This window comes from Rhizobium album, assembly GCF_003122325.1.
GTDB classification, from domain to species: Bacteria; Pseudomonadota; Alphaproteobacteria; order Rhizobiales; family Rhizobiaceae; genus Metarhizobium; species Metarhizobium album.
This window is the reverse complement of the sequence record NZ_QFBC01000001.1, coordinates 225,447-283,117: the sequence shown is the minus strand read 5'-3', so window position 1 is coordinate 283,117 and position 57,671 is coordinate 225,447. Positions and strand designations below refer to the sequence as shown.

The 57,671-nt window shown below is 63.3% G+C and carries 46 protein-coding genes and 1 tRNA gene (2 of these 47 cut by a window edge); 13 read left to right on the top strand and 34 right to left on the bottom strand.

Annotated elements, in window-relative coordinates; genetic code table 11:
* A protein-coding gene (locus DEM27_RS01370; RefSeq protein ID WP_109456389.1) for a LysR substrate-binding domain-containing protein crosses the window boundary here: on the bottom strand, positions 1–708 show its 5' portion. The gene continues 189 nt to the left of window position 1, outside the view; the window shows 708 of its 897 coding nt (coding positions 1–708); the start codon lies at positions 706–708; its stop codon lies beyond the left edge, outside the window.
* Positions 709–848: 140 nt separating this feature from the next.
* On the opposite strand from DEM27_RS01370, the gene DEM27_RS01365 reads away from it, so the two are divergent.
* Both DEM27_RS01365 and DEM27_RS01360 read left to right on the top strand, forming a co-directional pair.
* Entirely contained in the window at positions 849–2,429 is a 1,581-nt protein-coding gene (locus tag DEM27_RS01365) for a zinc-binding metallopeptidase family protein (RefSeq protein WP_109456388.1), read from the top strand.
* A gap of 48 nt (positions 2,430–2,477) precedes the next feature.
* Positions 2,478–3,401: a dimethylarginine dimethylaminohydrolase family protein gene (locus DEM27_RS01360; RefSeq protein WP_109456387.1), complete on the top strand. Its 924-nt coding sequence runs from the start codon at positions 2,478–2,480 to the stop codon at positions 3,399–3,401.
* Positions 3,402–3,537: 136 nt separating this feature from the next.
* Here the strand turns inward: DEM27_RS01360 and DEM27_RS01355 are convergent, their stop codons facing one another.
* From DEM27_RS01355 to bcsA, 14 genes are all read right to left on the bottom strand, one after another.
* Positions 3,538–4,077: a gluconokinase gene (locus DEM27_RS01355; RefSeq protein ID WP_420028785.1), complete on the bottom strand. Its 540-nt coding sequence runs from the start codon at positions 4,075–4,077 to the stop codon at positions 3,538–3,540.
* A 79-nt stretch (positions 4,078–4,156) separates the two neighbouring features.
* Positions 4,157–5,188 (bottom strand): AbrB family transcriptional regulator, encoded by a 1,032-nt coding sequence (locus DEM27_RS01350; protein WP_109456386.1) that lies wholly within the window; start codon positions 5,186–5,188, stop codon positions 4,157–4,159.
* Positions 5,189–5,323: 135 nt separating this feature from the next.
* Positions 5,324–6,151, bottom strand: a complete 828-nt coding sequence (locus DEM27_RS01345) for a dipeptide ABC transporter ATP-binding protein (protein WP_109456385.1) — start codon at positions 6,149–6,151, stop codon at positions 5,324–5,326.
* Complete coding sequence (locus DEM27_RS01340; protein WP_109456384.1) at positions 6,148–7,002, bottom strand: ABC transporter ATP-binding protein; 855 nt, start codon at positions 7,000–7,002, stop codon at positions 6,148–6,150. The genes DEM27_RS01345 and DEM27_RS01340 overlap by 4 nt, the downstream gene beginning before the upstream one ends.
* Positions 7,002–7,892 carry an ABC transporter permease subunit gene (locus DEM27_RS01335; protein WP_109456383.1) on the bottom strand — a complete coding sequence of 297 codons (891 nt, stop codon included), beginning with the start codon at positions 7,890–7,892 and terminating at the stop codon, positions 7,002–7,004. Before DEM27_RS01335 ends, DEM27_RS01340 begins: the two co-directional genes overlap by 1 nt.
* 9 nt (positions 7,893–7,901) lie before the next feature.
* A complete protein-coding gene (locus tag DEM27_RS01330) occupies positions 7,902–8,906 on the bottom strand; it encodes an ABC transporter permease subunit (RefSeq protein WP_109456382.1) in 1,005 nt (334 codons plus the stop codon).
* Positions 8,907–8,992: 86 nt separating this feature from the next.
* The gene (locus tag DEM27_RS01325; RefSeq protein ID WP_109456381.1) at positions 8,993–10,588 is read right to left on the bottom strand and encodes an ABC transporter substrate-binding protein; all 1,596 of its coding nucleotides are present in this window, start codon (positions 10,586–10,588) and stop codon (positions 8,993–8,995) included.
* Positions 10,589–10,927: 339 nt separating this feature from the next.
* On the bottom strand, positions 10,928–11,404 hold the full coding sequence (rirA, locus tag DEM27_RS01320; protein WP_109456380.1) for an iron-responsive transcriptional regulator RirA: 477 nt from the start codon (positions 11,402–11,404) through the stop codon (positions 10,928–10,930).
* Between the two features lie 167 nt (positions 11,405–11,571).
* Entirely contained in the window at positions 11,572–12,699 is a 1,128-nt protein-coding gene (locus tag DEM27_RS01315; RefSeq protein ID WP_109456379.1) for a M48 family metallopeptidase, read from the bottom strand.
* A complete protein-coding gene (locus DEM27_RS01310; RefSeq protein WP_109456378.1) occupies positions 12,689–13,777 on the bottom strand; it encodes a YjgN family protein in 1,089 nt (362 codons plus the stop codon). The genes DEM27_RS01315 and DEM27_RS01310 overlap by 11 nt, the downstream gene beginning before the upstream one ends.
* 177 nt (positions 13,778–13,954) lie before the next feature.
* Positions 13,955–14,839, bottom strand: coding sequence for a cellulose biosynthesis protein BcsN (gene bcsN, locus DEM27_RS01305; RefSeq protein ID WP_109456377.1), 885 nt, complete (start codon positions 14,837–14,839; stop codon positions 13,955–13,957).
* The gene (locus tag DEM27_RS01300; RefSeq protein WP_109456376.1) at positions 14,836–16,869 is read right to left on the bottom strand and encodes a hypothetical protein; all 2,034 of its coding nucleotides are present in this window, start codon (positions 16,867–16,869) and stop codon (positions 14,836–14,838) included. Before DEM27_RS01300 ends, bcsN begins: the two co-directional genes overlap by 4 nt.
* Positions 16,866–19,253 (bottom strand): cellulose biosynthesis cyclic di-GMP-binding regulatory protein BcsB, encoded by a 2,388-nt coding sequence (locus DEM27_RS01295; protein ID WP_165823319.1) that lies wholly within the window; start codon positions 19,251–19,253, stop codon positions 16,866–16,868. Before DEM27_RS01295 ends, DEM27_RS01300 begins: the two co-directional genes overlap by 4 nt.
* The gene (gene bcsA / locus DEM27_RS01290) at positions 19,246–21,501 is read right to left on the bottom strand and encodes a UDP-forming cellulose synthase catalytic subunit (protein WP_245445598.1); all 2,256 of its coding nucleotides are present in this window, start codon (positions 21,499–21,501) and stop codon (positions 19,246–19,248) included. Before bcsA ends, DEM27_RS01295 begins: the two co-directional genes overlap by 8 nt.
* A gap of 299 nt (positions 21,502–21,800) precedes the next feature.
* On the opposite strand from bcsA, the gene DEM27_RS01285 reads away from it, so the two are divergent.
* Positions 21,801–22,967, top strand: coding sequence for a DUF4214 domain-containing protein (locus DEM27_RS01285; protein ID WP_109456374.1), 1,167 nt, complete (start codon positions 21,801–21,803; stop codon positions 22,965–22,967).
* A gap of 22 nt (positions 22,968–22,989) precedes the next feature.
* Here the strand turns inward: DEM27_RS01285 and DEM27_RS01280 are convergent, their stop codons facing one another.
* The 4 genes from DEM27_RS01280 to DEM27_RS01265 all read right to left on the bottom strand — a co-directional run bounded on the left by DEM27_RS01280 (position 22,990) and on the right by DEM27_RS01265 (position 24,536).
* Positions 22,990–23,436: a type II toxin-antitoxin system VapC family toxin gene (locus tag DEM27_RS01280; RefSeq protein WP_109456373.1), complete on the bottom strand. Its 447-nt coding sequence runs from the start codon at positions 23,434–23,436 to the stop codon at positions 22,990–22,992.
* Positions 23,433–23,699, bottom strand: a complete 267-nt coding sequence (locus tag DEM27_RS01275) for a type II toxin-antitoxin system Phd/YefM family antitoxin (protein WP_109456372.1) — start codon at positions 23,697–23,699, stop codon at positions 23,433–23,435. The genes DEM27_RS01280 and DEM27_RS01275 overlap by 4 nt, the downstream gene beginning before the upstream one ends.
* A 188-nt stretch (positions 23,700–23,887) precedes the next feature.
* Positions 23,888–23,964, bottom strand: a tRNA-His gene (locus DEM27_RS01270).
* A 128-nt stretch (positions 23,965–24,092) separates the two neighbouring features.
* Entirely contained in the window at positions 24,093–24,536 is a 444-nt protein-coding gene (locus DEM27_RS01265) for a phasin (RefSeq protein ID WP_109456371.1), read from the bottom strand.
* A gap of 236 nt (positions 24,537–24,772) precedes the next feature.
* On the opposite strand from DEM27_RS01265, the gene DEM27_RS01260 reads away from it, so the two are divergent.
* Complete coding sequence (locus tag DEM27_RS01260; protein ID WP_109456370.1) at positions 24,773–28,606, top strand: PAS domain-containing sensor histidine kinase; 3,834 nt, start codon at positions 24,773–24,775, stop codon at positions 28,604–28,606.
* A gap of 278 nt (positions 28,607–28,884) precedes the next feature.
* Here DEM27_RS01260 and DEM27_RS01255 read toward each other — a convergent pair whose 3' ends face one another.
* Positions 28,885–30,837 (bottom strand): acetoacetate--CoA ligase, encoded by a 1,953-nt coding sequence (locus DEM27_RS01255; protein ID WP_109456898.1) that lies wholly within the window; start codon positions 30,835–30,837, stop codon positions 28,885–28,887.
* A gap of 163 nt (positions 30,838–31,000) precedes the next feature.
* On the opposite strand from DEM27_RS01255, the gene DEM27_RS01250 reads away from it, so the two are divergent.
* Positions 31,001–32,881: an AsmA family protein gene (locus DEM27_RS01250; protein ID WP_109456369.1), complete on the top strand. Its 1,881-nt coding sequence runs from the start codon at positions 31,001–31,003 to the stop codon at positions 32,879–32,881.
* A gap of 29 nt (positions 32,882–32,910) precedes the next feature.
* On the top strand, positions 32,911–33,156 hold the full coding sequence (locus DEM27_RS01245) for a DUF6460 domain-containing protein (RefSeq protein ID WP_109456368.1): 246 nt from the start codon (positions 32,911–32,913) through the stop codon (positions 33,154–33,156).
* A 4-nt stretch (positions 33,157–33,160) separates the two neighbouring features.
* Here the strand turns inward: DEM27_RS01245 and DEM27_RS01240 are convergent, their stop codons facing one another.
* The 5 genes from DEM27_RS01240 to DEM27_RS01220 all read right to left on the bottom strand — a co-directional run bounded on the left by DEM27_RS01240 (position 33,161) and on the right by DEM27_RS01220 (position 38,951).
* On the bottom strand, positions 33,161–33,976 hold the full coding sequence (locus DEM27_RS01240) for an ABC transporter permease (protein WP_109456367.1): 816 nt from the start codon (positions 33,974–33,976) through the stop codon (positions 33,161–33,163).
* A gap of 3 nt (positions 33,977–33,979) precedes the next feature.
* On the bottom strand, positions 33,980–34,891 hold the full coding sequence (locus DEM27_RS01235) for an ABC transporter permease subunit (RefSeq protein ID WP_109456366.1): 912 nt from the start codon (positions 34,889–34,891) through the stop codon (positions 33,980–33,982).
* 12 nt (positions 34,892–34,903) lie between these two features.
* The gene (locus tag DEM27_RS01230) at positions 34,904–36,061 is read right to left on the bottom strand and encodes an ABC transporter ATP-binding protein (protein ID WP_109456365.1); all 1,158 of its coding nucleotides are present in this window, start codon (positions 36,059–36,061) and stop codon (positions 34,904–34,906) included.
* Between the two features lie 233 nt (positions 36,062–36,294).
* Entirely contained in the window at positions 36,295–37,392 is a 1,098-nt protein-coding gene (locus DEM27_RS01225) for a polyamine ABC transporter substrate-binding protein (RefSeq protein ID WP_109456364.1), read from the bottom strand.
* A gap of 137 nt (positions 37,393–37,529) precedes the next feature.
* Complete coding sequence (locus DEM27_RS01220; RefSeq protein WP_109456363.1) at positions 37,530–38,951, bottom strand: helix-turn-helix domain-containing protein; 1,422 nt, start codon at positions 38,949–38,951, stop codon at positions 37,530–37,532.
* A gap of 219 nt (positions 38,952–39,170) precedes the next feature.
* Between DEM27_RS01220 and aceA the strand changes: the two genes are divergently transcribed.
* Entirely contained in the window at positions 39,171–40,460 is a 1,290-nt protein-coding gene (aceA, locus tag DEM27_RS01215; protein WP_109456362.1) for an isocitrate lyase, read from the top strand.
* A gap of 30 nt (positions 40,461–40,490) precedes the next feature.
* Positions 40,491–40,733, top strand: a complete 243-nt coding sequence (locus tag DEM27_RS01210) for an SMc00767 family acetate metabolism repressor (RefSeq protein WP_109456361.1) — start codon at positions 40,491–40,493, stop codon at positions 40,731–40,733.
* Positions 40,734–40,828: 95 nt separating this feature from the next.
* On the opposite strand, the gene DEM27_RS01205 is transcribed toward DEM27_RS01210, so the two are convergent.
* From DEM27_RS01205 to DEM27_RS01195, 5 genes are all read right to left on the bottom strand, one after another.
* Positions 40,829–41,704: a LysR family transcriptional regulator gene (locus DEM27_RS01205; protein WP_109456360.1), complete on the bottom strand. Its 876-nt coding sequence runs from the start codon at positions 41,702–41,704 to the stop codon at positions 40,829–40,831.
* Positions 41,705–41,724: 20 nt separating this feature from the next.
* The gene (locus DEM27_RS33450) at positions 41,725–42,000 is read right to left on the bottom strand and encodes a hypothetical protein (RefSeq protein ID WP_128755414.1); all 276 of its coding nucleotides are present in this window, start codon (positions 41,998–42,000) and stop codon (positions 41,725–41,727) included.
* A gap of 60 nt (positions 42,001–42,060) precedes the next feature.
* Positions 42,061–44,589 (bottom strand): methyl-accepting chemotaxis protein, encoded by a 2,529-nt coding sequence (locus DEM27_RS01200; protein WP_109456359.1) that lies wholly within the window; start codon positions 44,587–44,589, stop codon positions 42,061–42,063.
* A gap of 371 nt (positions 44,590–44,960) precedes the next feature.
* Positions 44,961–45,104 (bottom strand): hypothetical protein, encoded by a 144-nt coding sequence (locus tag DEM27_RS33825; protein WP_165823318.1) that lies wholly within the window; start codon positions 45,102–45,104, stop codon positions 44,961–44,963.
* Positions 45,105–45,266: 162 nt separating this feature from the next.
* Complete coding sequence (locus tag DEM27_RS01195; RefSeq protein WP_109456358.1) at positions 45,267–46,448, bottom strand: BaiN/RdsA family NAD(P)/FAD-dependent oxidoreductase; 1,182 nt, start codon at positions 46,446–46,448, stop codon at positions 45,267–45,269.
* Between the two features lie 124 nt (positions 46,449–46,572).
* Here DEM27_RS01195 and DEM27_RS01190 point away from each other — a divergent pair, with 124 nt between their 5' ends.
* The 5 genes from DEM27_RS01190 to edd all read left to right on the top strand — a co-directional run bounded on the left by DEM27_RS01190 (position 46,573) and on the right by edd (position 53,536).
* The gene (locus DEM27_RS01190) at positions 46,573–48,009 is read left to right on the top strand and encodes a glutamine synthetase family protein (protein ID WP_109456357.1); all 1,437 of its coding nucleotides are present in this window, start codon (positions 46,573–46,575) and stop codon (positions 48,007–48,009) included.
* Positions 48,010–48,019: 10 nt separating this feature from the next.
* Positions 48,020–49,306, top strand: coding sequence for an NAD(P)/FAD-dependent oxidoreductase (locus DEM27_RS01185; RefSeq protein ID WP_109456356.1), 1,287 nt, complete (start codon positions 48,020–48,022; stop codon positions 49,304–49,306).
* Positions 49,307–49,406: 100 nt separating this feature from the next.
* On the top strand, positions 49,407–50,879 hold the full coding sequence (zwf, locus tag DEM27_RS01180; protein ID WP_109456355.1) for a glucose-6-phosphate dehydrogenase: 1,473 nt from the start codon (positions 49,407–49,409) through the stop codon (positions 50,877–50,879).
* Between the two features lie 4 nt (positions 50,880–50,883).
* On the top strand, positions 50,884–51,582 hold the full coding sequence (gene pgl, locus DEM27_RS01175; RefSeq protein ID WP_109456354.1) for a 6-phosphogluconolactonase: 699 nt from the start codon (positions 50,884–50,886) through the stop codon (positions 51,580–51,582).
* Between the two features lie 136 nt (positions 51,583–51,718).
* Positions 51,719–53,536, top strand: a complete 1,818-nt coding sequence (edd, locus tag DEM27_RS01170) for a phosphogluconate dehydratase (protein WP_109456353.1) — start codon at positions 51,719–51,721, stop codon at positions 53,534–53,536.
* A 112-nt stretch (positions 53,537–53,648) separates the two neighbouring features.
* Here edd and DEM27_RS01165 read toward each other — a convergent pair whose 3' ends face one another.
* From DEM27_RS01165 to DEM27_RS01150, 4 genes are all read right to left on the bottom strand, one after another.
* Complete coding sequence (locus DEM27_RS01165) at positions 53,649–54,002, bottom strand: hypothetical protein (RefSeq protein WP_109456897.1); 354 nt, start codon at positions 54,000–54,002, stop codon at positions 53,649–53,651.
* Between the two features lie 251 nt (positions 54,003–54,253).
* Positions 54,254–55,342: an ABC transporter ATP-binding protein gene (locus tag DEM27_RS01160; protein WP_109456352.1), complete on the bottom strand. Its 1,089-nt coding sequence runs from the start codon at positions 55,340–55,342 to the stop codon at positions 54,254–54,256.
* Positions 55,343–55,441: 99 nt separating this feature from the next.
* On the bottom strand, positions 55,442–57,097 hold the full coding sequence (bglA, locus tag DEM27_RS01155) for a beta-galactosidase BglA (RefSeq protein WP_109456351.1): 1,656 nt from the start codon (positions 57,095–57,097) through the stop codon (positions 55,442–55,444).
* Positions 57,098–57,133: 36 nt separating this feature from the next.
* A protein-coding gene (locus tag DEM27_RS01150) for a carbohydrate ABC transporter permease (RefSeq protein WP_109456350.1) crosses the window boundary here: on the bottom strand, positions 57,134–57,671 show its end. 626 nt of this gene lie beyond the right edge of the window; the window shows 538 of its 1,164 coding nt (coding positions 627–1,164); its start codon lies beyond the right edge, outside the window; the stop codon is at positions 57,134–57,136.

Below are 57,671 nucleotides of genomic sequence, written 5' to 3'. Positions count from 1 at the left end.
GGCGATGCCCTGCCCCGACAGGGCGGCGGCGAAGACGAGGTTCATGTCGGAAAAGATGATGCCGGAGGCGGCATAATCGCGGTCGACGCCGGTCAGCGCGAACCAATTTTGCCAGTCCTCGTGATCGGTCAGGTGCAGCAGGCAGGCCTTCTTGACGTCTTCCGGTTCGCCGAGCCCGCCGATCTTGTAGAGCAGCGCCGGGCTGCAGAGCGGCGAGAATTCCGTATCCATCAGCCGCTCCACCTGCATGTTCGGCCAGTTGCCGGTGCCGAAGGCGATGAAGATATCGACGTCGGGATTGCTGACATCATCCAGCCGCCGCGGCGTCACCACCGAGATGCGCACATCCGGATAGGCCTCGCGAAAGGCGGAGATGTAATTGCACAGCCAGTTGGAGGCAAAGCCGGGCGTGGAACTGACGGTGATGGCGCCGCTGACGCCGCGGCCGGCATACCGGGAGGCCGAGCCGGAAATGGCGCTCAGCGCCTGGCGGATATCGGCGGCATATCCGAGCCCCTGCTGGGTCAGTTCGATGCGGGTACCGATGCGGTTCAAGATCTGGAAACCGAGCTCGCGCTCCAGAAGCCGCAACTGGTGGCTGACGGCGCTGCGGGTGAGGTTCAGCTCGTCGGCCGCCTTCCATACCGTGCCGTGGCGGGCAAAACTCTCCAGCGCCCTCAAGGCCTGCATCGACGGGATTCTTTGCATCGCACCTCCTTCACCACCTTGAAAGGCTAGTCCGGATTTTGGGCAATGGCGAACGAAATTTGTCGAAGCAGGAAAAACATTTCACTTTTTCAAAGCGGCGTTCGGGGTTTTACTGAAAATCAAAACGGGAGAAGATTTTCATGACTGCTTCGTCGGCGCAAATTCATGCCTTGAACCATGTCCAGGCGATCCGTCCACAGCTTTCCGCCTGGACGGCAAAGATCTTCGAACTCGGCGAAACGGCTTGGCGCGAATATGAATCCTGCGCCTTCTACGTCGACCTGCTGCGCCGCGAAGGCTTTTCCGTCGAGGAGGGCTCGGGTGGCATGCCGACGGCCTTCTGCGCCCACTGGTCGAACGGGTCGGGACCGACGATCGGTATGTATGGGGAATATGACGCCGTGCCCGGCAACTGCCAGGCGGCCACCACCACCCGCCAGCCGCGCGGCACGCTGGGATATGAGGCCGGCGGCCACACCGATCCGCATTCGGCGCTCGGCATGGGTTCGCTCGGCGGATTGCTGGCCACCAAGGCGGCCATGCAGCATTTCGGCATCAAGGGCACGTTGCGCTTCACCGGCGAACCGGCGGAAAAGGTGCGCGGCTCGAAGCCGATCCACGCCGCGAAAGGCTATTACGACGGCCTCGACGCGATGTTTTCCTTCCATCCCTTCTACATGCTGCCGATGTGCAACACGGTGCGCTGGGATACGCATTGCGGCGCTGCCTATTCGATGATCTACCGCTTCATCTGCGACCAGCCGGAACTCTGGGGCCGCAGCGACGACGCCCCGATCCCGCAGGCGCATTCCGCCGTGCGCGCGCCGGGCGCCAACGATGCGCTGATGACCATGTACATGGCGTCCAAGGCGCTGCGCGATTCGATGCTGACGCATCAGGGCGGCTGGTCGATCAGCGAGGCGATCCTGACCGCCGGCCAGGCGACCGCCGACAACCTGCCGGCCGGACTTGCGGAAATCCAGTACATGATGCGCATGCCGACGCTGGCGATGGCCGAGCAGGTGACCTCCGTGCTCGACCGCAACGCCGCCGCCGCCGCTGCCATGACCGGCTGCCGCTACGAGCGCCACTGGGTCTGCAAGTCGCGGCACGGACTGGCCAACCACGCCATGGCCGATCTCGTCTGGCAATCGCTGCAGCATGTCGGCGCGCCGCGCTGGGACGAGGCGGCCAAGGATGTCGCCCGCGACATCCAGAACAACCTCGGCCTCGAACCGATGGCCGATCCGTTCATCGACGAGATGGAAAAGCTGGTCTCGCCGCAGGAGGCGGAAGCGATCCTGCGCCGCGACCTGCCGCCGTCCCAGCTCAATTCCACCTCCGACGATTATACCGACATGACCTGGCACGCCCCGACGGCGCGCTTCTACATCGCCCGCCCGGCGCTCAAGGCGCCGAAGGGATATGCCTATCCCGGCTGGGTGATGAATGCGCTCGGCGGCATCCCCGCCACCATCGATCCGACAGTGGTGACGGCGGCAAGCGTGATCGCCCATGCGGCGCTGCGGCTGCTGGAGGACGAGACGATGCGCGCGGTGACGAAACGCGAATTCATGGACCGCACCGGCGGCGGCATCGGCGGCACCAGCTGGACGCCGCCGCTCTGCGACTACCCGCCGCCGATCGATTTCCGCTGGCCGGAATATGTCACCACCGCGCGTGGCCGCGACTGGTGGATCCCGAACTTCAAGACCGCATGACGACAAGCCAGAACGACCAAGCAAAAACAACGACACGGAGCAAGGATCATGACGCAAAGCCCCTTCAACGAACCCTTTTCCCTGCAGCGCCGCAACCTCCAGGGCGGCACCAAGCCGCTGACCTTCTGGGGCTTCCAGAACGAAACCGACCCGCTAACCGACGTCCTGCTCGGCTCGCCCGCCTATCTGCGCCACATGGCGACCAGCTCTCTGTCGCGCAAGCACCTGCGGGAAAACCCCTGCAACATCCAGGTGGCGCAGGCGCAGCACAAGGAGCTTGTCTCCGCCTACGAACATTTCGGCGTCAAGATCCACTGGCACGAGCCGACGCCGGAACTGCCGATGCAGGTCTATTCGCGCGATTCGAGCGTCATGACGCCTTACGGCGCCATCATCACCGCCATGGCCAACTGGTGGCGGCGCGGCGAGAACTATGCGGCGATCCGCACCTATGAAAAACTCGGCATCCCGATCTACGACATGGTCACCGCCGGCACCTTCGAAGGCGGCGACTTCAACGTCATCGAGGACGGCTGCGTGCTGATCGGCTGCGGCGGCGCCCGCACCCAGGAGGAAGGCGCCCGCCAGGTGGAGGAATGGTTCAAGAAGGAGGGCTGGGAAACCCGGCTCGCCTTCATCGACGAATATTACGTCCATATCGACCTGATGGTGGTGCCGATCGCACCGAAGCTGACGGCCGTCTGCCTCGCCTGCACCGAGCCGGGCATCGTCGACTGGCTGAAGGGCAAGGGCCACGAAATCATCGACGTTCCCTTCCAGGACACGATGGCGCTCGGCTGCAACTTCATGTCGCTCGGCGGCGACCGGGTGATCGCGCCGACCGCTTCCAGGACGCTGATCGAAAAGCTGCGCGCCCGCGGTTTCGAGGTCGCGGCCGTCGACATGAGCGAAATCTCCAAGACCGGCGGCGGCATCCATTGCATGGCGCAGGCGCTGAAGCGCGCCGCCTGATCGGGCTGCCAGCATCGGGAATGAGAGGGTCTGTAGGACGCAGAGGGATGAGGGGTGCCACGGGGGGAAGTCCTGCCGTGTCTCGCCCCCTCATCCGACCCTTCGGGCCACCTTCTCCCCGAGGGGAGAAGGGGAGTCAGCTTCCGGTGTGCAGTTGCCGCAGCGCCGCATCGGCGCGTGCGACGATCTCCTCCACCGAGCCGTCGATCTCGATGGTGATCACACCGGGTTCGCCGGTCGGGGCTTCCAGCGTCTGCAACTGGCTTTCGAGCAGGGAGGCCGGCATGAAGTGGCCGGTGCGGGCGCCCATGCGTTTCGACAACAGCTCCTTCGAGCCGTCGAGATAAACGAAAATCAGCTTGCCGCCGGCAGCCGCCCTCAAGCGGTCCCGATAGATGCGTTTCAGCGCCGAGCACGACACCACCAGTCCATGTCCCGCAGCCAGCGTCTGGCGGATCTCGGCGCCGATCGCATCGAGCCACGGCCAGCGATCGTCGTCCGTCAGCGGAATGCCCTGCGCCATCTTCTCGACATTGGCAGGAGAATGCAGGCTGTCGCCTTCGATGAACCGCACGCCATAGGACCGGGCCAGCCTTTCGCCGACCGACGTCTTGCCGCTGCCGCTGACGCCCATGACGCAGATGGCCCCGTTGCCATGATCGTTCGTCACTGTCATTTCGTCCTTACCATCGAGACGTCCCCACCCGGCTGAATCCTACCGTCTAGAAACCGGCATTCCAAGTGCGCCGGAAGGCTCACTCGCTCAACCGGTTGCGGCGGGTGACGAACGGCATGAAGGCGGAAAGGAACAGGAGGCGCAGCACGTGGTGGCTGCCGACATAGGCGGCATCGACATGCATCATGACGGCCATCGCCGCCATGGTCTCCAGGCCGCCGGGCGCAAAGGCGATCAGCACCGCATTCAGCGGCACGCCGGTCAGCCAGGACACGAACAGCGAAATCGCCCCGGCCGCGACGGTCACCAGCAGCGTCACCACCACACCGGCGAAAAACGCCGTCCGCAGCGCCATGATCGAAACGCCGGAAAAACGCGAGCCGATCATGCAGCCGAGCACGACATAGACCGGCGTGGTGATCCATTCCGGCACGCCGCCATGCACGACGCCGGTGACATGGGTGGAAATCGACACCGCGACACCGCCAAGCAGCAGGGCAGCCGGAAATTTCAGCTTGAGAAAGACGAAACCGATGGCGGCGGAGGCGACGATTGCCACCACCAGCACCGGCAGGGCCATGTCGCCGAGCACCACCGGCGGCTCGCTGCTGACGAGACCGAAGACATCGACGATGAACGGCACCGTCAGCGTCAGGGCCAGCACCCGCACGCTCTGGATGATGCTGACGGTGACGACATCGCAGCGCGAATCGACGCCGAGGCTGATGATGAAGCTGAGATGGCCGGGGGATGCCGCCAGCATCGCCGTCTGCCGGTCGTAACCGAACGTCTTCAGCAACACGGCATAACCGGCGTAGAAGATCAGAATCACCGCCGGGATCAGCAGCAGGAAGCTTGCCGGCCAGGTTTTCGCCGCCTCGATCACCTCCGGCGTCATGCTGGTGCCCATGGTGATGCCGACGATGACGAAGCAGATGTTGCGCATCCAGTCCGGCACGGAAAGCTTGAGGCCGGCGAAGCTGGCGATGGTCAAGAGCAGCGCCGGGCCGAGCAGGTAGGGGGCGGGAAAAGACAGGAAAGCCGCAAGGACAGCGCCCGCCGCACCGATCAGCAATGTGACCGCGGCTTCGCGCCAATCTGTTTTGGACATGAGCAGGAAGAACCTTCACACGCTGGCAGAACACGGAGCACCTAGCAGATGCCCATGACGGTTTTACTGCAATGCGAAGGCCGGTCAACCGCGCGGACGCCACAAGGCGGCGTCCGCGCGGTTTAAAGCGTGAAATCAGGCGGCGTTCTTGCGCGCCAGACGCGCCTTGATGCTCTCGACATCGGCACGCGGCGTCGCCGAGAACAGCGTCTTGGTGTAGGCGTGTTTCGGATCGCTGAAGACCTCTTCGCGCGTGCCGTATTCCACCGCCTCGCCATAATACATCACCATCACGTCGTCGGCGATGTAACGCACGACGGAAAGGTCGTGGCTGATGAAGACATAGGTGAGCTGGAACTCGTCCTGCAGGTCGGCGAGCAGGTTGAGCACCTGGGCCTGCACCGAAAGATCGAGCGCCGAGACCGGTTCGTCGAGAACCAGCAGGCGCGGACTCAGCATCAGCGCGCGGGCAATGGCGACACGCTGGCGCTGGCCGCCGGAAAACATGTGCGGGTAACGCCCGAAATGTTTTTCGTCGAGGCCGACCTTCTTGAGCATCGCCATCGCCCGGTCCTGACGCTCGTCACGCTTCATCGAGGTGTTGATGACCAGCGGTTCCATGAGGATATCGCCGATCTTCTTGCGCGGATTGAGCGTGCCGTAGGGGTTCTGGAAGACGATCTGCACCTTGCGGCGCATCTCCGGCGTCAGGCCTTCCTTGGCAATATCGACCTTCTGTCCGTCGATCAGCATGTCGCCGGCCGTCGGCGCGTCGATCATGGTGATCATGCGGGCGAGCGTCGACTTGCCGCAACCGCTTTCGCCGACGATGGCCAGCGTCTTGCCCTGATCGACCGCGAGGCTGATACCCTTGACCGCGTGGATCGTCCGGCCCTTGCGGAAGATGCCGCCGGCGATGTGATAGTCGCGAACAAGATTCCTTGTTTCGAGCACATGGGTCATCTGACGGCTCCTTCGAAGATCTGTTCGTCGGACAGCAAGTCGGCAATGGTCGGCAGGCGGTCGCCGGTGGCATTGTCCGGAAGCGCGGACAGAAGCGCGCGGGTATAGGCGCTCTTCGGCGATTCGAAGAGCGACAGCACGTCGGCCTCCTCGATCTTGCGCCCCTTGTACTGCACGATGACGCGATCGGCGGTTTCGGCCACGACGCCCATATTGTGGGTGATAATGATCAGGCCCATGCCGCGTTCGGCCTGCAGCCGCATCAGCAGGTCGAGGATCTGCTTCTGGATCGTCACGTCGAGCGCCGTCGTCGGCTCGTCGGCGATGAGCAGTTTCGGATTGCAGGCGAGCGCGATGGCGATCATGACGCGCTGGCACTGGCCGCCCGACATCTGGTGCGGAAAGTGGCCGAGGCGGTCTTCCGGATTGGGAATGCCGACGGCGGAAAACAGCTCGATGGCGCGGGCGCGACGCGCCGCCTTGCCGAGCTTTTCATGCACCTTCAGCACTTCCTCGATCTGGAAACCGACGGTGAAGCAAGGGTTGAGGCTGGCGATCGGCTCCTGGAAGATCATCGCCATGTCCTTGCCGACAATCTTGCGGCGCTCGCTGGCCGACATGCCGAGCAGGTTGCGGCCGTCGAACTGCAGCTTGTCGGCCGTGACCTTGGCCGTCCAGGGCAGAAGCCCCATGGCGGCCAGCATCGACACCGACTTTCCGGACCCGGATTCGCCGACGATGGCAAGCACTTCGCCGGCGTTCACCCGCAAGGAGACGCCGTCCACCGCCCGGAACGGGCCGGAAGCGGTCTGGAACTCGACAACGAGATTTTCAACTTCGAGAAGGGACATCACGACCTCTTCAGCTTGGGATCGAGCGCGTCACGCAGGCCATCGCCCATCAGGTTGATGGCCAGCACGGTGACCAGGATGGCGAGACCGGGGAAGGTCACGACCCACCAGGCGCGCTGGATGAATTCACGGGCTTCAGCAAGCATGGTGCCCCATTCCGGCGTCGGCGGCTGGGCTCCCATGCCGAGGAAGCCGAGCGCTGCCGCATCGAGGATCGCCGCCGAGAAGGCGAGCGTCGCCTGGACGATCAGCGGTGCCAGGCAGTTCGGCAGGATGGTGAGGAACATGATGCGCAGCGTGCCGGCACCGGCGACGCGGGAGGCGATGACGTAATCCTTCTCGCGCTCGGCCATGACGGAGGCGCGGGTCAGGCGGACGAAATGCGGCTGGTTGACCAGCGCGATGGCGATCATCGCGTTCAGCAATCCCGGCCCGAGCACCGCCACGAGGACGAGCGCCAGCAGAAGCGACGGGAAAGCCAGGATGATATCCATGACGCGCATGATGACGATATCGACCCGGCCACGGAAATAACCGGCGACGAGGCCGATCAGCACGCCGGAGATCACCGACAGCGTCACGACGACGAGGCCGATGAACAGCGAGAACCGCGCGCCGTAGATCAGTCGCGACAGGATATCGCGACCGACGGCGTCGGTGCCGAGAAGATAGGAAGCGTCGCCACCGGCCATCCAGGACGGCGGCAAAAGCAGCTTTTCACGCACCTGCTCGCTCGGCGCATGCGGGGCGACGATCGGCGCCAGAACGGCAAGCAGCAGGACGATGACGAACACGGCAAAGCCGAGAACGGCGCCCTTGTTGCGCGAGAAATAATACCAGAACTCCGCCAGGGCGGAGGGGTGGCCGGTTTTGACGGTGGCCGAACTCATAAGACCCTCCTAGTGGCGAATGCGCGGATTGATGAAACCATAGGTAACATCGACGGCAAGATTGACGAGCATGATGACGCCGGCGATCATCAGAAGGCCGCCCTGCACCACCGCATAGTCGCGCTTGAACACCGCGTCGACCATCCACTTGCCGATGCCCGGCCAGGAGAAGATCGTCTCCGTCAGGATGGCGCCGGCGAGCAGCACGCCGACCTGCAGGCCGATGGTGGTGATCACCGGGATCAGCGCGTTGCGCAGGGCGTGGATGCCGACAACGCGCCAGGGCGACAGGCCCTTGGACCGGGCGGTGCGGACATAGTCTTCGCCGAGCACTTCCAGCATCGCCGAGCGCGTCTGGCGGGCGATGACGGCGAGCGGGATGGTGGCCAGCACCACCGTCGGCAGGATCAGGTAGCTGACCGCCGACTTGAAGGCGCCCGCCTGGCCCGACAGCAGGCTGTCGATCAGCATGAAACCGGTCACCGGCGGGAAGAAATACATCAGCGAGATGCGCCCCGACACCGGCGTCCATTGCAGGTAGCCGGAGAAGAAGATCATCAGGAGCAGGCCCCACCAGAAGATCGGCATGGAATAGCCCACCAGCGCGATGCCCATGATCGACTGGTCGAACCATGTCCCTCGCTTGACCGCCGCAATCACGCCCGCGGGAATGCCGAGGCACATGGCGACGATGATGGCGCAGATCGACAGTTCGAGCGTGGCGGGAAACAGCGAGAGGAAATCGTCGAAGACCGGCCGCTTGCTGACGATCGACGTTCCGAGGTCGCCGGTCAGGACATTGCCGAGATAATCGAAATACTGCACGTACATGGGGCGGTCGAGACCGAGATCGTGCATGATTTGGGCGTGTCGCTCTTCCGACATCACCCGCTCGCCGGACATGAGCATGACCGGATCGCCGGGCAGGAGGCGGATGAAGGAGAAGGCGATCAGCGACACACCGAGGAAGGTCGGAATCAGGATCGCAAGGCGTCCGAGAAAGAAGCGCAACATGGCTTTGGATACCTAAAATTTCCGGCGGTCAGGGAAACCCGACCGCCGGACAAGCCCGGCAGACCGGGCATTTTCATCTTTTGTTGTTATTCAGCGATATCAGCGCCGTCGAAGCGGTGAATGCCGAGCGGGTCCTGCACGAAGCCGGAAACCTTCTTGCTGACCGGCAGGAAGACGAGCGAATGGTCGATCGTGTTCCAGGGAGCCTCACGCTTGAAGATGACCTGGGCGTCCTGGTAGAACTTGGCGCGTTCAGCCTGGTCGGAGGTCTGCTTGGCAGCCTTCACCAGCTTGTTGAACTCCTCGTTGCACCACTGGGCGCGGTTGTTGCCTCCGACGGCTTCGCAGCCGAGCAGCGTGTCGAGGAAGTTATCCGGATCGCCGTTGTCACCTGTCCAGCCGAGCATGACGGCGCCATCGCGCTTCACGTCGCTGGAAAGCTTGAGGTACTCGGCCCATTCGTGGGTAACGATCTCGACTTCGACGCCGACCTTGGCCAGGTCTGCCTGCATCAGTTCCGCCGCGCGACGGGCGTTCAGCATGTAGGGGCGCGAAACGGGCATCGCCCAGATCTTCATCTTCAGATCCTTGACGCCAGCGGCTTCGAGAGCCTTCTTGGCAGCGTCCGGATCGTACTTGTCGTCTTCGATCGCGTCATTATACGACCACATGGTCGGCGGGATCGGGTTCTTGGCAATCGAGGCGGCACCCTGGAAGACGGCGTCGATGATCGCCTGCTTGTTGACCGCCATGTTCAGCGCCTTGCGCACTTCCGGCTTGTCGAAGGGGGCCATCTGGGTGTTGTAGGCGAGGTAAGCGACGTTCAGGCCTTCTTCTTCCATAACCGTCAGGTTCGGATCGGCCTTGAGTTCGGCAACGTCGGCAGCGTTCGGGTACGGCATGACGTGGCATTCGCCGGCCTTCAGCTTCTGCGCGCGCACGGCGGCATCCGTCGTGATGGCGAAGACGAGGTCGTCGATCTTTTCCTTGCCCTTGTAGTAGTCCGGGTTGGCCTTGTAGCGGATGACGGCATCCGGCTGGTAGGCGACGAAGGTGAACGGACCGGTGCCGAGCGGCATCTGGTTCAACTGCGCGACCTTGCCTTCGGCGGTCAGCTTATCGGCATATTCCTTCGACATGATCGAGGCGAAATCCATGCCGAGGTTGGCGATGAACGGTGCTTCGGGCTTGTTGAGGACGAACTTGACGGTGAGGTCGTCAACCTTCTCGATCGACTTGATCAGTTCCGGGAAGCCCATGCCGGCGGCATATTCCCAGGACGCGCCCTCGACATATTTGTGCCAGGGATGGTCGGCCTTGATCTGGCGCTCGAACGAGAAGATGACGTCGTCGGCGTTCAGTTCACGCGTCGGGGTGAAATAGTCGGTCGTCTGGAACTTGACGCCAGCGCGCAGCTTGAAGGTGTATTCAAGGCCATCGGGCGAAATCGTCCAGCTTTCGGCGACGCCCGGCTCGATCTCGGTGCTGCCATGCTTGAACTCGACGAGGCGGCTGTAGGCGGTGCGCGACGACGCGTCGAACGTCGTGCCGGCGGTGTAGAGCGACGGATCGAAGCCTTCCGGCGATCCTTCAGAGCAATACACCAGCGTCTTCGACCATGCCGAGGTCGCCATGACCGAGGCAAGCGCCGTCGCTGCAAGCAGGAGGGAGATCTTTTTCATGATGTCGTTTCCCAGATTGTTTTTGTTGTAAAACTGGATCCCGGAAGCAGGGTCCGGGCCATCCCCAAATGGAACGACATTTGAAGGGCGAAAGCAACAGACCCTGGCGAAATTTTGTCCAAGCGGATAAATTTAGAAATTTTTTGACCCAAAACGTTGTGAAATCGAAATATTCGTAATCCTATTCCAGCCATGCTCCCAGTTCAGGAAGCAAAGTTTTCCACAACCAAAAAGTTCGAACCCGCGCAAAAGCGCGTGATCCGGCCAAAAACATGTCGCAAATAAAACAGGCGCGGGTGGTAATCCACCCGCGCCTCGATCATGTCATATATCAGCCGCTCAGGCTGCGGGGGCAGCGATCACACCGTTCTTCTGCAGGCGCTCAGGCAGGCCGAGCAGCATGTTGATCTGCGGGCGGGCCTTGACGAGGTCGTCGATGGTGTATTCCGCCAGCACCGCGAAAAAGGCGTTCAGGGCCTTGCGCAGCGCCGAATTGAGGCCGCAGCTGTCGACAAGCGGACATTCCACGGCACCGTCCTCGAAGCATTCCGCCATGGCGAAGCTGTCTTCGGTCACTTTGACGACATCGAACAGGGTGATCTTGTCGGAAGCGCGGCCGAGGCGCACGCCACCGTTGCGGCCGCGAACCGTCTCGATCAGGCCGGCCCTGTTGAGCGGCTGCAGGATCTTGAACAGGAACAGCTCCGAAACCCCGTAAGCCCTGGCAATCTCGGGAACACGGCTGAGCTGACCATCATTGGCCGCGCAATACATCAACATGCGCACGGCGTAATTGGTCTGTTTGGTCAAACGCATGCTGATCTCCCGATTCTTGACTCTCTTAGTCCCCTATATAGTCGGCCTTGTAGATTTGAACAATTCCAAAAAACAAGAAATTTGCAGCGGCCGCTTCCAGGCTTGTCCAATTGGTAAATTTTCAGCGTGGCGGAATCATGCGCATCGGAAGGGAGCCCGGGCAACCGTCAAGGTTTGGCGGGCTGCCTTCCTCCTTCCGCACCGGGTGTCGAGGTGTCTGGGCCGTTCTTTTCCACGGTGACGCCACGCAACTTCGCATCGTAATCGAGGATGGCCCGCCGCCGTTCCGGAGTGTCGGGATGCGTGGAAAGCATGCTGTTGCCGCCGTGATCGCCGTAAATCTCTTCCAGCCGCTCGAAGAAGCGGGCAATGGCCGCCGGATCGCGGCCGGCGGCGCGCATCAGCTCGACGGAGCGCATGTCCGCCTCGCTTTCCGCCGCGCGGGAATAGGACAGGGCCAGAAGACCGCCGCCCTGGGTGAGGATATCCTCGACGCCGGAGCCGACGTCGCCGGCGATCAGCATGATCAGCCCGGCGATGCCGGCGGCGCGGTAGAGCTGGCGCAGGCTGTGCTTCCTTTCGACATGGCCGATTTCATGACCGAGCACGCCGAGGATCATGTCGGTATCGCCCTTGGCGAGTTCGACGAGTTGGTCGGTGAGGATCAGGCTGCCGTCCGGCAAGGCGAAGGCGTTGGGGCCGATATAGCCGCCATCGCGGAAATTCAGCGTATAGGCGCCTGCCCCGCCCTCGGCCTTTGCCGCCAGTGTCTCGAACCCATCGCCGATACGCCGGCGGTCGGCCTCCGGCAGCTTGCTGGGTGACAGCGTCGTGCGGTCCAGCGTGGCGAGCGTGCCGGATCCCATCCAGTCCGGCACCACCGGCGGCGTCAGGAGCACGGCGAGTTCAACCAGCGCCGGCAGGGCATAACGGTAGATGCCGGCGGCAAGCAGCATCACGAGGCCGGCGAAGACGATCAGGCGCGGATGGAATTCCTCCATCCGGTGCACGAAGCCGCTGCGCCGCCCCTGGCGCTTTTCGACATAGGCGTCGATGGCATCATTGTCGCGGGTTTCGAACAGCGAGCCGTCCGGGAAGACGATGCGGCGGGGGATGGAGCCGACGCGCGGCGAAAACGTCATCTTCTCCGGCTCGGCGGCGGCATGGCGCTCGCCCGCCGCGTCGCCCACGGCAACCACCAGGCCGCCGGCCAGCTGCAGCGTGGCAGCGACCGAGCGGCTGGAATTGGCCGGATGCCATTCGCCGCGGGCGATGACGCTGCCCTCAGAAACCAAAATCGATCCCTTCCATGTCCATGTATTCGGCAGACATCGCCGCCCCGGTGGATTCGATCGAGGACAGCACCTCGCCGATATCGCCATGGATACGGATCGCCGTATGCGCCGTCATGTAGCGTGCCAGGCGCACGGCGGCCCAGGGCCGCATCAGGCCGAGCGTCAGCACGGTGACGATGATGTTGGTGATGGCGATCCAGGCATAACGGGCGCGCGACATGTCGCTCAGCAGTTCATGCTTGTCATCGAGTTTTGTCGAGGAAAACACGACGTTGCGTACGCCGGCGCGGTAGACGAGTGCCGCCAGGCCATAGACCACGAAGACCACGAAGAACGCCAGGTAGATCCCGAGGACAAAGGTGAGGATCATCTGTTCTTCGGTCATGTCGGCATTGTTGACGATCGCCATGATCGCGCCGGACATGGCGAGGCCGACAATGCCGCAGATGACCGCGCCGATCACCACCATCAGGGCGGGAACGAACCAGACGCCGTAAAGCGCGCCGACGCGCGGCTCGGTGAAGAACGGCCGGTCGCCATAACGCAGGTTGCCGAAGACATACCGATAGAGCCAGCGGCTGGCGAGCGGTGCCAGGATGCCGAGCGACAGGAACGAAACGAAGCTGCCGAGCACGACGGCGACGAAGGCGCCCTTGACCGAACCGACGAAATCGAAACGCACGTTGCGATAGCTCGTCACCCGCGCATTGAACCGTAGGCCCCGCTGCACCAGCCAGGGCAGCGCCGCCAGGATCAGCACGGTGGTGACGATGACGAACAGCGGGTGGATGGCGGCAATGATCTGGATACCGATGAAGAAGAGGAAAACGATCACACGGCCGATGAATATCTGCTTGCCGGTGGCGTGATATTCGAAGGCTCGCCCGAGAATGACGGTGTTGCCGTAGAAATAGCGGTTGCGCCGCACCTTTGCCCAGGCGGAATAGATGCCGAAGGTGATGATGGTCAGCAGGACGTTGACGATCCAGATACCGAAGTATTCCGAAGCCCTGCCTGTGAACGAAGCACGCTCGAATTGCGCAACAGTCTCGGGGCGCCCCGCATCTGCCACTGCCATAGCTCAACCTTTCCAATCATTTCGATCCTGGCTAGCAGACGGGTGTGGGCGCCCGTTTATTTTCCCCCCAGCACAAAAATATGAGTCTCCCGCACCACGAATAGTGGCGAAGCGTAAAACGCTTTGCAAGCTTGGAGAACCATGACCGTCCCGCTTTCCCCAGACCGTGGAACGGCTCTATTGCGGCAGCGGAACCGCCACCGAAACGTCTGACGGCGTCACCTTGCGGTCGTCGGCGGTTGCCGTGTCGGCCGAGGATGCCCGCGAGGCGGAATCCGGCAGCGGCACGGTGACGCCATCGATGGCCGAGGCCGTTTCGACATCGGCATGCGCGGCGGCCTTCTGCCGTGGCGTCCGCCTGACGGGCTGTTCCTCGACATCGGCGCCGAGCGTGCCGACGCGGGTTTCCTCGAAGGCCGTCGCAGGACGAACGGCGCCGTTGGCAAATCGCAGCGTCGCCAGCGTCTGTTTCGAGACCGGACGCAGGCGCATCTGCTGCATCAGCCCCACCAGGCTGTCCGCCGGCAGGGTCGGATGGCAGAAGCGCAGCCGGACCTGGGCAGCGTAGCCCTCGCCCATGCCGCCCTTGGCGAGCTGCCACGCATAAAGGCAGCTGCCGCGGCCGGCCGAACCCGTGGCATAACCGAAAACGCCCTGGGCATTGTTGCCTGGCACGCTGCTGATCTGCATGCGGATGCCCGGCAGGGCAGAGCGCAGTTCGGCACGCACCGTCGCGCTGGTCGGCGCCCTGAGGTAACGGCTGCTGCTGCCGGGCGCGCCGAAATCGACGGTCAGGCGGTTTTCACCAGGCAGGGCGGTCGCATTTTCATAAAGGATCACCTGCGACAGCCCGTCCGAGCGGACGTCCTGCTGCACGCTGACGACACGGCCGGCTTCCAGCGGCAGCGAAGCGGTGGCGAACTCCGCGGAAACCGCCTTCGAAACCGATGGCCCGGAAACGGAGGTCGCGGTTGCTCCCGTGAGGAACGGATCCTCTACCGAGGTGCAACCGGCCAGCAGGGCGGTAAAGCCGGCCGCAGCGGCCAGGCGTACAAAATTCATCGGGTCGCTCCGGTGGTGTTCAGGCCGTTCATGATGTTCGGGTCGCTCAGATGCATGCTGAGCCGCTGGAAGATGGCGTGGGCTTCCGCCTTGTGGCCGAGGCGCTGGTGCGCCCAGGCGCGCAGCACGCTCATGTCGGAAGATTCCGGCATGAGCTGCAGCCGGGCGTTCAAGGCCTCCAGCGCCTGGTCAAACTTCTTGTCGTCGAAAGCGGCGCGGGCGCGCTGCCAGTAGATTTCGCCGCGGATCTCGCGGTCACGGGCCGCACCGACAGGATAGGCGCCTATCACTGCTTCGGCTTCGCCCGTCAGGCCGGAGCGCAGTGCGGCCAAGGCGGCACCATAGGCGGCATCCTGGCGAACGGACGCCTTGCCGCCCTGCAAGGCGGCGCTGAAGGCGGACTTTGCCTCGGAGGGGCGGGCAAGCCCCATCAGGCACCAGCCGCGAATGAGCTGCGCATCGGCCGACAGACCGCCGCGATCATCGAGACGCTGGAGATCGCGCAGGCAATCGTCATACCGTTTCACCTTCAGGCTGGCGATGTAACCGGCATCGCCGGTGGACGCCGACGGCTTTGCCACCGTTACGCCCCTGTCGCCACGCGGCGGGGCAGCCTTGCCGATCTCCTTGAAAAGCTCAGGGAAACGATCGCCCTGCTCGTCGCGCAGCGCGGCGAACTGTTTCTTCTTGCCTTCGCGCAGATAGCTGAGCGCCAGGCCTTTCAGCCGCTCCGGCTTTTCCTGCCAGCTCCACGCCTTGGCAAACCATGCTTCCGCCGCCTCGAACTGACGGGAATTATAGGCATACCAGCCGAGGATTTCGGCGTGGTCGGCGGCCTGCGTCTCGCTGATCGCAGTCGAATAGGCGGCGACCGTGCCGGCATCGAGCGCACCGAGTTCCGGCTTGGAGAAGCGCGGCGACAAGGCGTTCATCAGGAAGGTGGAATCGTCGGCCAGCACGTCGAGGTGATCGACGGCAAACCGGTAGGCATCCGCGTCGCGCTTCTGGCGCGAAAGGCTCAGATAGAGGCCCTTGGCGGAATCGAGGGTCGGTTCCCGCTCCATCGCTGCCGAAAACGCCGTTTCGGCGGCCGGCAACTGGCCGAGCTTGAGATTGTACCAGCCAAGAACGGCAAAATCGGCACCGCCCTGCGCGGTTGCGGCCAGCGCGTTGAAACGGCCGATATCCGCATCGGACAGCGGCTGTGTCTTCGTGTCGTCGGCGGTGAACGTCGCCACCTCGCGCCGCAGCAGGTCATCCTGGATCGGCTTGAGGGCTGCTACGGCCCCCGGCTGCGGCCAGAGAGCGTTGATCACGGCGCGAATTTCCTCGCCGGAAAAATCAGCGGCCGCCTTCTGCAGCGTGGTTGCCAGCAGGTCGTCGGAAAAACGCCGGTCGCCCTGGCGGAACAGAATGCCCTTGCAGACCTCCGCCAGCGGCTCCTTCATGCCGGTGGCATGGTAGGCGTCGATCAGCATCCACAGAAGGTCGATGTCCGGCTCGGTTGCCGCATCGAGCCCTTCGCCGGCAGCGATCACACCGGTCCAGTCCTTGGCGGTGGTGGCCGTTGTCATCGTGACGCGCTGCTTGCGGCGCTCGAGTTTCGACGAAAAATCCTCGGACGGAACCCAGCCGGCGTGGGCGGCCTGCAGCCGGCCAATTTCCGCATCGATACCGGCAAAGTCGTTCTTGTCGTAGAGATCCCAGAGCGACTGTTCATTCACCGACCGTTGCGCAAGGGGCAGATAGAGGTTCTTCGGCACCTGGAAGCCCGGATATTTGAGCTGCAGCCGGGCGATTTCCGCCTGGACCCGGTCTTCCTGCTTCTGATCGGCATAATAATAAAGTGCGGCGAGGTCCACTTCGTCGGGGCCGGCCGCTGGGGCGGCCGTAGCGGCGTCGGCCGGTTTTTCCTCCGACAGCAGCGACGGCTGCCCGGACGGGACGAGCGGATCGTTGGCGGAGGCGCCCATCGGCGCCAGCGCCGTGGCCGCAAGAAGAATGGCCGTTTTCAGCGAGAGATGTTTCATGGGTCTGTCCTCACACCCTTCTTCGACACGGCGAACCCGAGCCATGCCCCGAAACCGCTCATCAGGACGATGACGAGCGCGATGTAGATCTGGAAATTGTCCGAGAACCACGAGGCGGCCAGGCGACGGAAATTGCCAAAGCTGGAATCGGTGATCTCGGTGATGATCCGCGTCGTTGCGGCCCGGCTGACCAGCACGCCGTCTTCGCTGCGAACCCAGGCCGACCCGCCTTCCAGGCGCTGCCAGGCGGAGGATGCCGCCAGCGTCTGCATGCCGAGGGCCAGGTGGTCGAGCGAATCGGAGCGGATGACCGTCCAGTTGCCGAGGCCCGAAGGCGAAACGACCTGGGAGAGGGTGACGAGCGCACCGGTTTCGTTCGCCTCCCCCTTCCCTGCCGGATCCTCGTAGCGGAGCCAGCGGCGGAAGCGGCTGAACATGCTCGTCGTCCACGTCTCCGCCTGGGTGGCGAAGGAGCCGTCGGATTGCGGCGCCACCGTCGAATTGCGGAATGCGTCCAGCAATGCCTGGCTGTCGTCGCCCTTTGTATCGACAACAGCCGTGTCGAGCGAGGCTGTCGTCACCGGATCGGTGTCGGCAGGCGTCTTTGCGGCGAAACCGGACATCAGGTCCGCCGGTTCGTTTGCCGTATCCGCCTTTTCGGGGATCGCCGCCATGCCCGGACCCGCCGCCGAGATCACCAGGGCATTGCGCCCCTCGGCCTCGACCGGCTGCGACAGCAGGATTTTCGCGGAGAGCGGGCGGGCGGCGGAAACGCCGAGCCTGGCGACTGTGGTCAGGGCCGCGCTCAGCACGCGCGGATCGACGCTGTCGATGAACACGTCGAAAGGCTTGCCGTCACCGAAAGGATAGGCCGCGCCGGCAAGCGCACCGAGATCGGGGAAATGGCCGATACGCGCCAGCGCCGGAATGTCGAGCGAGGAGGTTTCGAGCAGGATGAAGCGCGGCGTCGCCTCGTTGGCGATCTGCGGTCCGCAGGCGGCATCCGCCGCGACAGGCACTTCCGCCAGCACCTCGATGCGGTTGACGCCCGGCCGAAAGGCGCGCAACGGCAGCTCGATGCGCTTGCCGTCGAACTGCTCGCCATTGACGTTGCGAAATGGCAGGCTGGTCACGACCTTGTCGTTGACGCGCACCAGGAGCTGGGCGCCGAGCGCGAGACCCGGAGCCGTGGCGCCGCGCAGATGGAAATCGATGGTGGCATATTCGGCCGGGTAAAAATCCGCAGGCATCTGCAATTCGAACCGCGTCCGCGACAGGCGTCCGACAAACGGTGCCGTGACGTATCCGGCATCGCGCAGCGTGTAGCTCGTCGACGGTTCCGCGGCGATGAGCCCCCAGATGCCGGCAAACAGGCCGCCTTCGAGGCCGGCGCGCATCGGGCCGCGCGCCGCCGCCAGGAGGCTTGCCGTGCGTTCGCCGGCCGTTGCGCCGCTCAGGACAACGACCGGCCTGCCCGGCACCCGGCCCGGCTGCACCGAAAGACCGGCGGCGCTTCCGGAAAGCAGGCGTTTTCCTTCCGCCGTCTGTCCCGGCTCGGAGCCGGAGCCGACGAAGAGGTCGATGCCCGGGCCGGTCGCGGCATCCTTGCCGACGGTGACGACGAGATCTTCGCGATCGAGGAACAAGGCGAGCGCCTGCACGGCGGCAATGCCTTCATTGGCGATCCCGACGGAAGCGGCGCCATCGGCAACCAGGCGGATTTCCGTCTTGCCGGCCGCCGTCTTGCCCACCGAGAGCAGATCTTCGAGAGCGGTGTACCCGGCCGGCCTCGCCGGCAAAAAGCCGCTGCCGGCCGGATCGATCTTCGTCCAGAGCTCGTAGGTGGCATTGAGCGAGCAATCGACACGGTGATGCTGGCGCGCGCGCAGGCGCACTTCGTTGCGACCCGCCTTCAAGGCTTCGGCCGGCACGGCCAGGGTCTCGGTCCTGAAGCCGTTCGGCGAACGGATCGTGACGGAGCCGGCCGACTGGCCATTGACGGAGACATCCAGGATACCGGTATCGGGGAGGATCGATACCGCATTCTGATAGGCGATCTGCAGCTTGCCGCCGGCGGCGAGCTGCGCAGCGCCGAGATGGAAGCTCAGGACCACCGTATCGTCCTCGCCGGTCAGCTGCATCCGCTCGACAGCCTGCTCGAAGGGGATCAGCGAGGATGCCTGGGCGGCGGGGAACTGTGCCGGAGCCAGGGCCGTCGGCAGCAGCGAAGCGCCCGCATCTTCGGCCTTGTCCGTTGTGGGCGTTTCCTGTCGCGCCGCCGGCAGCAGGCGGAACTCCCCGGCCAGGGCCGTGGAGCCCGTCAGGCCGGTGGCGGCAACCATCAACGCAAGCGCAAGCCGGCGGACCATCGTCTCGTCATGCATAAATACGGACCTCATTGTCTGCCGGATTGAAGGTTGCGGTTTCCTGCGGCGCCTGCCTGGGGCCTTCCAGAAGCAGGATCGGCGCGTCTTCGACCGATTGCACCGCCTGTTCGCGGATCATGCCGATGGCGTAGCGCATGGCGCGCAGCGTTTCCGAAACGGTCCAGAAGGCGAAACGCACCGTGCCCGTGAAGAAGCCGAGGCGCACCTGCCGCCGCGACAGTCGCTCCTGCAGCACCGATTGATCCGAATACATCAGCTCGGCGATCGCCATGAATGTCTGCGGCGTGCGTTCGGCATAAGCGAAGCCGTGATGCGTCTGGCCGTTCTGCTGCCGGCTGCCGCGGCGCACGACATCGAAACTCATGACCTTGCCGTTGCGGCGCAGTTCCACGCGGGCATTGAAATGCTCGCTCGAACCGGTCGGCGGCTGCTCGTCGATGAACTCGACGGTAACGCCGCCGCTCGAAGCGTCGTGGATGAGGATGGAATACAGCTTGCCGGCGAGATGCATCAGCGCATGGCGCTTGACCGGCAGGCGCTGGTTGCGGCGCAGCTCGCGCCGCTCCGCCACCACGCCGAGCGCGGCGCCGGCAAGACCGAGATTGATGAGGTTCCAGCCGGCGACGATCAGCAGCAGTTCCGATGCCGCCGGCTCGGTCAGGTAACGCCAGAGCGAATAGAAGGCCGCCGCCAGCAGCAGGAAGAAGATGATGAAATAGGGGCGCGCGATGGCGGACAGGCCGCTCTTTTCGAGCGTCTGGCCCTTGGCGGTGACGTTGAAGGTCGGCTTGCGCGGATTGCGCACCACCGAGAGGATCGAGCCGAACAGCAGCACCGACTGCACATATTCATAGAGTTCCGACACCCAGGGCCAGCGCACCCGCCCATACAGGTAGCTCTGCATGGCGAAGGAGGAGACCAGGTAGGTCAAGGCGTAGGAGGCGAACTCCATGATGTTGGCCTGGTAGATCTCCAGCGAGAAGAAGATGTAGAGCAGCGGCGAGAACATGAACACCAGCCGCGACAGCGGGAACAGCCAGAAGAGGTTGATGCCGGCGTAGCAGATGCGCTGCGCCATGGTCAGGCCGCGCGCCAGAAACGGCCGGTTGAGGATGAGGATCTGCAGCATGCCCTGGCACCAGCGGGCGCGCTGGCCGATGAAGGAGACGAAGGTTTCCGGCTGCAGGCCGGCGATCAGCGGCTTGTCGACATAAACGCTGTGCCAGCCGTTGGAATGCAGCGCCAGCGCCGTCTCGCAATCCTCGGTGATCGACTGGCCGGCAAAACCATCGGTGGTTTCCAGCGCCTTGCGGCGCAAGACGGCGGCCGAACCGCAGAAGAAGGCGGCGTTCCACTTGTCGAGGCCGCGCTGCAGGATGGAATAGAACATCTCGTTTTCCGACGGCATGCGCGCGAAGGTCTTCAGGTTCTTTTCCAGCGGATCGGGATTGATGAAGAAATGCGGCGTCTGCACGAGGAAGAGCTTTTCGTCCTCGTTGAAGAAACCCACCGTTTCCTTCAAAAATTCGCGCACCGGGGCATGGTCGGCATCGAAGACGACGACGAGTTCGCCGGTGGAGATCTTCAACCCTTCGTTGAGGTTGCCGGCCTTGGCGTGTTCGTTGCGGGCGCGGGTATGGTAGCGGACGTCCATCGCGGCACACAGCGCCTTGAGGCGCTCGTGGCGGCGAAGGGCGGCGAGCGCCTGGCGCGGATCCTTGGCGGCGCGCTTCTGCTCGGTGCCGCCGTCGTCGAGCAGGTAGACGGTCAGCTTTTCCTTCGGATAGATCATCGATTTGGCGGCGGCGAGCGTGACGGCCAATAGTTCGGGATCTTCGTTGTAGCTCGGAATGAAGACGTCGACCGTCGGCAGCTCGGCGCGTGTCTTCGGCACCGGCGCGACGCGGCGCAGCGGATCGGCCAGCATGAAGAAGCTGACCGCCAGCATCGCCAGGCAATACATTTCGGCGAGGTAGAGCACGAAGCCGGGAATGAAGTTCAGGGGTTCGGAGATATCCGGCAGCGTCTCGGTCGTCCGCCAGTAGGCGTAGCGCAAGGCGAGAATGCCGGCGAATACGAACGTCATCAACCTGAACGGCTTGCTGTTCGGCCGCGTCATGAAGATGAACATGAAACCCAGCACGGCAAAGCTGAGCACCAGCTGTGCCTGAAGGCTCAAGGGCAACCAAAGGACAAAAAGTCCCAGCATGCCGGCGGCGAGCGCCGGCCACTTTGCGCACATCATGTGCAAACCTCAAAATTACAGCACCGGCTCTACATCATGTAGGCCACTCATGCATAAGCCGGATCTTAAAAGCCTGTTCCTGAATCATTTGCTAAACAGGCACAGTTGCTTAGCGGAATGGTTACGATTGATTTAACGCCGCGGGGCACCATCCGGGAACGATACGCATCCCCTCCGAAATCATCGATCGCGGCGGGATCGGCTGAAACAAAGCCGGAAATCGCCGGCGCCCCCCCTGATTTCGACCCGAATCGATGCAACCATGTGCGAAGTGATTCGTCTTTCACAGGAGCGGGCAATTGACGGAATATGTCTTGGGCGAAGCGAAGTGGGGCGAAGGCTATATCGGGCGAACCGGCGGCACGGTGACCTGGGCCTTTGCGCAATTCAACTGGAGCGGCGGCTACGAATTCGACCGGCAAATGACCGAGGAAGCGTTTCGCAGCCTCATCCGGCAGGCCTTCGACGCCTGGGAGGCCGTTGCCAAGATCGATTTCGTCGAAGTCAGCGATAGTTCCAGTACCGGTATTCGCATCGGCTGGGATTACATCGACGGCGCCTATGGCACCGTCGGCGAAGCCCGCTGGGAGGGCACGTCCTCCGGAAGCCAGACGCTCTATTCGATCACGGAATCGGAGATCCGTTTCGATACCGCCGAAACCTGGTCGACCAGCAAGAATTACATCGGCAACGACACCAATTTCTACGCCGTCGCCCTGCACGAGATCGGCCATGCGATCGGGCTTGAACATACCGATGACGAAGCGACGATCATGTATCCGTCCGTCACCGACCTTTCGACGCTCGGTCCCGGCGATATCCGCGGCATCCAGACGCTGTACGGCGCCAAGCAGACCACCGGCACGACGGCCACCAACGGCAACGACACGTTTACGGCAACCGCCGCCAACGACCGCTTCGACGGCCTGGGCGGCATCGACACCGCTGTTTATTCCGGAGCAAGGGCCGCCTATGGCGTCAGCGAGGCCTCCGGCCGCATCTCCGTCAGCGGCAACGGTACCGGCAGCGACGAACTGATCAACATCGAGCGCCTGCGCTTCGCCGACGGCACGCTGGCTTTCGATACCGACGGCAATGCCGGCCAGGCCTACCGCATCTACAAGGCGGCCTTCGACCGGGTGCCCGACAGCGGCGGCCTCAGCTACTGGATTAATGCGTTGGACAAGGGCCAGGGCAACGTCACCTGGGTGGCGCAGAATTTCATCAATTCCGCCGAATTCCAGGCCACCTACGGCAGTCCCTCGACCGTCTCGAACAACGCCTTCACCGATCTCATCTACAGGAACGTCCTCGACCGCGATCCGGATGCCGCCGGCTATTCCTACTGGACCGGCCAGTTGCAGGGCGGCCTGACGCGGGCGCAGATGCTGGCACAATTCTCGGAAAGCGCCGAAAACCAGCAGAACGTCGCCGCTGCGATCGATGACGGTATCTGGTACGTCTGACGACGCTCCATCTCACACGGCATCAAGGCGCCGGTTCGTCGGGCGACCTGACGGCGATGCCGAAGGGTTCGAAGTGTTTCAGATTACGGGTCACAAGGGTGAGGCCGTGCGCTTTGGCAGTGCCGGCAATCATCGCGTCGGCAGCGCCGGGACTGTGGCCCGCCGTGACTGCCATTGCTTCGAGTTCACCCGATAGCTGGGCGACTGCGGCATCGATCGGCAGGATATTGTCGCCGTAAAAGGAAACCAGGCCGAGAAGCCAGAAACGGATCGCCGAGGCTTTTGCTGTCGCACCGCGATGGTCAAGCAGCCGGATGCCCTTTTCGATTTCGTGAATGCTCACGGCAGAGAGGTAAATCCCGTTTTCCCGCTCCTGCTCCTCCAACCAGGCCGTAAAATCCTCGGAAGCCTTGGCCTGCGAAGGAGAAAACATCGAGATCGCGTTGGTGTCGAGCAGGAAACCGCTCACAGATCGACCGTACGCGACGGGGCGGGATTGCGTACGAACACGTCGTCGTCACCGTCGAAACCGCCTGGAAAGGTCTTCAAGTGGGCAACGAGGCTGCGGCGATCCTTGGCAAGCGCCCGCTTCGCCGCGTCTGCCGCCGCCACGCTGACGATGACGGCTGCGGCACGACCGTGACGGGTGATGGTCACGAATTCACCGGCTGCCGCCTGATCGATGACATTCGAAAAATACGCCTTGGCGTCCTTGAGGCTGACGGTCGACATTCCAGCACCCTTCGCGAAATAAGTCACTAATGACCTTTTTAAGGCGCCGTATCTGAAAATTCAAGGAGAGTGTGCCGTACCGCCCTACCCGGCCGACCATGAGCCGTCGAAGTCAATTTTCAAGGGAACGATAAAATCCCCTCTCCCAGACAGTCCTTGTGACTTTCAGACTGACCGGGAGAGGGGAATGGTACGGTTGAGTGGGGTCGAACCACCGACCTCAGGTGCCACAAACCTGCGCTCTAACCAACTGAGCTACAACCGCACACGAGTAACGCCAACGGCGTCATGGGCGTCACATACGAGGAGTTTTTGTCTTTTGCAAGTCAAATGTCGCGCAAAAAAGAAAGCCGGGCATTTCGACCCGGCTTTCCCTCAAGAATACCGCCAGGATCAGGCAGCCTTGAAGCCGGAGATTGCTTTCTCGGCAGCATCCTTGACCGGCTTGGAAAGCTGTTCGGCAAACTTCTTGGTGGCGTCCTGCATCGACTTGGCCTGCTCGACCGTCACTTCGGCCTGCTTGCGGATGAAGGCGGTCTGCAGTTCGAAGAACTCGGCAGCCGACTTGACGCCCAGCAGGGCTTCCATGTGGGAAAGCGAGCTTTCGGCATTGGTGCGCAGCGCGTCGATCGCCTTGAGGCCGATGTCGACCGTGCCGGCCTGGGCGGTCTGGACCGTTGCTTCCACCGTCTTGGCGGCATCGTCGGCGGCAACGCGCATCTTCGCGTAGGCATCCTTCGACTGCTGCACGCCCTTTTCAGCGAACTCGCGGAAGCTTTCCGTCAGCTTGGCAGGGTCGAAATTGGCAACGGAGAAAACGTCTTCAATCTTTTTCATGCGATGCTCCTGGTGTCGCGAGAAACGGACAAGACCGGTCGCGAACGTCTGTTTGAGTGATGCCCATTATATAGGCGATCTTTTTGTGCATTGCAACATAATTTTGCGTCGCACAAGACATTAACCGTATTTAACGGATTCCACGGCCTCTGCTGGACCGGGCGGGGGGTGCTTCGATATTAAAAAACTGTTAATCTCAGACAACTTCGGCATTAGCCCCGCGTACAGGATTTGTTATGCCCGCAGTTCAATACCCGTTTATCGACATCGCCGTGCACATGCGCGTGAAAGACCGGTTTGCCCGCGGCGAAGCCATCGTGCTGTTTTCAGCGGCGATGGACCGGGTGCTGTGGGCAAACGGCGCAGGCGCACGACTGTTCGGCAATCCCGGCATCTACGATTTCCTCGAGGAAGGCCCCAACCGCAACGACGTGACCTTCCGGCAGATGGAAGCCACCGCACGGCAGCTCGGCAAAGACGGCGACAGCCGTTCGCTTCTTGTGCGAATCGCGTCCGGCTTCCAGCGTATCAGCGTCCAGGCGACGGTCGAGCGCCTGCAGACGCCGGCCGGCGAGGATGCCGTGCTGTTTTCCGTTCCGCTGAAGACGACGGCGATGGACCGCCGCGACTGCGCCCGGCAGATGCTCGAAGGGTTCGACGATCCCGATACGCATATGGCGGTCCTCGGCAATGACGGCGAAATCATCGCCGCTTCGGAGCGTTTCGAGCGCCTGGGCATCACCGAACACACGGCGCGTGCCCTGGTCACCATGGTCGGCAACCATCCCGACCGGCTGATGAAACGTCCGATCCCGACCGGCCGCGGTTACCTGCCGGCAGCGGTCGGCAAGCTCTCGGACGAGCCCGGCCTGCACCTGCTGTTCGTCGTCGAGATGGTCATCGGCAATCTCGATCCGACCGAGGATTTTTCCGAGGCCGCGCCGGTGCAGCCCGCTGTCGGGACTATCGAAGACGAAACGCATGCGCTGGCGCCGCTGGCCGAACCCGACCAGCAGGTCGAGGCAGACGTACCGGCTACACCGGCACAGCCGGGCGACGACTATGCCGCGGCGATTGACGCCATTTCGACGATCGAAGAGGTGGAAGACGTCATCGATACGCCCGATGCGGCCGAAATTCCCGAGGAGGCCGAGACGGACCGGCCGGTCGAGGAAGCCTCCGAATTGCCTGGTGCCACCGACTTGCCTTCCACGATGGAAGATGGCGAGCCGGCCCCGGAGGAAGCCGACGACGACAGCGAAATGTCGCCCCCCGATGAAGCAACTCCTACGGAAACCGTGCCGATTTGCGACCAGCAACCGGAAGAGGCTGCGGCGGCATCCGTGGCAGAGAGGCCGCAACAGGCGGGTGATGCTCCCGCGAAGGACAGCGGATTTGTCTTCAATCCGCAGGCGCGCGCCACGCGTTTCGTCTGGAAGATCGACGCCGAGGGCCGTTTCAACGAGGTTTCCAACGAATTCGCCAAGGCGGTCGGTCCGCACGCCTCGTCGATCAACGGCGTTGCCTTCACCGATATCGCCCATCTCTTCAACCTCGATCCGGACGGCAAGATCGCCGAACTGCTCGGCAAGCGCGACACCTGGTCGGGCAAGACGATCCATTGGCCGATCGAAGGAACGACGCTGAAGGTGCCCGTCGATCTCGCCGCCCTGCCGACCTATACGCGCAACCGCGAATTCGACGGTTTTCGCGGTTTTGGCATCGTGCGCCTCGCCGATGCGGTCAGCGACCCGCTGGAACTCGGCCTGTCGCTCGCCGCCGGGGCGCTGACGGGGGAAGACATCGGCGCAAGCGCGACCGCGGTGCCCGCCCGAGCGGAACCAGAGGAAGCCGAGACCGTGCAGCCGCAAGCCGTCGCCGCCGACGTCGAACAGCCTGAGGCTGCCGTATCGCTGCCGGATACCGATACGGCAGGCGATGTTCCCGACATGGCGCCGCCCGCTGATGCCGGCAGTGCCCCCGATGAGGAAATCGAACCGGCCGACGGCCAGCCAGGCGAGAGGGCACGCGACGAGGCGTCGCTGATGCTGCCCTGGGGCGAGCGCCCGGCCTTGCGCCTGGTCGATACCCCCAACCGCCGCCATTCCGACAAGGTCATTCGCCTCGAAGAGCGCCGCCTGCGCGGCCGCGAGGGGCTGAGCGCCGTCGAACAGGCCGCCTTCCGCGAGATCGCCCGGCAATTGCAGCCGCTCAACCAGGCCGGCGACGACGAGGCCACGCAGGCGCCTGTGGACGATATCGCCGAGACGCAGGCCGCTTCCGAAACGATACCCGCCGACGATCGGGACACGGCGCTGACGCCCGCCGATAGCGAGGCTTTGTCCGCGCCGCTGAACGAAGAGCAACCTTCCGGGAACGATGCCGCTGTCTCAAACGCGGAAGAAGCCGAAGAGGCAGATGATCTCGACATAGCCGCTGAAGCCGATGACGATATCGAGGCGGATGCCGGGGAACCGCAGGCCGAGGAAGACGGCCCGACGGAAGAAACCCCGCTGGACGTGCTCGCTTCGCTCATCCCGCCGCGCGCCCAGATGGAGGAAGGGCTTTCGGCCGGCGCCATCGACCAGATGCCGGTGGCATTGCTGGTGCATGCCGGCGACGAACTGATCCACGCCAATCCCGAATTCCTGCGCCTGACCGGCTACGACACGCTGGCTGCCCTGGAAGAGGTCGGCGGTCTCGACGCCCTGCTGCAGCGGCAGGATCTCGACGAGGATTCCGGCCAGCCCGGCGGGTTGACGCTGGTGCGCTCCGACGACCTGCTGGTTCCCGTCATGGCCCGGCTGCAATCGATCCGCTGGGAACAGGGCAACGCGCTGATGCTGGCGCTGATGCCGCTCGGCGGACGCCAGTCCTTCGCCGCCGCAACGGTGGCCGACATGGAAGAGGCGGATGGCCGGCAGGACCGCATCCGCGCCCGGCTCGCGCGCGTGCAGGGGGAACTGGAGGAACTGCGCTCGATCCTCGAAACCGCGACGGACGGCGTCGTCATCCTCGGTCATGACGGCGAGATCCGCTCGATGAACCGCTCGGCCAACGCGCTGTTCAACTATGACAACGAGGAGACGCAGGGCAAACCCTTCGTCATGCTTTTTGCCCATGAAAGCCAGAAGTCGGTGATGGACTATCTCGCCGCGCTGGCCGGGCATGGCGTGGCGAGCGTGCTCAACGACGGCCGCGAAGTGATCGGCCGCGAGGCGTCCGGCGGTTTCATCCCGCTGTTCATGACCATGGGGCGCCTGACCTCGTCGGAGGGTTATTGCGCCGTCATCCGCGACATCACCCAGTGGAAACGCACCGAGGAGGAGCTGCGCAACGCCAAGCGGGCGGCGGAAACCGCCAATGCCCACAAGAGCGAATTCCTCGCCCGCGTCAGCCATGAGATCCGTACGCCGCTGAATGCCATCATCGGTTTCTCCGACATGATGGCGACGGAACGGTTCGGTGCCATCGGCCATCCGCGCTACATCGAATATGCCAACGACATCGGCCGCTCCGGGCGCCATGTGCTCGACATCGTCAACGACCTGCTCGACATTTCCAAGATCGAAGCCGGCGAGATGGATCTCGACTTCATCGCCGTCGGGCTGAACGAAACGCTGTCGGAGGCCGTGGCGCTGATCCAGCCGCAGGCCAACAGCCAGCGCGTCATCATCCGCACCGCCCTGTCGCAATCGGTGCCGCACGTGGTGGCCGACCTGCGCTCGATCAAGCAGATCGCGCTCAACATCCTGTCGAACGCCATCCGTTTCACGCCGTCCGGCGGCCAGATCGTCGTTTCGACCTCGTATGAGACGAACGGCAGCGTCGTGCTGCGCATCCGCGACACCGGCGTCGGCATGACCCGCTCGGAACTGGAGCAGGCGATGAAACCGTTCCGGCAGGTGGCCACGACGTCCCGCAAGCGTGGCGACGGCACCGGTCTCGGCCTGCCGCTGACGAAAGCGATGGTGGATGCCAACCGCGCCCAGTTTTCCATCAGTTCCGCCCCCAACGAGGGCACGCTGGTGGAGATCACCTTCCCCTCGCCGCGGGTTTTGGCGAACTGAACACTACATCGGCGCGCGTCTTTCGAGACGCGCCAAGTACGCAGTAAAAATAAGGCGGCACGGGGCCGCCTTTTTATGAGTCTATGCTGTTCAACAAGGGTTCGAACCGGCCGCATCGGGCGCCGGAAACCGATAGAGCAGCCCTCGATACAAGGGCGCCTTGCTGGTCACACATTCGCAAGCCGCGCCTTAACAAGTGGTTACCGGCGACACCGATCTTTCACCGGCAAGAACTTGGCTGACCGCGCCTTTCGCTTGCCGGACAGCCCTGTCCCGCCTTACCGGCCAAGTTCCGCCAGGCCTTCGAACAGGTGGAGCGCCTCGGGATTGGCCAATGCCTCCTTGTTCTTCACCTGCCGGCCGTGAACGACCTCACGCACGGCAAGCTCGACGATCTTGCCGGACTTGGTGCGCGGAATATCGGCAACGGCGACGATCTTTGCCGGAACGTGACGCGGCGAGGCGCCGGTGCGGATGCGCGTCTTGATCGCCTTGACGAGATCGTCGGTGAGCGTCACGCCCGGCGCCAGCCGGACGAACAGCACGACACGCACGTCGTCGTCCCAATCCTGGCCGATGCAGAGCGCCTCCGCCACCTCTTCCATCTGTTCGACCTGGTTGTAGATCTCGGCCGTGCCGATGCGCACGCCGCCCGGATTGAGCGTCGCATCGGACCGGCCATGGATGACGATGCCGCCATGCGGCGTCCATTCGGCGAAATCGCCGTGGCACCAGACATTGTCGAAACGCTCGAAATAGGCGGCACGGTACTTTGCCCCGTCCGGATCGTTCCAGAACATGATCGGCATGGAGGGGAAAGCCCTGGTGCAGACCAGTTCGCCCTTTTCACCGCGCACCGGCTGGCCCTCGTCGTTCCAGACATCGACGGCGAGGCCGAGCCCCGGCCCCTGGATCTCGCCGCGCCACACCGGTTTCAGCGGATTGCCGAGCACGAAGCAGGAAACGATGTCGGTGCCGCCGGAGATCGACGCAAGCTGCACGTCCGGCTTGATGCCTTCGTAGACGAAGGAAAAACCTTCGGGCGACAGCGGCGAGCCGGTGGAGGTCATCAGCCGCAGGCTGGAAAGGTCGTGGGTGGTGCGCGGCGTAAAGCCGCCCTTGCGCACCGCATCGATATATTTCGCCGAGGTGCCGAAGATGGCGAATTTTTCATCCGCGGCATAATCGAACAGCACATTGCCATCGGGATGGAACGGCGAGCCGTCGAACAGGCAGAGCGTGGCGCCGATGGCGAGACCGGAGACGAGCCAGTTCCACATCATCCAGCCGCAGGTGGTGAAATAGAAAAGTCGCTCGCCTTCCGTCAGGCCGCAATGCAGCCGGTGCTCTTTCAGATGTTGCAGCAGCGTGCCGCCGGCCGAATGCACGATACATTTCGGCACGCCCGTCGTGCCGGACGAAAACAGGATATAGAGCGGATGACTGAACGGCAGGGCGACGTATTCCACCGGCCTCGCTTCGAAGGGCGCGACGAAATCCTCAAGCGTCGTGGCATCCGGCGTCGCCGCCGCGACGGCTGCGGCATCGCCGGCATAAGCCACGATCACCGAGGGCACGCCGAGCCGGGCGGTGACGGCGGCGATCTTGGCGGAGACATCCTGCAGCTTGCCGGCATACCAGTAGCCGTCGCAGGCGATGAACAGTTTTGGGGCGATCTGGCCGAAACGGTCCAGCACGCCCTGTTCGCCGAAATCCGGCGAGCAGGAAGACCAGACGGCACCGATCGAGGCGGCAGCCAGCATGGCGGCGATGGTTTCCGGCATGTTCGGCATCATCGCCGCGATCCGGTCGCCCTTGCCGATACCAGCGGCGCGGTAGGCCTGCTGTAACCTCGAGACGAGGGCGGTCAGCCGGTCCCACGACCAGCGATCGCTCGCCTTGTCCTCGCCGCGGAAGATCAGGGCGTCGCCGGCGCCCGTACGCGACAGCAGGTTCTCGGCAAAGTTCAACTCGGCATCGGGAAAGAACCGTGCCTTCAGCATAACGTCGCCGTCGATCAGCGCCCGTTCGCCGCGGGCCCCCTTGACGCCGCAGAAATCCCAGATCGCCGTCCAGAAATCGTCGCGGCGCTCGACCGACCAGGTGTGGAAAGCATCGTAATCGGTAAAATTCACACCATGGCGTTCGCCGCACCAGGCGATAAATTTCGCCATGGGGCTGTCTTTGAGAATCTGGTCGGATGGGACCCACAGAGGGGCTTCGTCAATCATGCTGTCCTCCTGCGCATTTTTGTCCTGTATAGCATGCTGCATCGCATTATAAAGTGGCCTTCCATCCCGCCGGAGACGACACGCATTTGCGCAGGCGCGATAAATCCGCTATCCCGCTGAAAGGCTCCGCTGCGGAGTGGAAAAAAGGCGGCCCCGCTGAACCATGACCCAATCTCGTACGCGGTTTGTGCGCCGGATTTTTCGCAGGATCAACCGATCACGCCAGTCGATCATCCGCGTGACGCTGATCGCCCTGGTCGCGTTTTTCTGCATCTTCGGTGTCATCAGGCTGTCGGCGCCCTACCTGATTTCCACCAGCCTCGTCCGCAACGGCATGGAGCGGGCGATTTCCAGCTGGACAGGCCATCGCGCCATCATCGGCGGCTCGCCGGAGCTGGAATTCTGGCCGGTTCCGCGCCTGACGCTGCAGGACGTGACGATCGAGAAACGTGACGGCGACGCGCGGCAAGAGATCGCCCGGATCGACCGCATGTCGGCCTCCTTCAGCCTGGTCAAGGCCCTGCGCGGACAGCTGCAGTTCCGCGATTTCCATTTCGTGCGGCCGCATCTCTTTCTTACGCGCGCCCCGAGCGGCGCGATAGACTGGACCGACAAGGGCCTGCTGGCGCGGGCGCTGGCCGAGGTGAAGCCCGGCGGCGGCAACAGTCAGGTCCTCGAACGCAATCTCAATGCCCGTATCGGCTCGATCACCATCGAGGACGGCACGGTCGAGCTCCAGGACGCCGGCGGCGCGCATTTCCAGCTTGGCGGGATTTCCGCCGACATCGACTGGCCGAGCCTGCAGGACGCCGTCAAGGCCTATGTGCTGCTGCGCATCTTCGACCACGACGTCAAGATGGACCTGGCATCCTCGCAGCCGCTGCTGCTTGCTTCCGGCCGCAATGCGACCGCTTCGCTCTCCTTCTCCTCGCCGGTTCTGACGGCGCGTTTCGACGGTGTGGCGAACCTTGCGAGCACCGCCTTCCTTTCCGGTGCGGTAGAGATCAATGCCGCCGACATTCCCGGCCTGCTCGCCTGGAGCGGCGCCAAGCTGCCGAGCGTCGCGCTGCTCAAAAGCGCCTCGATGAGCGCCGACCTGATGACGGCCGATTCCGGCGTGCGCTTCAACAACCTGCGCTTTGCCATCAACGACACCAATGCCTCCGGCGTCCTCGACCTCACCTTGCCGCAAGGGCGGCGACCGAAGATGACCGGCACGCTCGCCTTCGACCAGCTCGACGTGCGTGCCTTCCTCTCCGCCTTCTCGCTGAATGTGCCGGCCGGCGGCACGCCGGACGAAACGGCGGATGCTACCTTCCTGCGGCAGCTGGACGTCGATCTCCGGCTTTCAGCGCAGACGGCGGCGCTGTCCCCCTTCGATCTGCGCGATGTCGGCGCCAGCGTGCTGGTGGCGCAGGGCAAGGCGAATTTCGATATCGGCGACAGCGAATTCGAAGGCGGCCAGATGATCGCCCACATGGACGTCGCCGAAAGCGGCTTCGAGGGCGGCGGCAACCTGGCGATCTCGATCCGCGATGCCGATCTTGCCGCCGCTGCGGCACGCATTCCGCTTTCCGGCTCGTTGCCGCTCGGCATCGGTTCGCTGGACCTGACGCTGAAGACCGACAAGCCTGTCTGGGCGACCAGCGCCAACGACATCTCCGGCTCGGTCAAGATGTATACCGGCACCGGATCGCTAAAACAGTTCGACACCACCGCATTCCGCAGCCTGGCGGCCAGCAAGACCTTCTTCCAGCTCAGCGAGGCCGGCAGCCGCAACTTCGATTTCGACAATGCCGAAATCGTCGCGGACTTCGCCAAGGGTTCGGCCACCATCAAGACCGCCCGCATCATCGGCCGCAACGAGACGCTGACGCTGTCGGGCGTCATCCCCTACGGCACCAACGGCATGGCGCTGGCCGGCATGCTGAAACCGGCTGATGGCAACGACACGGTGCAGCCGCTGCCGTTCTTCGCCGGCGGCTCCTGGCCGGACCCGGTGATTTCCCCCATTTCTATCCTGACGGGAAAACCCTTAGAATAATTGCGAATCAGCCGGATGGGGGATGTTCGGTGCTGCGCTTGCTTGCCGCGATGCTCAAGATCGCGCTGGCGTCCCTTCTCCTGGGCGCGGCGCTTTCCTTTTTCGGGATCACCACCAACAGCTTGCTGACCTTTGCCGGGCTGACGGAGGACGATATCCGCCTGTTTCTCGAACGCGCCATCGCCTGGGCGATCCCCAACATGGTGCTGGGGTCGCTGATCATCCTGCCGATCTGGCTGCTAACCTATCTTTTCCTGCCGCCGCGCAGCGACTGAACCATCACGCCCCCTTGGCCGCGAAATGTTCGTCGCGCTGGCGCTGGTATTCCTGCCGCTTGGTGACGACCGAGGCGATGATGACACCGATGGTGACGATGCCGATGAGAATGGTGCAGGCGGCGTTGATTTCCGGCGTCACACCGAGGCGCACCTGGCTGTAGATCTTGATCGGCAGGGTCGTCGCACCGGGCCCGGTGGCGAAGCTCGCGATCACCAGGTCGTCCAGCGACAGGGTGAAGGCCAGCATCCAGCCGGCGATGACGGCCGGCAGGATCAAAGGGAGAGTGATCTTGAAGAAGGTCTTCACCGGCGGGCAGCCGAGATCGAGCGCCGCCTCCTCCAGGCTGCGGTCGAAGGTGATCAGCCGCGATTGCACGACGATCGCCACGTAACACATGGTGAAGGTCGTATGCGCGATCGTCACCGTCCAGAAGCCGCGATCGATGCCGACGGCGACGAACAGCAGCAGCAGCGACAGGCCGGTGATGACTTCCGGCATGACGAGCGGCGCATAGATCATCCCGGAAAACAGCATGCGGCCGGGAAAACGCGTGAACCGCACCAGGGTCAGCGCCGCCAGCGTGCCGAGCACCGTGCCGATGCTGGCCGAGAGGATGCCGACGCGGATGGTCACCCAGGCGGCGTCCATCAGCCCCTCGTTCGACCACATCTGCCGGTACCATTGCGTCGAGAACCCGCCCCAGACGGTGACGAGCTTCGAGGCGTTGAAGGAATAGATCACCAGGATGATGATCGGGATATAGAGGAAGGCGAAGCAGAGGGTGAGGATGGTGGTATCGAAGCGACCTGACTTCATGGCTTATTTCCCCTCGGCTTTCTGCTGCTGGTTCTGGAAGATCATGATCGGCACCACCAGCACGAGCAGCAGGATGACGGCCACGGCCGAAGCGAGCGGCCAGTCGCGGTTGCCGAAGAATTCCGTCCAGAGCGTCTTGCCGATCATCAGCGTTTCGGCGCCGCCGAGCAGGTCGGGGATGACGAACTCACCGGTGATCGGGATGAAGCAGATCATCGAGCCGGCGATGACGCCCGGCAGCGACAGCGGGAAGGTGATCTTCCAGAACGCCTTCCACGGCGGGCAACCGAGGTCGCTGGCGGCTTCAAGAAGCGTGCCGTCCAGCTTTTCGAGCGCCGCGTACAGAGGCAGGACCATGAAGGGCAGGTAGGAATAGACGATGCCGATGAAGACGGCCGTTTCCGTGCGGAAGATCTGCACCTGGTCATCCGGCCCGTAGATGCCGAGCGTCTGCAGCAAAAGTGTCAGCAGGCCTTCCGGCTTGAGGATGCCGATCCAGGCATAGACGCGGATCAGGAACGAGGTCCAGAACGGCAGGATCACCAGCATGACCAGCGTCGGGCGGATGCCGGCCGAGGCCCGCGCCATGCACAGCGCCATCGGATAACCGACGAGCAGCAGCAGCAAGGTGGAGATGACGGCGATGCGCAGCGACGAGAGATAGGCGTCGATATACAGCGGATCGTCGGTCAGGAAGATATAGTTTTCGATATCCAGCTGCGAAATGAAATCGCCGATCGCCCCGAAGCCCTGAAAAACCGGCGTGTAGGGCGGCATGGCGATCGCCGTGTCCGACAACGAGATCTTCAGGATGATCAGGAACGGCGCCAGGAAGAACAGCGTCAGCCAGACGTAGGGGAAGATGACGACCAGCCAGCGGGCCGGGCTTGGTTTGAGCGCGTGGGCTTCGGACATGGACCGCCTCCCCTAGCGCGTCAGCACCAGGCCGGCATCCGCCGACCAGCTGAGCCAGACCATGTCGCCGAAGGTGATCGGCCGGTCGACGAGGCGGGCGACGTTGGCCTGCGCCGCGCGCAGCACCCGGCCGTCCTGCGTCTTCACCAGGAAAAGCGAGAAGTCGCCGAGATAACCGATATCCCAGACCTCGCCATAAGCGGCGTTGACGCTGTCGTCCGCCGGCTTGTCGAGCGAGATGCGCACCTTTTCCGGCCGGATGGCGAAGGCGACGTCGTTGCCGACGACCGCCGCGCACTCCTGGTCGACGGCAACGGCGAGGCCGCCGCAATCGAGCCGCACGGTGCCGGCCTGTCCGCCGGCGGCGGTGGTGGAGACCACCTTGCCGTCGAGGATGTTGATGTCGCCGATGAAGTCCGCGACGTAGCGGCTGTTCGGCGCCTCGTAGATTTCCGCCGGCGTCGCCACCTGCATGATGATGCCCTTGTCCATCACCGCGATGCGGTCGGACACGGTCATCGCCTCTTCCTGGTCATGGGTGACGATCAGGAAGGTGAGGCCCAGCGTGTGCTGGATGTCCATCAGCTCGAACTGGGTTTCCTCGCGCAGCTTGCGGTCGAGCGCGCCGAGCGGTTCGTCGAGCAGCAGCACCTTGGGACGCTTGGCGAGCGAGCGGGCGAGCGCCACGCGCTGGCGCTGGCCGCCGGAAAGCTGGCTCGGCTTGCGTTTGGCGAACTGCTCCAGCTTGACCAGCTTGAGCATCTCCTGCACCCGCGTGTCGATCTCGCCCTTCGGCAGCTTGTCCTGCTCTAGGCCGAAGGCGATGTTCTTTTCCACCGTCATGTGCGGGAAGAGGGCATAGCTCTGGAACATCATGTTGGTCGGGCGGCGATAGGGCGGCACGCCGGAAATATCCTTGCCCTGCAGCAGGATGCGGCCTTCGGTCGGCTCCTCGAAGCCGGCGAGCATGCGCATCAGCGTGGTCTTGCCGCAACCGGAAGGACCGAGCAGCGAGAAAAACTCCTTCTCGTAGATATCCAGGGTCAGGTTGTCCACCGCCACGAAGGTACCGAAGCGCTTGGTGATGTTCTCGAAGCGGATGAACGGCTGGGCCGCCGGATCCGTCCAGGGTGTAAATTTGCGTTTCACCGGCCCAAGAGATTTCGCCATGCCCCGCCTCAACCTTTCCTGAAAATCATCTGTCTGAAATCACGGCACACCACCCTTCCCTCGCCCGGACGGGCCAGCGGCATGCTTGGAGCGTTTCGGCTTTTCCCGAAACGCGAAAACGCTCTATCTCTTTGTTTGCAAGCAATTCCGGACGCAAAACCGCTCCGCACTTTTGCTGGAATTGCCCTAAACGAAGAGCGGGGCAACTCGTGCCCCGCTTGATCTATTCTCTATCAGCTGCCGGTCTTGATCTGCGTCCAGACCCGGTTCAGAACGCGCTGTTCCTTGGGGCCGTAGGGCGAGATGGTGAAGAGTTTCTTCATCGTTTCCGCGTCCGGGTAAACGGAAGGGTTCTTGAAGACCGCTTCGTCGATCAGCGACTGCGAAGCGAGGTTGCCGTTGGCATATTGCACATAGTTCGATGCCTTGGCGATGACCTCCGGCTTCATCAGGTAGTTGATGAAGGCATGCGCCTCGTCGACGTTCTTGGCATCGGCCGGGATCGCCAGGTTGTCGAACCACATATAGGTCCCTTCCTTGGGGATCACATAGTTGATTTCAACGCCGTTCTTGGCTTCTTCGGCACGGGTCCTGGCCTGCAGCACGTCGCCCGACCAGCCGATGCTGATGCAGCTGTCGCCGTTCGCCAGTTCGTCGATATAGGCGGAGGAATTGAACGTCTTCACGAAGGGGCGGATCTTGGCATAGACGTCGCCGCCGGCTTCCAGATCGGCCGTTTCCTTGCTGTCGGGGTCCTTGCCGATGTAGTTCATGGCAATCGCGAAGGTTTCATCCGAGGCATCGAGAATGTTGATGCCGCAACCTTTGAGCTTTTCGGCATTTTCCGGCTTGAACAGCACATCCCAGCTGTCGATCGGCACGTCGCCGAGCGCTGCCTTGACCTTCTGGACATTGTAGCCGATGCCGGTGGTGCCCCACATGTAGTTCACGGCATATTCGTTGCCCGGATCGTACTTGGCCAGGCGCTCGGATACTTCCGGCCACATGTTGGAGATGTTCGGAAGCTTGGATTTGTCGAGTTTCTGGAAGACGCCCGCAGCGATCTGGCGGGCGAGGAACGGCGCCGTCGGTACGACGACATCGTAACCCGATCCGCCGGCGAGAAGCTTGGTTTCGAGGATTTCGTTGCCGTCGAAGACGTCGTAGACGACCTTGATGCCGGTTTCCTTGGTGAAATCTTCAAGAATGGATTCGTCAATATAATCGGACCAGTTGTAAACATGGACGACTTTTTCCTGCGCCTGCGCGGACGCGGCGAGGCAGACCGAAGCGAGTGCAGCGGCCGCAAAGCGGAGCAAATTGGATGTCATAAGTATTCTCCTGTTTCGGACGTTCAGGCTCTTGGCAGGACCCGATAGTTTCCCCGTCTTCTTGTTTGCGGACAGACTAGAAAGGAAATGCGGAGGCGACAAGAGGGAATTGTCTGGTCCCAAGAAGAGTTTATCTCCTACTGGAAATCGAAGGCGCTGAGCCCTGTCACCATCTCGTCGAGCCCGAGCGGGCGGGTGAGCGGCGGCTCGGCGCGGGCCAGACAGCCCTGCCTTTCGCACAGCCGGCAGGCGCTGCCGACCGCAACCGGGGGCGGCATGGCGCCGGCGACCGCCCGGCCGTAGACGACATCACCGGCAAAACCGATATCGCAACCGACGAGAAGTGCGGTTCGCCTGACCCGTTCCCCGAAACCCGCCTGCGGCCCTTCCAGCGTGCGGGCGACCGTCAGGAAAGCCGCTCCGTCGGGCATCTCCACCGCTTCGGCCAGCACCTGTCCCGGCTGGGCGAAGGCGGCATGCACGTTCAGCCTGGGACATTGTCCGCCGAAGCGCGCCGCCGGAAACCCCTGTGCGCCCACCCGGCGCAGCACGTTGCCGGCATTGTCGATCTCCATCAGGAAGAACGGAATGCCGACCGCCCCCGGACGCCCCAGCATGGTCAGCCGGGTCGCCGCCTGCTCGAACGACACGCCGAAGCGGGCGCGCAGCAGGTCGATGTCGAAGCGGGCGCGCTGGGCGGCGGACAGGAAAGCGCCGTAAGGCATCATCAACGCGTGCGAGGCATACCGGGCCAGCTCGAAGCGGGCGATGCGCCGCGCCTCCGGAGAGGCGAGCGACAGGCCCTCCAGCTCGGCGAGGATGTCATCGCTCAGGCCGAGCAGACAGGCTTCCGAGGCGATCTCGCGCAGCTGGTCGAAGGGGCTGAGCCGGTCGGAGAGGAAAAGCCGCATGGAATGCCGGTCGTAGCGCCGCCGCAGGCTCGGCATGGCATGCACCGGCAGGGTGCGCACGACGATGCCGTGTTCGTTCTTCAGCCACAGTTTCAGCGCCGCGGCGAGATCGTCGCCGGCTGCGAGCTTTGCGTGAAAGGCTTCGGCCGCCTCCTCGATCCGAGCAAAATGGTTCGGGCGCCGCTCCAGCGTCTCGCGAACCGAATCGATCGGCAGGCGGGCCGTCGAGAGTGAGGTTTCATGGCCTTCGCGGGCCAGCAGTTCGGCAAGATCGGACAGCCGCGCCGCCTGCTCGCGATAGGCGCGGTAGAGCTTGACCATGGCGCTCGCCGCATTCGGCGCGGCTTCGGACAGCTCGATCAGTTCCTGGTCGCCCGGCACCTCGCCGGCCAGCAGCGGATCGGCAAAGACCTCGCGGAGCGCGGCGATGCCGCCGCTTGCCTCGCCCTGCAGCGCGTCGAGATCCACCTTGTAGACCGAGGTGAGCTTGAGCAGCAGCTGCACCGTCAAGGGCCGCTGGTTGCGCTCGATCAGATTGAGGTAGGACGGCGAGATGCCGAGCGCCTCGGCCATCGCCGTCTGCGTCAGCATCAGCCCGTTGCGGATACGCCGGACGCGCGGGCCGGCAAAAATCTTGTGCTCCGCCATTTGTCACGTTTCCCGACAATATTTGCCACATCGGCAGCTTTACAGATTTTACAAATTTACACGGCCGGCCTGTCACAGGCAAGACATCCTAACCTCTTTCAAAGGCTGAATTTATCGAATTTTCTGGCCGTTTTGTGCAATGCGATGTAAATCTCTTCACATCAGACGGCGACAAGACTTTGAGGAAAACACGTCGCCGAGAGGAGAAGGAAAAGCATTATGACCGATTTTTACAATCTCGTTCCGACTGCCCCGGCTGGCCGTTTCGACGGCATCGAACGGACCTATACCGCCGAGGACGTGAAACGGCTGCGCGGTTCCGTGGAAATCCGTCACACCCTCGCCGAAAAGGGCGCAAACCGCCTGTGGCAGCTCATTCACAGCGAAGATTTCGTCAATGCGCTCGGCGCGCTCTCCGGCAACCAGGCGATGCAGATGGTCCGTGCCGGATTGAAGGCGATCTACCTGTCCGGCTGGCAGGTCGCGGCCGACGCCAACACCGCGTCGGCGATGTATCCCGACCAGTCGCTCTATCCGGCCAATGCCGCCCCGGAGCTTGCCAAGCGCATCAACCGTACCCTGCAGCGCGCCGACCAGATCGAGACCTCGGAAGGCAAGGGCCTTTCGGTCGACACCTGGTTCGCGCCGATCGTCGCCGATGCCGAGGCCGGCTTCGGCGGGCCGCTCAACGCCTTCGAGATCATGAAGGCCTTCATCGAGGCGGGTGCGGCCGGCGTGCATTATGAAGACCAGCTGGCATCGGAAAAGAAATGCGGCCACCTCGGCGGCAAGGTGCTGATCCCGACGGCGGCGCATATCCGCAACCTGACCGCCGCGCGGCTTGCCGCCGACGTCATGGGCACGCCGACGCTGGTCATCGCCCGCACCGATGCCGAAGCCGCCAAGCTGCTCACCTCCGACATCGACGAGCGCGACCGGCCCTTCGTGGATTACGATGCCGGCCGCACGGTCGAAGGGTTCTACCAGGTGAAGAACGGCCTGGAGCCCTGCATCGCCCGCGCGGTGGCCTATGCGCCCTACTGCGACCTGATCTGGTGCGAAACTTCCAAGCCCGATCTCGACCAGGCCCGCCGCTTTGCCGAGGGCGTGCACAAGGCGCATCCGGGCAAGCTGCTCGCCTACAATTGCTCGCCGTCGTTCAACTGGAAGAAGAACCTCGACGACGCGACGATCGCAAAATTCCAGCGCGAGCTGGGCGCCATGGGCTACAAGTTCCAGTTCATCACGCTGGCCGGCTTCCACCAGCTGAATTTCGGCATGTTCGAGCTGGCCCGCGGCTACAAGGACCGGCAGATGGCCGCCTATTCGGAGCTGCAGGAAGCGGAATTCGCCGCAGAGATCAACGGCTACACCGCCACCAAGCACCAGCGCGAGGTCGGCACCGGTTATTTCGACGCCGTGTCGATGGCAATCTCCGGCGGCAAGTCCTCGACGACCGCCATGCATGAATCGACCGAACACGACCAGTTCCGCCCGGCGGCGGAATGATCGGCATCCATCGAACCAGGAGGAAAGACAATGGTATCCATCGCACGCGTCAAGGAACGGGCCGAGCAGCAATCCTTGGCGATGAACGACGACCAGCAGGCCGCGATCCGCATGCTGGCCAATGACCTGCACCGGCTGAACCAGTCGGTCATGAAGGCGGTCGAGGCGGGTGTTTCCGTCGAACTGGTGCGCTCGGCGCGCCATCACGGCGGCAGCGGCAACTGGGGTGACCTGATGATCCCGGTCATCGTCACCCAGGGTGCTGCGGCGTAAATCGCAGCGGATCGCTGCAGGGAGGACAATTCAAAGCCGCCGGCCTCTTGGAGCGACCGGCGGTTTTTCGTTTCTGCCGCAAGAACCCGACAGGTTCAAAAACCACGATTGGGATGCCTGCCGGCAAACAGCTCGGCTTGTCCCTTGAAAAACTTCGTCATGCGGTCGACGACCGTGCGGATCTCGCGGCGATGGCGATCGTCGCTGTTCATCACCAGCCACTGACCGTGGCGCAACTCTGCAATCTCCTCGTCGGCCCGTTCGAGCCGCGGATCCGCATCGCCGACGAAACAGGGCAGGACCGCGATGCCCGCGCCGGCAAGGGCAAGGTCGCGCAGCGACCGCGGGCGGCTGACGGTCACGGTGATCTCGCCCGCCCTGTTTTCATGCGGCCAACGCAGGTAGGCGGAAATCGCCTCCTCTTCCCCGACGGCGATGTACCGGCGGGCGGCACCGGCCCGCACGCTGCGCGCCCTGTAGGGCGCATAGGCCACAGTACCGGTCCTGACGGTCGCAAGGTTGACCTCTTCCGGTTCCACGGCGCGGATGGCGATGTCGGATTCACGATGCGCCAGGCTCGCCCGCCGCTCGGCGATGAAGAATTCCAGGCGAAAATCGTCGAGGTCGGTACAGATCGCCGAAAAATTGCGGTGCAGCAGCCAGGCGCCCCAGGTGCCGGCGGCGATGCGGACCAGGGCGGGCGCGCCGATCTCCCGTTTCCACAGGTCCACCGCCCGGCTGGCGGCTTCCATCTGCAACAGCTGGTCGAAAAGCGCCTGGCCGTCGGGTGTCAGGCGATAGCCGGTCTGGCTGCGGGTGAACAGCGGCCGCCCCGTCTCCCGCTCCAGATCGAGCATGCGCCGCCCGACCGTCGCCGGGCTCAGACATGAAATCTGGGCAGCGCCGGTCAAGCCGCCCTGGCGGGCGACGAGCAGGAAAATCTGGTAGGCGTCCCAGCCGATGTTTTTCATGCGTGAAAGACCTGGTGCATTCACGGCTGTTTATAGCGCAGATTTTTCTGCTTAGTAGAGGTGATGTTCTCAATCGAAGGAGCATCGCCATGCATGACATGATCACAGCCGCCGTTCTCGCCGAAGCTCTGGCCAAACCCCGATTTCATCATCGCGACAACGAACAGGCATTCTACCTTGCCTTCGGCCGCGAACCGTTGCTGTCGCGGATCTTCGGCACCGTGCGCAAGGCGCTGCGGACCGGACCGCCATGCCGCCCATGAAATGACGGCCGCCGCTTGGAACAATTCCAGCAAAAAAACACGCCGGGCGCGAACAGGTCGCGCCCGGCGGTTTGTGGCTTCGAAATGCCGTGATCAGGCGGCGCGGGCGTGGCGGCTGCGTCCGCCGTTCGACAGCTTGAACTGGCGGACGAGTGTCATCAGCGCATCGGCCTCATTGGCGAGTTCGCGGCTCGCGGCCGTCGTTTCTTCGACCATTGCGGCGTTCTTCTGCGTCATCTGGTCCATCTGGTTGACGGTGGAATTGACCTCCTGCAGCGCCCGTGACTGGTCCTGCGCCGCCGTCGAGATCACTGCGACATGCTGGCTGATCGCGGCGATCTGCTCGCCGATCTTCGTCAGCACCGCACCGGTTTCCTGCACCAGATGCGAGCCGGCGCTGACTTCCGTCGTCGATTTCTCGATCAGGCCCTTGATCTGCTTGGCGGCATCGGCCGAACGCTGGGCGAGTTCGCGCACTTCCTGCGCGACGACGGCAAAGCCCTTGCCCGCCTCGCCCGCACGCGCCGCCTCGATGCCGGCGTTGAGCGCCAGCAGGTTCGTCTGGAAGGCGATGTCGTCGATGACGTCGATGATCTGTTCGATGTGCTGCGAGGCATCCTCGATGCGCGACATGGCGGCGATGGCATTGCCGACGATGACGCTGGAGTCGTCGGCGCTGCGCTTGGTCTCGCGCACGATGGCGTCGGCTTCCCTAGCCCGTTCGGCAGACGAGCGCACGGTCACCGTGATCTCGTCGACGGCAGCGGCGGTTTCTTCGAGCGAAGCCGCCTGCTGCTCGGTGCGCTTCGACAGGTCTTCCGCCGACTGCGCCATCTGGTTGCCGTTGCCCTGGATCATCTGCACGTTGCCGGAGATCTGGCTGATCGTATCCTGCAGGCGGCCGAGCGACTGGTTGAAATCCTGGCGCAGCTGCTCCAGGCGCCCGGTGAACGGCGTGTCGATCGTGGTGGAAATGTCGCCCTGCGCCAGACGGCCGAGGCCGGCGGCGAGTTCGTCCACGGCAAAGCCGATCTGCCGGTCGACTTCCTGCTTCTCGACATCGTTGCGGCGGCGTTCGTCCTCGGCGTGGCGGCGGGCGGTCGCCCCTTCCTCCTCGACGCGGATCTTGGAAAGCGCATTCTCCTTGAAGATGCCGAGCGCACGCGCCATGTCGCCGATCTCGTCGCGGCGAGCCTCGCCGGAGATGCCGGTGTCGAGGAAACCGTCGGCGATCTTGCGCATCGCGCCGGTGATCTGGCCGATGGGTCGCTGCAACGTCAGCACCAGGGCGATGCCACCGGATATGGCGAAGACGATGCCGAACAGGGTGGTGACGATCGAGATGCCGTTGGCTTCCTGGCGTTCGGCGCCGGCCGTCTGCTTCTGCAATTCGGCAAAGGTCGTCAGTTCGTTCCAGATGGAGTCGATCGCCGTGCGGGCTGCCTGGAAATTGCCTTCGCGGTCGCCCTTGATCGCCAAAAGCTTGCCGGCACTCCCGGCAATGCCCTGCACGACCGGCATGCTCTTGGCCGAAAGCACCGTATAGAAATCAAGGTCACCGGCGGTGGTTCCCAGGGCATCGACATTGTCGGTCAGTTCGGCCAGCGACTGCCCAAGCCGGACCTCGTTTTCCGTGTTGATGTCGGCGAGGAAATCGCCGAGCACGATCTGCAGATTGTACATGGAATCGACGACCTTGCGCGAGTCGTCGAGGACCGACTGCGTCTTGGTCATGCGCGCATCGAGGCTGGCGAAGATCTTCGTCGCTTCCTGCATCTTTTCCTGCGCGGCAAGCTGCATGGCCGAAGACATCTGCATGAAGCGCGACAGCAAGCGGCCGATCTCGGTCACCTTGTCATCCGGCAGGGCTTCGGAGCCGAGCATGGCGGTGACATCCTTGACGGTGCCGGTCAAGGACTTCGCGATGCTCTTCTGCTTCTGCGGCAGGGATGTGTTGATGTTCCGCTGCATCCTGCCGAGTTCGACGATGCGCTCGGTCACCAGCTTGAGCTTTTCTTCCGCTCCGGACGTCTTGCGGAAATCATAACCGAAAGTGCTGAGATAGGCCGCCCCCTTCAGCAGGTGATCGGCCTCGCGCAGCACGGATTTCGCCTGGCTTTCGTTGACGCGGATCGCCTGTTCCAGGCGTGAAACCTCGAAAGTGATGTTGTAGCGGCTGCTCACCAGTTCCTTGCGCACCGTGTCGATGGCGCCGTAGGTCGTTTGCTGATCCTGATGCAGGGTCCAGAGCTTGTCGACGAGGCCCGAGACCACCGTCACGTCGCTGCCGGCCTTTTCGAGATCGGCATAACCGACCGCGTCGACGCCGATCTGGCTGCGGGTGTCGCCGAGGACGGCGCTCTGCAGCCCGAGGTCGCTCTGCACCTTGGAGCGGGTCGCCTCCGTCGTCTCCTTGAGGAAGGCATCCATGGAGCCGTACAGCTCCTTGAAGCCTGTCAGCGATTGCAGCACGTTGTTGGATATTTCCATGCGCTCCTGAAGCAGCCCGGACGCATAAAAGCCGCTGAAGCCGACGGCCGAAATGCTGACCACGAACGGCAGCACGAACAGCAGGACCTTCGTCTTGATCTTGAAACGGGACAACACGCTATCGATCAGCATGGCAGATTGGGCCTTTCACACACCGCTCCCCTGCCGCCCTTTCGCGGGCAGCCGAGTGCGTTCAGACTTTAGAGAGCAAAGATTCAACACCGCCGCCAACCCCGTGGCAGTTCGACCGCAAGCCTATCCGCGGCACGTGTCAGAGACAGCGATTAACGACCATGATGAAATGCGATGGGTTAATTTATCTCTAATTGACCGGCCGTTTCTGCGCAGAACCGCTTCATACATGAACAGAAGCTGCGGCATGCTCACATCCATGGACATTGGCAGGCATCTCAAAAGCGCGTCGCCCCTTCATGGAACAATGCCCTCCCCTGCCCGCATACGGCAGCGCCGCGGGCCGCCACGGATCAGCTTGAAAGCAGGTTTCAGAACAGGTCGAGCGATGGAAGGGCGATGAAGGCCGCGCTGGCACAGGCGGCGATGATGAAAACCTTGAGAGACAGGTAGGCATTGGCATTTCTGGCTTCGGCGATAGCGATGGCGCGCGCGCGACGGTGCATCCTGGTCATGGAGCTCTACCTCAACACATCATGAACACAACATGCCGTCTGCCGGCCAGCCGGCGGCGACCTCATGTCTGCAGCGTCCTGCTGCGCCGGCATAGGCCAGAATGGGCCTCGCCTGTTAACAATGACTGAAGAGGCGGGCACAGGCATTCATCATGGACAAATTCAGGCGGCGTCCCCCGCCGCATGGCCCGACGCCCAGGCCCACTGGAAATTATAGCCGCCCAGCCAGCCGGTGACATCGACACATTCACCAATGAAATAGAGGCCCGGAACGGCCTTGGCCTCCATGCTGCGGGAATCGATGCCGGCGGTATCGACGCCGCCCAGCGTCACCTCGGCTGTGCGATAGCCTTCCGAGCCGGCCGGCTTGATCTTCCATTCGTGGATGGCGGCAACCAGCCTGCCCAGCGCCTTGTCCGACTGGTCGGCCAGCGGGGCGTTCAGCGCCTGCTCTTCGGCCAGGAACTGCGCCAGCCGCTTCGGCAGGTGATCGGCCAGGACGGTCTGCACCGCCTGCCGGCCATTGGCCTGCCGCGCCGTCTTGAGGACGGCGAGGAAATCCATGTCGGGTTCCAGCGACAGCGTTATCTCGTCGCCTTCGCGCCAATAGGAGGAAATCTGCAGGATGGCCGGGCCGGACAGGCCGCGATGGGTGAACAGCAGCGCTTCGCGAAATGCCGTCTTGCCGTGGCGCACCTCGGCCGGCACGGCGATGCCGGAGAGCGGCGAAAGCCGCTCCAGAAGGCCGGGCTCGAGCGTCAGCGGCACCAGCCCCGGCCGCGGCTCGACCATGGCGAGCCCGAACTGCTCGGCGATCCGATAGGCAAAACCGGTCGCTCCCATCTTCGGGATCGAGCGCCCGCCGCTGGCGATCACCAGGCTTGCGGCTTCGAACGGCCCCTCGGAGGTGACGATCCGAAAACCGGTCGCCGTCTTTTCCACCGTGTCGATGGTGCAGGACAATCGCAGTTCCGCGCCCGCCGCCCGCATCTCGTCGGTGAGCATGCGGATGATGTCCTTGGCGCTGTTGTCGCAAAACAGCTGGCCGAGCGTCTTTTCGTGCCAGGCGATGCCGTGGCGATCGACGATTGCGATGAAATCCTGCGGCGTGAAGCGGGCAAGCGCCGACTTGGCGAAATGCGGGTTGGCCGAAAGGAAATTCTTATGCCCGGCATGGATGTTGGTGAAGTTGCATCGCCCGCCACCGGAGATGCGGATTTTTTCGCCGGGCGCCCTGGCATGGTCGAGAACGGCGACACGACGCCCGCGCCGGCCGGCGCCGATGGCGCACATCATCCCGGCGGCTCCGGCCCCGATCACGATGACATCATATCTTGCGGCCACGCCGATCTCCCTGTTCCGGCCCTGTCTTTTGCATCATTTCGTCAAAAGTCAACGCGCCTCCCCCCTCGCCAATTGCCAAACTCCGGCTATGATGCAGCCGTTATCAACATCATACCGGTGAGACATGTCCTCCAAGAAGACGCCCAAAACCTCAGGTGCAGCATCGAAATTGGCGAATGTCCCCCCAGACCCCATGAACTCCAAGCGCGGCGTAACCTCCTGGAAGGAAGCGGCGCAATGGCTGCGTGCCCGCGGCATCGAAGACATCGAGTGCATCACCCCCGACCTCGCCGGCGTGCCGCGCGGTAAGATGATGCCGTCGTCGAAATTCACCTCCAATACCTCGCTGGCGCTGCCGTCGGCGATCTACCGCCACACGATTTCCGGCGATTATCCCGAGGAAACCGAAAGCTTCCGCTACGAGGCGCGTGACAGCGACCTCAAGCTGGTGCCGGATCTTTCGACGCTGTCCGTCGTGCCGTGGGAAACCGATCCGACCGCCCAGGTGATCTGCGACGTCATCAGCGCCGATGGCGCCGAATGCCCCTATACGCCGCGCAACGTGCTGAAAGGCGTGCTCAACCTCTACCACGAGCGCGGCTGGAAGCCGGTGGTGGCGCCGGAAATCGAATTCTACCTCGTTGCCAAGAACGACGACCCCGATTATCCGCTGCATCCGCCGAAAGGTCGCTCCGGCCGTGCCATCCTCAGCGGCCAGGGTTATTCGATCGCCGGCATCAACGAATTCGACGAACTGATCGACGACATCTATCATTTCTCCGAAAAACAGGGGCTGGAGATCGACACGCTGATCCATGAAGAAGGTCCGGCACAGCTTGAGATCAACCTTCGCCACGGCGATCCGATCGAGCTTGCCGACCAGGTGTTCATGTTCAAGCGCACCATCCGCGAAGCGGCGATGAAACACGGCATCTACGCCACCTTCATGGCCAAGCCGATGCAGGGCCAGGCGGGCTCGGCGATGCATATCCACCAGTCGGTGGTCGATATCAACACCGGCAAGAACATCTTCTCCAATCCGGACGGTTCGGCCTCGCGCGAATTCTTCCACTTCATCGGCGGCCAGCAGAAATACGTGCCGAGCGCGCTCGTCATGCTTGCCCCCTATGTCAATTCCTACCGCCGTCTGACGCCGGAAATGTCCTGCCCTGTCAACAATGCCTGGGGCTACGACAACCGCACCACCGCCTTCCGCGTCCCGGTGTCGGATGCAAACGCTCGCCGCGTCGAAAACCGGCTGCCGAGCTCGGATGCCAATCCCTACCTGGCGCTGGCGGCATCGCTTGCCTGCGGCTGGCTCGGCATGACCAAGGGTGTGGAACCGACCGCGCCGACGGAGGATGCCGCCAACGAAGGCTCTATCGACCTGCCGCGCGGCCTGCTCGAAGCCGTGTCGCTGCTGGAAGGCGAGCCGCATTTCGAGGAGGTCTTCGGCCGTGAGTTCATCGGCATCTATGCCGGCGTCAAGCGCGGTGAGTTCGAGACCTTCATGCAGGTGATCAGCCCATGGGAGCGGGAGTTCCTGCTTCTCAACGTCTGAGGAGCCGGTCATGACATGGCAGAGCCCGATTTCACCGGGGATCACCTGGTATCAATCCTCCGTGGGCGAACGGCCGGACTATCCGGCCCTTGACGGATCGAAGACAGCAGACGTCGCCGTGATCGGCGGCGGCTTCACCGGCCTGCAGGCCGCCTATACCCTGGCGAAGTCAGGTGTCTCGGTCGTTCTGATCGACGGCGCCCGCTTCGGCGACGGTGCCTCTGGCCGCAATGGCGGCCAGATGGGCACCGGCCAGCGCTGGGCGCCGGAAGAGATGGAGGAAAAGCTCGGCTACGAAGCGGCGCGAACCCTTTTCGACCTTGCCGAAAGCGCCAAAAGATACGTGCACGACTTTTCCGCCGAGCACGGCATCGATATCGAATACATGCCCGGCCAGATGAACGTCGCCCATAAGCCGGGCCATGAGCGCGACTACAAGGACAGCATCGAAATCGCCGCCAGCCGCTACGACTATCCGCATATGTCCTTCATGGATGCGGCGGAGACGGCCGAGCGGGTCGGCTCGAAGCGGTTTCATTGCGGCATGCGCGATAGCGGCACCGGCCATATCCATCCCCTGAAGCTTGTCATCGGCATTGCCAGGGCGGCACAGGCGGCGGGTGCGCAGCTTCACGAACTGACGCGGGCCACCGCCATCCGCAAGGTCGGAGCCAAGGTCTTCGTCGATACGGAAAAGGGTACGATCACCGCCGACCGGGTGCTGATCGCCACCAACGCCTATATCAACGGCCTGGAGCCGGTGACGGCGGCACATGTCATGCCGATCGGCTCCTTCATCGGCGCCACCGTGCCGCTCGACGATTTTCCGCACATCATTCCCGGCCACGAATCGATTGCCGATTCGCGTTTCGTGGTGCGCTACTTCCGCAAGAGTCGCGACAACCGCCTGCTGTTCGGCGGCCGCGAGGCCTATACCTCAGACCATCCGAGCGATATCTCCGTCCATATCCGCAAGCAGATTGCCGAGCTTTATCCGGAACTTGCCGACATCGAGATGACGCATTCCTGGGGTGGTTTCGTCGGCATCACCCTGCCGCGACAGCCTTTCGTGCGCGAGGTCATGCCCGGCGTCACCTCGATCGGCGGTTATTCCGGCCATGGCGTCATGCTGTCAAATTATTGCGGTAAGCTTTATGCTGAAGAGGTGATAGGCGACGCAACGGGCCTCGACCCGTTCAAGGCGCTGAAGATCCCGCCTTTTCCCGGCGGGCCGCGTTTGCGCTCGCCGCTGCTGTTCCTGGCGCTGACATGGTATGCCTTGCGCGACAGATTCTGATCCCTCCCGCTTTCGGGAGTTTTTACCGCACCGCACTCTGGCTTTTTTAAATCGATTAGATTAAAAGAGCTCCCAACCACGCATGATTGAGAGACGCTTCATGAGCAGCCAAATCATTCCAGTCGAGCCCTTTGACTACGTCGTCTTCGGCGGCACGGGCGATCTTGCCGAACGCAAGCTTCTGCCGGCTCTCTACCATCGCCAGCTCGATGGCCAGTTTACGGAGCCGACACGCATTATCGGCGCGTCGCGCAGCGCACTGACGCATGAGGAATACCGCAAGTTCGCCGACGAGGCGCTGAAGGAACACCTCAAGAAGGGCGAATATGATGAAGCGGAAGTCAAGAAATTCTGCGCGCGTCTCTATTACGTTTCCGTCGACGCCCGTTCCGATGCCGGCTGGGACAAGCTCAAGGAACTGCTCGACGACGGCAAGGATCGCGTCCGCGCCTTCTATCTCGCCGTCGCCCCCGGCATCTTCGGCGACATTTCCGAAAAGATCCGCGACAACAAGCTGATCACCAAGACGACCCGCATCGTCGTGGAAAAGCCGATCGGCCGCGACCTCGCCTCGGCGCTGGAACTGAACAACACCATCGGCAAGGTGTTCCGCGAAGAGCAGATCTTCCGCATCGACCACTATCTCGGCAAGGAGACGGTGCAGAACCTGATGGCGCTGCGCTTTGCCAACGCGCTCTACGAGCCGCTGTGGAACTCCGCCCATATCGACCACGTGCAGTTCACCGTGTCGGAGGCCGTCGGCCTGGAAAGCCGCGCCGGTTATTACGACAAGGCCGGCGCCCTGCGCGACATGGTGCAGAACCACATCCTGCAGCTCGTCTGCTTGGTGGCCATGGAAGTGCCGCCGTCGATGAATGCCGAAGCAGTGCGCGACGAAAAGCTGAAGGTGCTGCGGGCGCTGAAGCGCATCGACAGCTCCAACGTCGAAAAGCTGACCGTACGCGGCCAGTACAAGGCCGGTGCTTCGGCCGGCGGCCCGGTCAAGGGCTACCTCGAAGAACTCGAAGGCGGCGTCTCCAACACCGAGACCTTCGTCGCCATCAAGGCCGAGATCAACAACTGGCGCTGGGCCGGCGTGCCCTTCTACATCCGCACCGGCAAACGCATGGCCGAGCGCATGTCGGAGATCGTCATCACCTTCAAGCCGATCCCGCATTCGATCTTCGACGAGGCGGCCGGCCGCATCTCGCAGAACCAGCTGGTCATCCGCCTGCAGCCGAACGAAGGCGTCAAGCAGTCGCTGATGATCAAGGACCCCGGCCCGGGCGGCATGCGCCTGCGCAACGTCTCGCTCGACATGAGCTTCGCCGAAGCCTTCAACGCGCGCAACGCCGATGCGTATGAGCGCCTGCTGCTCGACGTCATCCGTTCCAACCAGACGCTGTTCATGCGCCGCGACGAAGTCGAGGCCGCGTGGCAGTGGGTGGACCCGATCCTCAAGGCCTGGGAAGCGACCGGGCAGAACGTTCAGGGCTACACCGCCGGCACATGGGGTCCGAGCCAGGCGATCGCGCTGATCGAGCGCGACGGCCGCACCTGGCACGAAAGCTGAACCGATGGCCGCAACGCTTCACTCATTCGCAAGCGGCGCCGAACTGGCGGAAAAGCTGGCGACGGCCGTTGCCGAAAAACTTATCGCGGGCATCGCCGCCCGCGGCGCGGCAAGCCTTGCCGTGTCCGGTGGCTCAACGCCCAAGGCCTTCTTCCAAGCGCTGTCCCGCAAGGCACTCGACTGGCCGAAGGTGACGGTTACCCTGGTCGATGAACGTTTCGTGCCGGCCGACAATCCGCGCTCGAACCATCTTCTGGTTGCCGAGAACCTGCTGCAGAACGAGGCGGGCCACGCGGTCTTCCTGCCGCTCTACCAGCCGGCGGCAACGGCGGAAGAGGCCGCGCACCTGGCGACGACGGCAACGACGGCGATCAAGCCGCCCTTCGACGTCGCCATTCTCGGCATGGGCAATGACGGGCACACGGCCTCCTTCTTCCCCGGCGGCAACAATCTGTCGCTGGCCCTCGATGCGGCGACACCGCGCGGCATCGTGACCATGGAAGCGGACGGCGCCGGCGAGCCGCGGCTCACCTTTACCTTCTCCAGCCTTCAGGATGCCCGTTTCCTGGTGCTTCATATCGAAGGCGAGGCCAAGAAAACCGTGCTGGCCAAGGCGGAAGGCGCCGGCGAGGAACAGGAGATGCCCATCCGGGCCGTCCTGCGCCGGGCAGCAACGCCGGTCGACATTTATTGGGCGCCCTGACGGCACCCGTTTACCCGGACGGCTTCCGGCCAGCCCTGGCCTGAAACCGTTCTCGAAGCGAACAGCGCGCAAAGCCGACCCGGACGATCCCAGGCGTCGCGGAACCCTTGCGCGTGACAAAGGACAGGATGGAACCATGAGCGCAGATTCCCGCATCGCCGCGATAACCGCACGCATCGTTGAACGGTCGAAACCGACCCGAGAGCGTTATCTCGACCGTGTTCGCGCCGCCGTCGCCAAGGGCGTGCACCGCTCCGTGCTGTCCTGCGGCAACCTGGCGCACGGCTTTGCCGTCTGTTCCCCCGCCGAGAAGCAGGCGCTGGCGGAAGACCGCGTGCCCAACCTCGGCATCATCACCTCCTATAACGACATGCTTTCGGCCCACCAGCCGTTCGAGACCTACCCGGCGATCATCCGCCAGGCGGCGGCGGAGGCCGGCGGCATCGCCCAGGTCGCCGGCGGCGTTCCGGCAATGTGCGACGGCGTCACGCAAGGGCAGCCGGGCATGGAGCTTTCGCTGTTTTCCCGCGACCTGATCGCCATGGCGGCCGGCGTCGGCCTGTCGCACAACATGTTCGATTCGGCCGTCTATCTCGGCGTCTGCGACAAGATCGTGCCGGGCCTGACGATTGCGGCGCTGACCTTCGGCCACCTGCCGGCGATCTTCATCCCGGCCGGACCGATGACCTCGGGCATCCCCAACGACGAAAAGTCGCGCATCCGCCAGCTTTACGCCGAAGGCAAGGTCGGCCGCGCCGAACTGCTCGACGCCGAATCGAAATCCTACCACGGCCCCGGCACCTGCACCTTCTACGGCACCGCCAACTCCAACCAGATGCTGATGGAGATCATGGGCTTCCATATGCCCGGCGCCTCCTTCATCAATCCCGGCACGCCGCTGCGCGAGGCGCTGACTCGCGAAGCGACAAAGCGAGCGCTCGCCATCACCGCCATGGGCAACGAATTCACCCCGGCCGGCGAGATGATCGACGAACGCTCCATCGTCAACGGCGTCGTCGGCCTGCATGCCACCGGCGGCTCGACCAACCATACGCTGCACATCGTCGCCATGGCGCGGGCCGCCGGCATCAGGCTCACCTGGGAGGATATTTCCGACCTGTCCGACGTGGTGCCGCTGCTTGCGCGTGTCTACCCCAACGGCCTTGCCGACGTGAACCATTTCCACGCCGCCGGCGGCATGGGGTTCCTCATCAAGCAGTTGCTGCGCCGCGGCCTGCTGCATGACGACGTGCGCACCGTCTTCGGCCAGGGCCTCGAAGCCTACACCATCGACGTCAAGCTCGGCGAGAACGGCAGCGTGCACCGCGAACCCTCGCCGGAAGACAGCGCCGATCCCAAGGTTCTCGCCCGCATCGAGGCGCCGTTCCAGCCGACCGGCGGCCTGAAGATGCTGACGGGCAACATCGGCAAGGCGGTGATCAAAATCTCCGCCGTCAAGCCGGAACGCCATGTCGTCCAGGCACCTGCCATCGTCTTCAACGACCAGCAGGAACTGCAGGATGCCTTCAAGCAGGGCAAGCTCAACCGCGATTTCATCGCCGTCGTACGCTTCCAGGGGCCGAAGTCGAACGGCATGCCGGAACTGCACCGCCTGACCCCGCCGCTCGGCGTGCTGCAGGACCGCGGCCACATGGTGGCGCTGGTCACCGACGGCCGCATGTCGGGCGCGTCCGGCAAGGTTCCGGCCGCCATCCACCTGACGCCGGAAGCCAGCGAGGGCGGACCGATCGCCCGCATCCGCGACGGAGACATCATTCGCCTCGACGCCGTTGCCGGTACGCTGGAGGTGATGGTCGATGCGGCGGAATTTAATGCCCGCCAGCCGGCCGAAGTCGACCTGGAAGCCAACGAATTCGGCATGGGCCGCGAACTTTTCGCCCCCTTCCGCCGTGCAGCGGGTGCTGCCGAACACGGCGCCAGCGTGCTGTTTTAAGTCCTGCTCGCTTTTTCGCGCCTCTCCTCTTCTCCCCAAGGGAGGAGAGGGACATCCGAGCGCCGCTCTTTCCAGCGCGTTGTCGGTAAGGGCTTTCCGAAAGGTTGGCGTCTCAGGCGCGGATGTCGAGAGCCCGGTTGCGGTGCGCGGGATGCGTCGAATAGACGAAAATCTTGTTCAGCTCTTTTTCGGAAAGAACCCGTAGGAAACGGATCTCGACAGTGTTGTTGACGTTGACGCGCATCAGCATGCAGCCGACCTTGGTGATCCGCGCATCCGGCAAATCGAGGTAGAACTGCTGCGGCAGCTTGTATTGGGTGAGAAGGGCCAGGATCGCGCCGCTGCGCGAGATGCGGATGATGTCGCACCGGCGGGACGCCATGTGCATGACGCCCTTTTCCGTATATTCGAGCCGCGCTGCATTCATCGTATCTTCCATCGGGAACCGCGTTTCGCGGTCATACATGAAAGACTCTTCCTTCTTCAGAAAATGGCCCTTTGAACCGGCGATCGTCACGATGAATTCTCCTTTGTCCCAATCGTGCCAGGGTACAGAAGGAGTTTTAACAAAGTGAAAAATGGCATTGCTTCCCGGGCAGTCTACCTGAACCGCCAAGAGCACGCTGCGATCGTCCGGACGCGTTCCCGCCTTTCCAGTTGGTTATTTTTTTGCATGCCTTTTTCACAAGACCACCGCGCAGCTTTGCGCGATATCGGTCAGCGCAGATATGTTTTTCCCTCGGCATCGAAGAGATGCAGCTTGGCGGTGTCGGCGGTAAAACGCATCGTCTGGCCTTTCCGGACATCGAGGATGCCGGGGATCTTGGCGATGATCGGTTCGCCGGCCACAAGGCCCTCGATGTAGAGCAGCGTCACCTCCCCCAGCGCCTCGACAATGGAAATGTCGCCTTCGAAGAGATAGTCGCCATCCATGGCAAGTCGCAGGTCTTCCGGCCGCACGCCAAAACTCGCCGCCCTGCCCTGCTGCGACGCATCGGTCGCCACCCCGACACGGACCGTCTTGCCGCCGGTCAGTTCGAGGCCGGTTTCCGGGCCGGTCTCGCGGATGGTGGCGGGGATGATGTTCATCGCCGGCGAGCCGATGAACTTCGCGACGAACAGATTGGCCGGGCGCTCGTAAAGCTCCAGCGGCGCGCCGACCTGCTCGATATGGCCGGCGGACAGCACGACGATGCGGTCGGCCAGCGTCATCGCCTCGACCTGATCATGCGTCACGTAGATCATCGTGGTGTCGGCCATCTGTTCCTTGAGCTTGGCGATCTCGATGCGGGTGGCGACACGCAGGGCGGCATCGAGGTTGGACAGCGGCTCGTCGAACAGGAAGACTTTCGGATCGCGGCAGATGGCGCGGCCGATGGCGACGCGCTGGCGCTGGCCGCCGGACAGCGCCTTCGGCAGCCGCTCCAGATATGTCGTCAGTTGCAGGATATCGGCGGCGGCGCGCACCCGCCTGTCGATCTCCTGCTTGCTTTCGCCGGCGATGCGCATGCCGAACGCCATGTTGTCGTAGACCGTCATGTGCGGATAGAGCGCGTAGGACTGGAAAACCATGGCGATGCCGCGCTTGGAGGGCGGCACCTCGTTGACCCGCTGGCCGTCGATGACCATGTCGCCGGAGGTGATCTCTTCCAGGCCGGCGATCATCCTGAGCAAGGTCGACTTGCCGCAGCCGGACGGGCCGACGAAAACGACGAATTCACCCTCCCTGATATCGAGATCGATCCCGTGCAGGACATGCACCTGCCCGTAGGACTTGCGGATATCCTTGAGAACCACTCCGGTCATTTTCCCCTCCCGTTGTTATCGTTGCAGCGCTTTCGCTTCTTCAGATGGCAAAAACGCCGCAACTCCTTATTTCCAACTCGTTCCCCTGCCGGAAACGACCTAAACATGCCGCGCGAAATAGGCGCCCCATGCCGGCAGTTCGATCGAGCCGACGCTTTCCCGGCATTCGAAACCGTGGTCGGCAAGGTGCTGCCAGTTGCCGGCGGGCAGAACCGTCGATTTCGCCTCGCCGCTCATGTTGAAGATGCACAGCAGCAACTCGTTTCCGTGCGTGCGGGTAAAGGAGAGGATCGAGACATCCGGCTCGAAGAACGCGATCGTGCCCTTGGCGAAGGCCGGGAAGCGCTTGCGGAAGGCAAGGAAGCGGCGATACTGCTCCAGCACCGAGCGCGGGTTGCCGGTCTGCCTGTCCACCGCATGCGGCAGGTGCTCCGGCGGGATCGGCAGCCAGGTCCTGGCCGCGACGCTGAAGCCGCCATGGGCAACGTCCGCTTCCCACACCATCGGCGTGCGGCATCCGTCCCGGCCCTTGAATTCCGGCCAGAACTGGATGCCGTAAGGGTCCTGCAGGTCTTCATAGGCGAGATCGGCTTCGGTGAGGCCCAGTTCTTCGCCCTCGAAAATGCAGACCGAACCGCGCAGCGACAGCAGCAGCGCCGCCAGCATCTTCGCATAGGCGTCCTTGTCGGCGACTTGCATGCCCCAGCGCGATATATGCCTGACGACGTCGTGGTTGGAGAAGGCCCAGCAGGCCCAGCCGTGCGGCGCCGCCGCCTCGAAAGCCTGCTGCACCTGCACGACACGCAGCGGGATCAGCGGGTCCGGCGCCAGGAACTCGAAGGCGTAGCACATCTGCATCTTGTCGTTGTCGGAGGTGTATTCACCGACGATCTCCAGGCCCCGCTGGCTGTCGCCCACCTCGCCGACGGCGGCGATCGCGGGGAATTCCTCCATGACGGCGCGGAAGCGCTTGAGGAATTCCAGGTTCTCCGGCCGGTTCTTGTCGTAGAGATGCTCCTGGAAATTGTAGGGATTGACCGCCGGCGCGGTGTTGGCGTTGCGCTGGTCGGGGGCGAGCGACGGGTTGTCGCGCAGTTCCTTGTCGTGGAAGTAGAAGTTGATGGTGTCGAGGCGGAAGCCGTCGACGCCGCGCTTCAGCCAGAAACGCGTCATGTTCAGCAGCGCGTCCTGGACCTCCGGATTGTGCAGGTTGAGGTCCGGCTGGGTCGAAAGGAAGTTGTGCACGTAATATTGCATGCGGGTGGAATGCCAGTGCCAGGCCGAGCCGCCGAAGATCGACAGCCAGTTGTTGGGCGGCGTGCCGTCCGGCTTGGCATCGGCCCAGACATACCAGTCGGCCTTGGGATTGAAGCGGCTGGAGCGGCTTTCGACGAACCAGGGATGCTGGTCGGAGGTATGCGACATCACGAGGTCGATCATGACGCGGATGCCGAGACGATGCGCCTCGGCGATCAGCGCGTCGAAATCGGCCAGCGTGCCGAAGATCGGATCGACGTCCTCGTAGTTGGAGACGTCGTAGCCGAAATCCCGCATCGGCGAGGTGAAGAACGGCGAAATCCAGATGGCGTCCGCGCCGAGGGCCGCCACATGCGACAACCGGGAGGTGATGCCCCTGAGGTCGCCGATGCCGTCGCCGTTCGAATCCTGGAAGGAGCGCGGGTAGATCTGGTAGATCACCGCACCACGCCACCAATCCTTGTCGGGCGCCAGGATGGAGTCCGTAGAAATGCTCATGCTGCAAAAGTCCTGTTGATCAAAATAATGCCGGTATCAGCCGCCCTTGACCGACCCCGCCAGCAGGCCGCGCACGAGATAGCGCTGCAGGGCAAAGAAGACGATCAGGGGAACGATGATGGTGATGAAGGCCGAGGCGGTCAGGATCTCCCAGTTGCCGCCGCGCGAGCCGAGCAGGGCATTGAGGTTTCCGGTGAGCACGATCTGGTCCTTGGTGGTGCCGAGGAAGACCATGGCGACGAGCAGGTCGTTCCACACCCAGAGGAACTGGAAGATCGCGAAGGAGGCAAGTGCCGGGAAGGACAAGGGCAGCACGATCTTGACGAAGATCTCGAAATCGCTGGCGCCGTCGACACGGGCGCTTTCGATGATCTCCTTGGGCAGGCCGACCATGTAGTTGCGCAGGAGGTAGATGGCGAGCGGCATGCCGAAGGCGGTATGCGCCAGCCAGATGCCCGCATAGGTCTTCGACGGCACGCCGAAGATCGTGCCGATCTCGTTGTACATTCTGAGCAGCGGGATCAGCGACATCTGCAGCGGCACGACGATCAGGCCGACGACCATGGCGATCATC

What these genes read in the sequence shown, in the direction of transcription:
- bcsA (WP_245445598.1), bottom strand. Translation starts at nt 21,501, where the DNA reads ATGATGTGCGCAAAGTGGCCGGCGCTCGCCGCCGGCATGCTGGGACTT.
- DEM27_RS01205 (WP_109456360.1), bottom strand. Translation starts at nt 41,704, where the DNA reads ATGAAAAACATCGGCTGGGACGCCTACCAGATTTTCCTGCTCGTCGCC.
- aceA (WP_109456362.1), top strand. Translation starts at nt 39,171, where the DNA reads ATGACCGATTTTTACAATCTCGTTCCGACTGCCCCGGCTGGCCGTTTC.
- DEM27_RS01340 (WP_109456384.1), bottom strand. Translation starts at nt 7,002, where the DNA reads ATGTCCCTTCTCGAAGTTGAAAATCTCGTTGTCGAGTTCCAGACCGCT.
- DEM27_RS01250 (WP_109456369.1), top strand. Translation starts at nt 31,001, where the DNA reads ATGACCCAATCTCGTACGCGGTTTGTGCGCCGGATTTTTCGCAGGATC.
- DEM27_RS01240 (WP_109456367.1), bottom strand. Translation starts at nt 33,976, where the DNA reads ATGAAGTCAGGTCGCTTCGATACCACCATCCTCACCCTCTGCTTCGCC.
- DEM27_RS33825 (WP_165823318.1), bottom strand. Translation starts at nt 45,104, where the DNA reads ATGACCAGGATGCACCGTCGCGCGCGCGCCATCGCTATCGCCGAAGCC.
- DEM27_RS01325 (WP_109456381.1), bottom strand. Translation starts at nt 10,588, where the DNA reads ATGAAAAAGATCTCCCTCCTGCTTGCAGCGACGGCGCTTGCCTCGGTC.
- DEM27_RS01165 (WP_109456897.1), bottom strand. Translation starts at nt 54,002, where the DNA reads ATGTATGACCGCGAAACGCGGTTCCCGATGGAAGATACGATGAATGCA.
- edd (WP_109456353.1), top strand. Translation starts at nt 51,719, where the DNA reads ATGAGCGCAGATTCCCGCATCGCCGCGATAACCGCACGCATCGTTGAA.
- DEM27_RS01360 (WP_109456387.1), top strand. Translation starts at nt 2,478, where the DNA reads ATGACGCAAAGCCCCTTCAACGAACCCTTTTCCCTGCAGCGCCGCAAC.
- DEM27_RS01310 (WP_109456378.1), bottom strand. Translation starts at nt 13,777, where the DNA reads ATGGCAGTGGCAGATGCGGGGCGCCCCGAGACTGTTGCGCAATTCGAG.
- bglA (WP_109456351.1), bottom strand. Translation starts at nt 57,097, where the DNA reads ATGAGCATTTCTACGGACTCCATCCTGGCGCCCGACAAGGATTGGTGG.
- DEM27_RS01350 (WP_109456386.1), bottom strand. Translation starts at nt 5,188, where the DNA reads ATGTCCAAAACAGATTGGCGCGAAGCCGCGGTCACATTGCTGATCGGT.
- bcsN (WP_109456377.1), bottom strand. Translation starts at nt 14,839, where the DNA reads ATGAATTTTGTACGCCTGGCCGCTGCGGCCGGCTTTACCGCCCTGCTG.
- zwf (WP_109456355.1), top strand. Translation starts at nt 49,407, where the DNA reads ATGAGCAGCCAAATCATTCCAGTCGAGCCCTTTGACTACGTCGTCTTC.
- DEM27_RS01365 (WP_109456388.1), top strand. Translation starts at nt 849, where the DNA reads ATGACTGCTTCGTCGGCGCAAATTCATGCCTTGAACCATGTCCAGGCG.
- DEM27_RS01275 (WP_109456372.1), bottom strand. Translation starts at nt 23,699, where the DNA reads ATGTCGACCGTCAGCCTCAAGGACGCCAAGGCGTATTTTTCGAATGTC.
- DEM27_RS01335 (WP_109456383.1), bottom strand. Translation starts at nt 7,892, where the DNA reads ATGAGTTCGGCCACCGTCAAAACCGGCCACCCCTCCGCCCTGGCGGAG.
- DEM27_RS01160 (WP_109456352.1), bottom strand. Translation starts at nt 55,342, where the DNA reads ATGACCGGAGTGGTTCTCAAGGATATCCGCAAGTCCTACGGGCAGGTG.
- pgl (WP_109456354.1), top strand. Translation starts at nt 50,884, where the DNA reads ATGGCCGCAACGCTTCACTCATTCGCAAGCGGCGCCGAACTGGCGGAA.
- DEM27_RS01235 (WP_109456366.1), bottom strand. Translation starts at nt 34,891, where the DNA reads ATGTCCGAAGCCCACGCGCTCAAACCAAGCCCGGCCCGCTGGCTGGTC.
- DEM27_RS01295 (WP_165823319.1), bottom strand. Translation starts at nt 19,253, where the DNA reads ATGCATGACGAGACGATGGTCCGCCGGCTTGCGCTTGCGTTGATGGTT.
- DEM27_RS01355 (WP_420028785.1), bottom strand. Translation starts at nt 4,077, where the DNA reads ATGACAGTGACGAACGATCATGGCAACGGGGCCATCTGCGTCATGGGC.
- DEM27_RS01330 (WP_109456382.1), bottom strand. Translation starts at nt 8,906, where the DNA reads ATGTTGCGCTTCTTTCTCGGACGCCTTGCGATCCTGATTCCGACCTTC.
- DEM27_RS01255 (WP_109456898.1), bottom strand. Translation starts at nt 30,837, where the DNA reads ATGATTGACGAAGCCCCTCTGTGGGTCCCATCCGACCAGATTCTCAAA.
- DEM27_RS01225 (WP_109456364.1), bottom strand. Translation starts at nt 37,392, where the DNA reads ATGACATCCAATTTGCTCCGCTTTGCGGCCGCTGCACTCGCTTCGGTC.
- DEM27_RS01260 (WP_109456370.1), top strand. Translation starts at nt 24,773, where the DNA reads ATGCCCGCAGTTCAATACCCGTTTATCGACATCGCCGTGCACATGCGC.
- DEM27_RS01345 (WP_109456385.1), bottom strand. Translation starts at nt 6,151, where the DNA reads ATGACCCATGTGCTCGAAACAAGGAATCTTGTTCGCGACTATCACATC.
- rirA (WP_109456380.1), bottom strand. Translation starts at nt 11,404, where the DNA reads ATGCGTTTGACCAAACAGACCAATTACGCCGTGCGCATGTTGATGTAT.
- DEM27_RS01210 (WP_109456361.1), top strand. Translation starts at nt 40,491, where the DNA reads ATGGTATCCATCGCACGCGTCAAGGAACGGGCCGAGCAGCAATCCTTG.
- DEM27_RS01300 (WP_109456376.1), bottom strand. Translation starts at nt 16,869, where the DNA reads ATGAAACATCTCTCGCTGAAAACGGCCATTCTTCTTGCGGCCACGGCG.
- DEM27_RS01230 (WP_109456365.1), bottom strand. Translation starts at nt 36,061, where the DNA reads ATGGCGAAATCTCTTGGGCCGGTGAAACGCAAATTTACACCCTGGACG.
- DEM27_RS01200 (WP_109456359.1), bottom strand. Translation starts at nt 44,589, where the DNA reads ATGCTGATCGATAGCGTGTTGTCCCGTTTCAAGATCAAGACGAAGGTC.
- DEM27_RS01185 (WP_109456356.1), top strand. Translation starts at nt 48,020, where the DNA reads ATGACATGGCAGAGCCCGATTTCACCGGGGATCACCTGGTATCAATCC.
- DEM27_RS01190 (WP_109456357.1), top strand. Translation starts at nt 46,573, where the DNA reads ATGTCCTCCAAGAAGACGCCCAAAACCTCAGGTGCAGCATCGAAATTG.
- DEM27_RS01220 (WP_109456363.1), bottom strand. Translation starts at nt 38,951, where the DNA reads ATGGCGGAGCACAAGATTTTTGCCGGCCCGCGCGTCCGGCGTATCCGC.
- DEM27_RS01265 (WP_109456371.1), bottom strand. Translation starts at nt 24,536, where the DNA reads ATGAAAAAGATTGAAGACGTTTTCTCCGTTGCCAATTTCGACCCTGCC.